At 35.1% G+C, this 52141-nt stretch carries 45 protein-coding genes; 22 read left to right on the top strand and 23 right to left on the bottom strand.

The annotated features are described in order from the left end of the window. Positions 1-141: 141 nt before the first annotated feature. The gene (porW, locus tag HNP25_RS18850; protein WP_184136794.1) at positions 142-2298 is read right to left on the bottom strand and encodes a type IX secretion system periplasmic lipoprotein PorW/SprE; all 2157 of its coding nucleotides are present in this window, start codon (positions 2296-2298) and stop codon (positions 142-144) included. 175 nt (positions 2299-2473) lie between these two features. Here porW and HNP25_RS18845 point away from each other — a divergent pair, with 175 nt between their 5' ends. The 4 genes from HNP25_RS18845 (at position 2474) to HNP25_RS18830 (ending at position 7390) form a co-directional block, all read left to right on the top strand. Then, positions 2474-2686: an AtpZ/AtpI family protein gene (locus HNP25_RS18845; RefSeq protein ID WP_184136792.1), complete on the top strand. Its 213-nt coding sequence runs from the start codon at positions 2474-2476 to the stop codon at positions 2684-2686. Between the two features lie 257 nt (positions 2687-2943). Further along, positions 2944-4971, top strand: a complete 2028-nt coding sequence (locus HNP25_RS18840) for a penicillin-binding transpeptidase domain-containing protein (protein WP_184136790.1) — start codon at positions 2944-2946, stop codon at positions 4969-4971. Positions 4972-5056: 85 nt separating this feature from the next. Further along, positions 5057-6346 carry a rod shape-determining protein RodA gene (gene rodA, locus HNP25_RS18835; RefSeq protein WP_184136788.1) on the top strand — a complete coding sequence of 430 codons (1290 nt, stop codon included), beginning with the start codon at positions 5057-5059 and terminating at the stop codon, positions 6344-6346. 21 nt (positions 6347-6367) lie between these two features. Continuing rightward, positions 6368-7390, top strand: coding sequence for a hypothetical protein (locus HNP25_RS18830; RefSeq protein WP_184136786.1), 1023 nt, complete (start codon positions 6368-6370; stop codon positions 7388-7390). Between the two features lie 80 nt (positions 7391-7470). Here the strand turns inward: HNP25_RS18830 and HNP25_RS18825 are convergent, their stop codons facing one another. Continuing rightward, positions 7471-7842: a DUF423 domain-containing protein gene (locus HNP25_RS18825; protein ID WP_184136784.1), complete on the bottom strand. Its 372-nt coding sequence runs from the start codon at positions 7840-7842 to the stop codon at positions 7471-7473. Positions 7843-8063: 221 nt separating this feature from the next. Between HNP25_RS18825 and HNP25_RS18820 the strand changes: the two genes are divergently transcribed. The 6 genes from HNP25_RS18820 (at position 8064) to HNP25_RS18795 (ending at position 16563) form a co-directional block, all read left to right on the top strand. Beyond that, positions 8064-8636 (top strand): RNA polymerase sigma-70 factor, encoded by a 573-nt coding sequence (locus HNP25_RS18820; protein WP_184136782.1) that lies wholly within the window; start codon positions 8064-8066, stop codon positions 8634-8636. Between the two features lie 61 nt (positions 8637-8697). Next, positions 8698-9759, top strand: a complete 1062-nt coding sequence (locus tag HNP25_RS18815) for a FecR family protein (RefSeq protein ID WP_184136780.1) — start codon at positions 8698-8700, stop codon at positions 9757-9759. Positions 9760-9795: 36 nt separating this feature from the next. Beyond that, the gene (locus tag HNP25_RS18810; RefSeq protein ID WP_184136778.1) at positions 9796-11562 is read left to right on the top strand and encodes an STN and carboxypeptidase regulatory-like domain-containing protein; all 1767 of its coding nucleotides are present in this window, start codon (positions 9796-9798) and stop codon (positions 11560-11562) included. 71 nt (positions 11563-11633) lie between these two features. After that, a complete protein-coding gene (locus HNP25_RS18805) occupies positions 11634-12719 on the top strand; it encodes an energy transducer TonB (protein WP_184136776.1) in 1086 nt (361 codons plus the stop codon). Positions 12720-12826: 107 nt separating this feature from the next. Then, the gene (locus HNP25_RS18800; RefSeq protein ID WP_184136774.1) at positions 12827-14659 is read left to right on the top strand and encodes a 3-keto-disaccharide hydrolase; all 1833 of its coding nucleotides are present in this window, start codon (positions 12827-12829) and stop codon (positions 14657-14659) included. 17 nt (positions 14660-14676) lie between these two features. Beyond that, on the top strand, positions 14677-16563 hold the full coding sequence (locus HNP25_RS18795; RefSeq protein WP_184136772.1) for an auracyanin family protein: 1887 nt from the start codon (positions 14677-14679) through the stop codon (positions 16561-16563). A 93-nt stretch (positions 16564-16656) separates the two neighbouring features. Here HNP25_RS18795 and HNP25_RS18790 read toward each other — a convergent pair whose 3' ends face one another. Further along, positions 16657-17148: a GNAT family N-acetyltransferase gene (locus HNP25_RS18790; protein WP_184136770.1), complete on the bottom strand. Its 492-nt coding sequence runs from the start codon at positions 17146-17148 to the stop codon at positions 16657-16659. A gap of 7 nt (positions 17149-17155) precedes the next feature. After that, entirely contained in the window at positions 17156-17560 is a 405-nt protein-coding gene (locus HNP25_RS18785) for a DUF983 domain-containing protein (RefSeq protein WP_184136768.1), read from the bottom strand. Positions 17561-17699: 139 nt separating this feature from the next. Between HNP25_RS18785 and HNP25_RS18780 the strand changes: the two genes are divergently transcribed. After that, complete coding sequence (locus HNP25_RS18780; RefSeq protein ID WP_184136766.1) at positions 17700-18797, top strand: J domain-containing protein; 1098 nt, start codon at positions 17700-17702, stop codon at positions 18795-18797. Positions 18798-18802: 5 nt separating this feature from the next. Here the strand turns inward: HNP25_RS18780 and HNP25_RS18775 are convergent, their stop codons facing one another. The 6 genes from HNP25_RS18775 to HNP25_RS18750 all read right to left on the bottom strand — a co-directional run bounded on the left by HNP25_RS18775 (position 18803) and on the right by HNP25_RS18750 (position 26658). Continuing rightward, complete coding sequence (locus HNP25_RS18775; protein WP_184136763.1) at positions 18803-20029, bottom strand: glycosyltransferase family 4 protein; 1227 nt, start codon at positions 20027-20029, stop codon at positions 18803-18805. A 51-nt stretch (positions 20030-20080) separates the two neighbouring features. Beyond that, positions 20081-20713, bottom strand: coding sequence for an LON peptidase substrate-binding domain-containing protein (locus HNP25_RS18770; RefSeq protein ID WP_184136761.1), 633 nt, complete (start codon positions 20711-20713; stop codon positions 20081-20083). Positions 20714-20752: 39 nt separating this feature from the next. Then, positions 20753-21229, bottom strand: a complete 477-nt coding sequence (locus HNP25_RS18765; RefSeq protein ID WP_476375298.1) for a gliding motility lipoprotein GldH — start codon at positions 21227-21229, stop codon at positions 20753-20755. A gap of 70 nt (positions 21230-21299) precedes the next feature. Next, positions 21300-22871: a regulatory iron-sulfur-containing complex subunit RicT gene (locus HNP25_RS18760; protein ID WP_184136759.1), complete on the bottom strand. Its 1572-nt coding sequence runs from the start codon at positions 22869-22871 to the stop codon at positions 21300-21302. Positions 22872-22928: 57 nt separating this feature from the next. Continuing rightward, positions 22929-24209, bottom strand: coding sequence for a phosphoribosylamine--glycine ligase (gene purD / locus HNP25_RS18755; RefSeq protein ID WP_184136757.1), 1281 nt, complete (start codon positions 24207-24209; stop codon positions 22929-22931). A gap of 94 nt (positions 24210-24303) precedes the next feature. Next, positions 24304-26658, bottom strand: coding sequence for a RecQ family ATP-dependent DNA helicase (locus HNP25_RS18750; protein ID WP_184136754.1), 2355 nt, complete (start codon positions 26656-26658; stop codon positions 24304-24306). Between the two features lie 107 nt (positions 26659-26765). Here HNP25_RS18750 and HNP25_RS18745 point away from each other — a divergent pair, with 107 nt between their 5' ends. From HNP25_RS18745 to HNP25_RS18735, 3 genes are all read left to right on the top strand, one after another. Next, the gene (locus HNP25_RS18745; RefSeq protein ID WP_184136752.1) at positions 26766-27734 is read left to right on the top strand and encodes a KpsF/GutQ family sugar-phosphate isomerase; all 969 of its coding nucleotides are present in this window, start codon (positions 26766-26768) and stop codon (positions 27732-27734) included. A gap of 218 nt (positions 27735-27952) precedes the next feature. Further along, positions 27953-28099 carry a hypothetical protein gene (locus HNP25_RS18740; RefSeq protein WP_184136751.1) on the top strand — a complete coding sequence of 49 codons (147 nt, stop codon included), beginning with the start codon at positions 27953-27955 and terminating at the stop codon, positions 28097-28099. 18 nt (positions 28100-28117) lie between these two features. Further along, on the top strand, positions 28118-28486 hold the full coding sequence (locus HNP25_RS18735) for a hypothetical protein (protein WP_184136749.1): 369 nt from the start codon (positions 28118-28120) through the stop codon (positions 28484-28486). 63 nt (positions 28487-28549) lie between these two features. Here the strand turns inward: HNP25_RS18735 and HNP25_RS18730 are convergent, their stop codons facing one another. Genes HNP25_RS18730 through HNP25_RS18720 form a run of 3 tightly spaced genes read right to left on the bottom strand, consistent with a single transcriptional unit; the run spans position 28550 to position 29334 of the window. Continuing rightward, on the bottom strand, positions 28550-28840 hold the full coding sequence (locus tag HNP25_RS18730; protein ID WP_184136747.1) for a hypothetical protein: 291 nt from the start codon (positions 28838-28840) through the stop codon (positions 28550-28552). Between the two features lie 13 nt (positions 28841-28853). Beyond that, a complete protein-coding gene (locus tag HNP25_RS18725) occupies positions 28854-29147 on the bottom strand; it encodes a hypothetical protein (protein WP_184136746.1) in 294 nt (97 codons plus the stop codon). Between the two features lie 16 nt (positions 29148-29163). Further along, complete coding sequence (locus tag HNP25_RS18720) at positions 29164-29334, bottom strand: hypothetical protein (RefSeq protein ID WP_184136744.1); 171 nt, start codon at positions 29332-29334, stop codon at positions 29164-29166. A 105-nt stretch (positions 29335-29439) separates the two neighbouring features. Here HNP25_RS18720 and HNP25_RS18715 point away from each other — a divergent pair, with 105 nt between their 5' ends. Next, a complete protein-coding gene (locus HNP25_RS18715) occupies positions 29440-30579 on the top strand; it encodes an ATP-grasp domain-containing protein (protein WP_184136742.1) in 1140 nt (379 codons plus the stop codon). Positions 30580-30681: 102 nt separating this feature from the next. Here the strand turns inward: HNP25_RS18715 and HNP25_RS18710 are convergent, their stop codons facing one another. The 3 genes from HNP25_RS18710 to crtD form a co-directional block, all read right to left on the bottom strand. Continuing rightward, positions 30682-31161, bottom strand: a complete 480-nt coding sequence (locus HNP25_RS18710; RefSeq protein ID WP_184136740.1) for a DUF4293 domain-containing protein — start codon at positions 31159-31161, stop codon at positions 30682-30684. 72 nt (positions 31162-31233) lie between these two features. Beyond that, positions 31234-32124 carry a hypothetical protein gene (locus tag HNP25_RS18705; protein WP_184136738.1) on the bottom strand — a complete coding sequence of 297 codons (891 nt, stop codon included), beginning with the start codon at positions 32122-32124 and terminating at the stop codon, positions 31234-31236. A 68-nt stretch (positions 32125-32192) separates the two neighbouring features. Then, positions 32193-33671 carry a 1-hydroxycarotenoid 3,4-desaturase CrtD gene (gene crtD, locus HNP25_RS18700; RefSeq protein WP_184136736.1) on the bottom strand — a complete coding sequence of 493 codons (1479 nt, stop codon included), beginning with the start codon at positions 33669-33671 and terminating at the stop codon, positions 32193-32195. Positions 33672-33901: 230 nt separating this feature from the next. Here crtD and aspS point away from each other — a divergent pair, with 230 nt between their 5' ends. Continuing rightward, on the top strand, positions 33902-35665 hold the full coding sequence (gene aspS, locus HNP25_RS18695; protein WP_184136734.1) for an aspartate--tRNA ligase: 1764 nt from the start codon (positions 33902-33904) through the stop codon (positions 35663-35665). A gap of 75 nt (positions 35666-35740) precedes the next feature. Here aspS and HNP25_RS18690 read toward each other — a convergent pair whose 3' ends face one another. The 6 genes from HNP25_RS18690 to HNP25_RS18665 all read right to left on the bottom strand — a co-directional run bounded on the left by HNP25_RS18690 (position 35741) and on the right by HNP25_RS18665 (position 43462). Beyond that, on the bottom strand, positions 35741-36778 hold the full coding sequence (locus HNP25_RS18690; protein WP_184136732.1) for a glycosyltransferase family 4 protein: 1038 nt from the start codon (positions 36776-36778) through the stop codon (positions 35741-35743). An 11-nt stretch (positions 36779-36789) separates the two neighbouring features. After that, positions 36790-37716, bottom strand: coding sequence for an NAD-dependent epimerase/dehydratase family protein (locus HNP25_RS18685; RefSeq protein ID WP_184136730.1), 927 nt, complete (start codon positions 37714-37716; stop codon positions 36790-36792). Between the two features lie 188 nt (positions 37717-37904). Then, on the bottom strand, positions 37905-39170 hold the full coding sequence (locus tag HNP25_RS18680; RefSeq protein WP_310587185.1) for a nucleotide sugar dehydrogenase: 1266 nt from the start codon (positions 39168-39170) through the stop codon (positions 37905-37907). Between the two features lie 90 nt (positions 39171-39260). Further along, positions 39261-40463 carry a glycosyltransferase family 4 protein gene (locus HNP25_RS18675; protein WP_184136728.1) on the bottom strand — a complete coding sequence of 401 codons (1203 nt, stop codon included), beginning with the start codon at positions 40461-40463 and terminating at the stop codon, positions 39261-39263. Further along, positions 40438-42048: an alginate lyase family protein gene (locus tag HNP25_RS18670; protein WP_184136726.1), complete on the bottom strand. Its 1611-nt coding sequence runs from the start codon at positions 42046-42048 to the stop codon at positions 40438-40440. Before HNP25_RS18670 ends, HNP25_RS18675 begins: the two co-directional genes overlap by 26 nt. A gap of 178 nt (positions 42049-42226) precedes the next feature. Beyond that, positions 42227-43462 (bottom strand): nucleoside recognition domain-containing protein, encoded by a 1236-nt coding sequence (locus HNP25_RS18665; RefSeq protein ID WP_184136724.1) that lies wholly within the window; start codon positions 43460-43462, stop codon positions 42227-42229. A gap of 148 nt (positions 43463-43610) precedes the next feature. Here HNP25_RS18665 and HNP25_RS18660 point away from each other — a divergent pair, with 148 nt between their 5' ends. The 4 genes from HNP25_RS18660 (at position 43611) to HNP25_RS18645 (ending at position 48938) form a co-directional block, all read left to right on the top strand. Beyond that, positions 43611-44345 (top strand): M15 family metallopeptidase, encoded by a 735-nt coding sequence (locus HNP25_RS18660; RefSeq protein ID WP_229202908.1) that lies wholly within the window; start codon positions 43611-43613, stop codon positions 44343-44345. 291 nt (positions 44346-44636) lie between these two features. Continuing rightward, positions 44637-46091, top strand: coding sequence for a TolC family protein (locus HNP25_RS18655; protein WP_184136722.1), 1455 nt, complete (start codon positions 44637-44639; stop codon positions 46089-46091). A 56-nt stretch (positions 46092-46147) separates the two neighbouring features. Then, on the top strand, positions 46148-47521 hold the full coding sequence (locus tag HNP25_RS18650) for an efflux RND transporter periplasmic adaptor subunit (protein WP_184136720.1): 1374 nt from the start codon (positions 46148-46150) through the stop codon (positions 47519-47521). A 127-nt stretch (positions 47522-47648) separates the two neighbouring features. After that, positions 47649-48938, top strand: coding sequence for an aminotransferase class V-fold PLP-dependent enzyme (locus tag HNP25_RS18645; protein WP_184136718.1), 1290 nt, complete (start codon positions 47649-47651; stop codon positions 48936-48938). A gap of 74 nt (positions 48939-49012) precedes the next feature. Here the strand turns inward: HNP25_RS18645 and HNP25_RS18640 are convergent, their stop codons facing one another. Further along, on the bottom strand, positions 49013-50152 hold the full coding sequence (locus HNP25_RS18640) for a 2-isopropylmalate synthase (RefSeq protein WP_184136716.1): 1140 nt from the start codon (positions 50150-50152) through the stop codon (positions 49013-49015). A gap of 375 nt (positions 50153-50527) precedes the next feature. On the opposite strand from HNP25_RS18640, the gene bioB reads away from it, so the two are divergent. Next, entirely contained in the window at positions 50528-51559 is a 1032-nt protein-coding gene (bioB, locus tag HNP25_RS18635) for a biotin synthase BioB (RefSeq protein WP_184136714.1), read from the top strand. Between the two features lie 28 nt (positions 51560-51587). Then, a complete protein-coding gene (locus HNP25_RS18630; protein WP_184136711.1) occupies positions 51588-52076 on the top strand; it encodes a redoxin domain-containing protein in 489 nt (162 codons plus the stop codon). The last annotated feature ends 65 nt before the right edge of the window (positions 52077-52141 follow it).

The following is a 52141-nucleotide window of genomic DNA, read 5'->3' as shown; positions in this document are numbered from 1 at the left end:
AAAAACCCCGAAATTTGCCAGTATTGACACTTTTTCGGGGTTATTTTATTGGTAATATATTGATTATTAAAAGATTACACTCATAAAGGGAAGCCAATCACAACTCACTAAATCACAATTATCTCACTCAATCACAATTAATTATTTTGCACTTAAAGTAGCTAATCTTTCTTTCGCTAAAGTGATTAATTGACTTTTCGGATAGTCTGAAATGAAGTTTTCTAATGCCGTTTTATATGCTTTTGTATCTTGTGTTTTGGCTAATAATATCGCTTTCAAAAACACTAATTTATCTTCAATTTGGCTGTTCGGATAATCTTTCAAACCAGTTTCAACAATCGTTAAAGCATTTGCAAAATTATTCTGACCGAAATAATTATAAGCTTCGGCATACAATTTCTGTACTTCTGATTCTTTTCCTGTACTCAAACTTTCATTTTGGCTTCTTATCAACAATCTTGCAAAATACGAATCTGCATATTTTGTCAATAATTGATTTTTGTAAGAAGCATAAACGCCTGCATCGTCTTCCGTTAATAAACAGAGCAAATACAATACTTCTGTTTCGTGACTAGAACTTGGAAATTCTTTCAAGAACTTCTCGAAAGTAATAATAGCATTTTTAGGCTCGTTCAAGTTGAGTTTATATACTTTCCCCAAAGCGAAAGTTGCTTCTTCTTGTCTTTTCTTTGAGGCTAAAATAGCTTCTGGAGAAAATGGGATTTTGGCTCTTAAAGCTGCAATTCCAGTTTTCATACCATCAGCTCCTATATTTTTGGCATTTAAATCTCCGAGATTATTTCCTACATTATTCGTCAAATTCTGATTTGAAAGTGCATTATTATCAAAAGAAAGCGTGTTTTCTTTGCTACTTCTTCGCCAATTGTCTTCTAAAACCCTATTTCCCCAACGAGCAGTGAAGGCTGTTTTTCCTTGTGAAATAGCGATGGGATTATTAAAATACCACATCGGTTTGTTTGGGTCGTTGAAAGTACTTGCCGTATTTTTATTCTGTAATTGCTTTCCTTTATTGGCAATTTCGGCTGCACGTTTTTGACTATCTTCTTTTAATTGTTGATTTATATAAACTTTTTCTAAAATCTTATCCAATTGTTCTGCACTCATTTTCGACAAGCTTTGTAGCGAATCTTCCGTTCTGATAATTCTTACTTGTGTTACAAAATCAGCCAAAGAACGCTGTCTATCAATTACTCGTTTGTATTGGGCATCTTGTTGTGGCAACAAAGTGGCAGTGCTATCATAATAAGCTGATGCCATTTCATAATCGCCCATTTGGTTGTAATAAGAATCCGCCAATCTGAGATAAGTAAATGCTAATTGCTGAGGATTTTGATTCGTTCTGGCAGAAGATTGTAATAAAGTCAAACCAGCTTTTGTATTTCCTTTTCTGATTTCGGCAGTCGCCATCGCTTCATAAATCTTATCTTGTAAATCATTATTTTTCGGGTCTTTCAATAATTTTTGAAAACTATTGGTTTGTCCTAAATCCAACGATTTATTGAGCTTCGCATAAAAACCTAAATTATATGAAGGTCTATTTTTACTAACTGATGAATATTTTTGAGCTGCTAATGTTGGATTATTAATCAATTCGTACAATTGACCTGCCACAAAGTACAATCTTGCTTTTTCTTCATTTTTGGGGAGTAATGGCAAAGCTTCTTCCAAAATAGCAACAGATGTTTTGTACTCTTCTTTCAGTTGATGCAAATATGCTTTTGTCAAATAAAAATCTGCGGTATTTTCTTTGTTTAAAGGTTCTTCACGAAGAATTTCAGCTACTCTTAATGCCGTTTGATATTCGCCTTGTTCGGTATAAGCACGCATCAAACCAATTAAAGCAGCGTCTCGTGCATCATCGCTCGTGGCATTGGTATTGACAAACTTAAAAGTTTCGATAGCATTTTTATAATCTTCTTTCAACAAACGAGCCTGACCGATAATCACATAAGCATCGTCGAGCCATTTAGAATTTTGATGGCGTTCGGCAACCAAAGATGCCTTTTTGATAACCGCAGAAAGTTGCTCATTGACAGCCTGAGCAGAGAGAGAATCAATCGGTAAAAGTATTGGAAGAAGCTGTGAGAAATTATCTTGACGAGCATCAAAAATTAAAGTTTCGGCTTCTTTAAATTTAATCTTTGCTTGAAACAGCGCATTGTACTTGGCATTGACATTATGAAATCCCACGCTCAACGGAGAATTACTATACTGAGAACAACTCAATACAAAAACTCCTGTAAGACAAGCGACACATAAAATAAAATATTTATTCATAGAGATTTTTAATGCTGAAACCGTGAAAGAAACGCAACTTTACGTAAAATTAGTATCAGTTTTTATGTTAACGCTAATTTTTTAATTTATTCAATCAAAAAGCCTCATAAATTCAGTTTTGGGTTGAATCTAAAGCTTTTCTCTATTTATTCGATTTTAAATGTTATTCAAAATCATGAAAGACGACTCGCAAAATAATAACAATAGATATATGCGTTATATGGGTGCTGGCACGCAAATGTTGGTGACTATAACTGGAGGAGTATTCTTGGGAAGATGGCTTGATGAAAAAATGATGATGAAAACTCCTTGGTTTACGATAGGCTGTTCACTATTTTTTATTTTTGCAGGAATGTACCTTTTTATCAAAGGATTACCCAAAGAATAATTTATCAGAATATTACAACTCATTTGCCGTTTTCGTTGATATTTTCCTGAAAAATAACAAATTTTGTAATAAGAGTTTTTTCAAGAAGAATTGATATAATTTTCTTGAAAATTTACTTCAAAGATTAAAAAATCGATAAAACAAGCTGTTGAAAATAATTAATTTTTGAATAGCTATTTTAGCAAAACAAAGCTCATTACTTTAAAATACAGACATTCATCAGCCTCTTGGCTTATTTATAAAAAATTTTATTACTCGTGGACGAACTAAGAAAACGATTTATCCAAGGTTTCTTTATCTTGATTGCATTTATCTACATCTGTAGGTTATTTTTCCTACAAGTTGTTGATGAAACTTACAAGCTAGATGCTGAAAACAATGCCATCAGAAAGATTATGCAAGTGCCTTTCAGAGGTTTGGTTTATGATAGAAACAAAAAACTAATCGTAAGCAACACGGTAGTTTATGATTTATACATTACTCCTAAAAAAGCGAAAGTTGCCGACACGCTTCGTTTTTGTCAAATTTTTGGGATTACCCGCCAATCTTTTGATAGTCTTACTCATTTAGCAAGAATATATTCACCCGTTCGTCCTTCGCTATTTCTGAGACAGCTTTCTCGTGAAGACTTTGCCAAAGTACAAGATGTAATGGTTGATTATCCCGGTTTTGAATTTCAATTAAGTGCAGTACGTACTTATGATTCAAAAGCGATGGCAAATGCTTTGGGTTATGTTGGCGAAATCAGTCCTGAACGTTTAGAAAAACTAGAAGACGAAGGCGATGAATATTACCGACAAGGCGATTATATTGGAGTAACGGGTCTTGAACGATTTTATGAAGAAGACTTACGTGGCGAAAGAGGAATCAAGTACATGATGGTGAACAGCCGTGGTGTTGAAAAAGGGGCTTTTAAAGGTGGTGCTTTTGATAAAAATCCTATAGCTGGTAAAAATCTCTTGAGTTCGGTTGATATTAATTTGCAGGCTTATGCCGATAGTTTAATGCAACATAAAGTAGGAAGTGTTGTAGCGATTGAACCAAGTACTGGCGAAGTATTGGCAATGGTTTCCGCACCCACTTATGACCCAAGCCAATTATCTGGACGTACTTTTTCTAAGTATTTTCAAACCTTAAACTTAAATCCTCTTCATCCTTTATTGAACCGTCCGCCGAGTGCATATTATCGCCCTGGTTCTACGTTCAAAATCATTCAAGCATTAGTGGCTTTGCAAATGGGTGTAATTACACCAAATACAGGTTTTGGTCATGCAGGCTCTCCGATTCGTTGTAGCCATAATCACCCAGTAGCCAGTGACGTACAAAAAGCCATTCAATACTCTTGTAACCCTTATTTCTATCAGACTTATAAGCGAATGATTTATAATAATTCTGAAAAAAACGTCTTCAAAAAATCTGCTTTGGGTTTACAGAAATGGGATGAAATGGTAGCAAAGTTTGGTATTGGGCAATTATTGGATATTGATTTGCCAAACGAGAAAAAAGGTAAATTACCAGATGTAAAGTATTACAACGAAGTAATGTACAAAGGCGCACTTTCATGGAAATTCTCTAACATTGCCAGTAACAGTATTGGCGAAGGAGAAATCATCGTAAATCCTTTAAAAATGGCAAACGTTGCGGCAATCATTGCAAACAGAGGCTGGTACATTCGTCCACATTTAGTAAAAGGAATTGATACATTCGGAGCGATTGATCCGAAGTATAAAGAGAAAATATCTGTTGGCATCGACCGCCGTCATTTTAATACAGTTATTGATGGAATGGTTTTAGCCGTAAACAACGGAACGGTTTCTGGCGATGGACGAATGAGTGATATTCAAATGTGTGGAAAAACAGGTACTTCGCAAAACCGACATGGAGAAAACCATTCCATTTTTATCGCTTTTGCTCCTAAAGACAATCCTAAAATTGCGATTGCAGTTTTTGTAGAAAATGCAGGTTCTGGAGGTGCGCACGCTGCACCAATTGCTTCTTTATGTATTGAAAAATATATTAAAGGGCATGTTGACAGAAAAGCCATCGAAACCAAATGGATGAATAAAAGCTATCCAAATTTACTGACTGTTAGAAACGAATTGGCTTCAAAACCAAAAATACCGATGAAGCCAGATACTGCACAGAAAGTAGATGAAGAGCTATTTTTAACCACCCCTTCCACTATCGCTTTACCAATTGGCAGTTCACAAAAAAAGAACGAAGTAAAAATACCGATGAACCCCAAAAAAGCAACTAATTCAAAACCATCAATAAAAAAGAAATAGCGTAGTTGAAAAGCGTTTCTATTTTTTTTAATTCTAATTTCTCGTTGTTCAACATAATTGAATAACCTAATTCATCGAACTCAACTTGGCAAGGCAAGAAAAAATATCTAAAAACCTAGACTGGATTACAGTCTTACTTTTTATCGTTTGCGTAATTGTGGGCTGGTTTAATATCTATGCCGCCATTTATAATCCTGAAAATCCTCTTTGGATTGGCGACCCTGGCTTTTTTGAAACTAATGCAGGCAAGCAACTGATTTGGATTGGCACAACAGTGCTACTCATCATCGCCATTTTAGTGATTGACTACCGCTTTTATGATACTTTTGCCTTCATCATTTATGGGTTTTTCATGTTCATGCTAGTGGCTGTTTTGCTGGTTGGTACAGAAGTAAAAGGCTCTCATTCGTGGTTTAGGATTGGAGGTTTTCAATTACAACCTGCCGAATTTGCCAAAATGGCTACCGCTTTGGCTTTGGCAAAATATATAAGTACACCCATGGTAAACTTAGCTCGTTTCAAAGACCAATTTACGGTGTCGTTAATTATTTTAGTTCCACCAATTCTTATTTTGGCATCTCATGAAACAGGCGTAGCCTTAGTTTTTGCTTCTTTTATGATACTCTTGTATCGTGAAGGACTTCCTGGGGTTTATCCTGCTGTTTTCTTGGCTACTATTATTTTATTTGTACTTTCTCTGATTTATGAAGAATGGCAAATCTATATCGGTTTAGCTGTTTTAGCAGGAATTATTATCTTAATTATGCCTCGTTATGAGCGAAAAACGAAGAATATCATCACCATTTTAGGTATCGCTTTTGTGATGGGTTTATTCGTTACAGGGGTCGATTGGGCAATTAATAATGTACTCCAACAGCATCAAAGAAACCGTATCAAAGTATTGATTGACCCAGATTTTGACCGAAAAAAAACAGGTTATAACGTCCGTCAAGCAAAAATTGCGATTGGTTCTGGTGGACTTTTGGGTAAAGGATATTTGCAAGGCACACAAACAAAATTTGATTTCGTACCCGAACAAAGTACCGATTTTATTTTCTGTACAGTTGGCGAAGAAGAAGGTTTTCTTGGAAGTTTATTGGTTGTGGGTTTATTTCTGGGACTTCTGCTAAGAGTAGCTTATTTGGCAGATCAACAGAAATCCAGATTTGCCCGAGTCTATGGCTATGGCGTCGTCTCCATTTTGTTTTTTCACTTTATGGTAAACATCGGCATGACGATTGGTTTAATGCCAGTTATCGGTATTCCCCTACCCTTCTTTAGTTATGGCGGTTCATCACTTTGGTCATTTTCAATTTTATTATTTATTTTCTTGAAAATTGATGCCCATCGAACTCAAGTGCTTTCAAGATGGTAAACTTTTCACTCTTCTTTAACTATGGCATTAATATCCAAAAAGAAAGTTCCTTTCAAAATTAATCTTCAGCTCAGAAAATATTTAACAAAATATGGTCGGGAGATTAAAATGCCTATTCAGTACAACGATTTACTTCGCTTTGAAAGCTCTATTAGTCTGTATGATAAACAAGGGAATGACACGCTATGGATTACCGTTTTTTTTCCACATTCCGAAATTGAACATGTTTATGAAGGACTCAAAAAAATCTATGCTGATTTAAAAACAGAAGGTGACGAAAAAGTAATCAAACACTTAACAGTTGATAGAATTGATTTATGTACTTATGGCAATACTCAGCCCTTTCGGATTCGGATTGTGAACCGAGTAAATGATAATTTCGATTATTTTTATGTCAAAAGAGCCGATTGTTCCAGAGTATATGGAATGGAATTAGAACATTTACTTTCACCCAATAGAATCAGTTATCTTACTTACGGAAACTCATTGGTTGAAGAACATATCGCTGGCATTCCGGGCGACCAGTTTTTCAAAAACTACCTGAAAAATCCAGATATTAATGAAATTCGTTTGGCAAAAGAATTTGTAAAGTTCAATGAAAGATGTTTGGTTTTACTTTTAGGAGATATGCACTCTTCTAATTTCGTTGTGGAAATCACTCCCGATTTTGAAGAAGTATATTTTAGAATCAGAGCGATAGATTTCGACCAACAAAGCTACGAAGGTAAACGAACTGTTTATATGCCACAATACTTCAAACAAAATAATCCTTTGATTGAAATGGGTATGCGACACATGACGCCAGAATCTGTAAAGCAATATCAAATTGAAGAACGCTCCCTGATTTCAAAGCGATTGAAAGTGGAAAGCCAAAGAGTTTATGAATTGATGGCAATTATGGCAAAAGATGATATTTCAACAACCGAAAATACAGAACAACTCAAAGTAGAACTTGCAAAATATTATCATTCTGATGAATTCCTGAAATGTAAAACGATGGGGGAAATCGTTTGGGCAAGTTTAGAACAAGTAAGAATGCAATAATTAATCACAAATGAGATACAACACAAAGGCTCTATACTTCTACAAGGGAAAGTATAGAGCCTTTCTGTTGTATATTTTCTTTACTTCTTAGTTACTCCTAAAAAGAAGAAAATCCAAGCTGCTATCAAAGCAGTTCCGCCAATTGGAGCAACCGCACCCCACATCGTTACGCCAGTCGCACAAATTAAATATAATGAACCCGCAAAAATAAGCGTTCCTACCAACAGTAAATAACCCGACCAATTCAAAAATTTATGTGGAATTTTCTCTGATAAAATGCCTACAAAAATCAAAGACAAAGCTCCGTACATTTGGTAACGAGCCGCTGTTTCAAAAGTATCTGTTCGGTTGGTAGCTTCTAAAGCAACTTTGAAAGCATGAGCACCAAAAGCACCCAACGCTACAGAAAGTCCAGCGAGTAAAGCACCAGCCTGTAAGAAAAATCTATTCATGTTTTTACGAGATAAAAGATAAATTTCCACAAAGAACGCTAATGAAAAATAGAGTTTCAATAATAAGGCATTGAATATTTATGGCATTTTAAAGTATAATTCGACCAATCATCATTTAATCAATAGGGGTTTAACCAAATTTAGTTGTCATCACTGAAAAATACCAAGGAAGTTTGTAATTTTGTGGGAGTAACTCTACGGAAAAATAACCTCTATCAATTTTGCAAGTCTCTGATTCTGATATTTTATTGGCCATCCGACAAGGGAATGAGCGTGTTTTCGAAACAGTATTTCGGAAGCATTATCAGGCTTTGTGCAACTATTCTTGCAACATCCTGAAAGACATGGATGATGCCGAAGAAATAGTGCAAGGCGTTTTCTTGAAGTTTTGGGAACAACGCCAAGAAATAGAAATTACCGTTTCTTTAAAATCTTATCTCTATCGTGCCGTCCATAATACCTGTTTAAATCGTATAAAACACCTAAAAGTACAAGAAGTATATCGCCAACATGTTGGTGATTTTATAGAAAATACTTTTGATTCTGCCACCGATTTACTTGATAAAAATGAGCTAGAAATACGCATTGCCGAAGCATTAGAAAAACTGCCAGAACAATGCCGACTTATTTTTAAAATGAGTCGATTTGAAGAACTGAAGTATCAAGAAATTGCCAACCAACTAGGACTTTCTATCAAAACAGTAGAAAATCAGATTGGAAAAGCCTTAAAAATTATGCGAACAGAATTAGCCGATTATTTGCCTTTATTACTTTTCTGGGCGATTTTCAACTAAAAACCTGTTTTTGATTTACCAAACTAAATACTAATATCCCGATAAAACCCTTGGGTTGAAGATGATTAACGAAGAAAACATAGACGATTTACTAGCAAAATACCTTGCCGAAGAAGCCGACCATCAGGAAGCCGAAGCAGTAAGCGAGTGGATTGGCTTGTCGAATGAAAATCAGAAAACCTTCGAACAAACGAATCTCATTTGGGAAAAATCAAGCTTACTTCGTACAGAACAACAAGTAAATGTTGATGTCGCTTGGAAAAAACTTGGTATTGGTTCAAAAGCCCAAAACATTCATCAAGTTGATTCCGTGAATATTATCAAAGCTTTGCCAAAAACTAAAGGTGGCGGTGATAGTACTTTTGAAGCGAAGAAATCAATTAGCAATAATCTTATCTTCAAGAATTTCCTTAAAATTGCTGCTGTACTCTCAATTATTGTTGGCGGAGCATTTTTCCTGAATAAAAATCTTCAATCTCAAGTTGAACTTTTGAGTTTCCAGACTGGCAATACTCCTACAGAAAAAATCTTGGCTGATGGTACAAAAGTATTTTTAAATAAAAATTCATCCATCAGTTTTCCAGAAAAATTTGAGGGCGATTTCAGAGAAGTAAATCTTACAGGCGAAGCATTTTTTGAAGTACATCACGACAAAACACATCCTTTTATCATTCATGCCAATGGCTCAGATATTAAAGTTTTGGGTACTTCTTTCAATGTAAAAGCTTATAATGCCCAAGTTCAAGTGGCTGTGAGTACAGGAAAAGTACAATTTTCTAAAAATACTCAACAAGTAATTTTGGTAAAAGGTGAAAAAGCAGAAATCACCAAAGGACAAGAAACGATTGTAAAATCAACGAATATCGACGAAAACATACTTTCCTATAAAACAAAAACGTTTACTTTTCAGGATGCTAGTTTAGCAGAAGTATCACAATTACTTGCTGACAATTTTGGGAAAAATATAGTTTTAGAACAAGATAAATTCAAAAATTGTAAACTGACTGCCACCTTCAAGCAAGAAAGCTTGGATAATATTCTCACCATAATTTCTGAAACCTTCAATCTGAAAATTACCAAACAAGGAGATTCAATCCTGCTTAATGGCGAAGGCTGTCAGTAGAATGAGATTGAACAACGACCTGAACGTCGTTCTACTATGATAGCTTATTATTTGAAATACATTGCTTTTATCATTTGTTTTTTACTGTTAATTACTCACTCTTCTTTAGGACAAATCCCTATTTTAGAGCGAAATATTAGTGTTAGGTTCAATAATGATAGAATTACCGAAGTGTTGGATGTAATTGCCGACGAAGGTGATTTTTATTTTTCCTATAATTCTAATTTAATTGATGGTGACAAACGAATCGATTTGGCTGTTACGAACCGTCCTGTTCGTGATGTCCTAAAGCAAATTTTTGGTACATCAATCAGCTACAAAGTACGTGGACAATACGTAATTCTTCTGAAAAACACTACTGAAAATCAAAACTTACATTTCATATTGAGTGGCTATATCGTTGCCCCCGATGAAGGCATAAAATTACCCGATGCCAGTATTTATGAAAAAACCAGTTTAGCTTCTGCGGTTTCTAACCAATATGGATTTTATAAAATTAAGCTTTTGACCAAAAAATTCCCTATCCGTTTAAGTATTTCAAAACCAGGCTATGAACGCCAAGTAGTTTGGATTAAAAATGCTCAGAACGATTATCTCAATATTGAACTTATCTCAGAAAAGAAAGCTATCGTTTATGAAACGCCCTTTGAAGACAATTCGATTGAACAAATGGAAGCTTTCAAAAGAAGGCATCAGTATATTGAACCGATTCCAGTTTTTAAAGATAATCGACCACCTTTTGTAGATGCCGCTGGCGACGAGAGTTTTCATCCTGTTTTCGTTTCGGCAGATTCGCTGGCATACAGAACCGATTGGGAAAAATTCAAAGATGAAGTAGGTAAGTTTTTTGTAAGACGAAGCCAACGAATCAACGCATTTAATATCAACGATACGCTTAATCAAAAACTTCAAGTATCGCTTTTACCTTTTTTAGGTACAAATAGATTACTTTCAGGAAGTATCATCAACGATTTTTCTATCAATATTCTAATGGGTTATTCTGGCGGAGTACGAAAACTAGAAGTTGGTGGTTTACTAAATGGTGTTCATCATGATGTGGAAGGCGTACAAATAGCAGGTCTGGGCAACGTGGTAGGTGGAGAAGTACGAGGTTTACAAATGAGTACTTTATTAAACATTACGGGAAATCTTGGAAGAGGACTTCAACTAAGTAGCGGTATCAACCTTGTGGCAAATACTGCCAATGGCTGGCAAGTTGGTCTTGTTAATTTTGCCCAAAATGTTGGCAAAAAAGGTAAACAAATCGGTTTGCTGAACATCAGTGAAACCACAGAATCAACGCCATTTGGTTTGTTAAGTTTTGTAAGTTCAAGCGATGGTTATAAACGCCTTGAATTAACCGTTGATGAAAATGAAACAGGAAGTGTTACTTTTAAAACTGGTGTAAGAAAATTCTATAATATTCTTACGATTGGTTATAATTTCCTTAGAACTCGTGAGCTTTTCAGTGCTGGTTACGGAATAGGCAGAGCCTACGAAATGAATCATGGTTGGATGCTCAATACCGATTTAGTAGCCAACGTAATGGTTGAATATGATGCCTTCAACCCCAATGTTGGTACTTTATTAAAATTTGATGTAAGTTTTGAAAAACAAATTGCCAAAAATGCTGCTATTACTTTTGGTCCATCACTAAAAGCACTTTTCATTGATAGGTATAATGTTGCTACTTGGCAAAGCAAACCTTTCAGTAGGATGCCAACTTATACTCCACTGTTTGCAACAGAACACTCTACATTTTGGTTAGGCTTTCAAATGGGTTTAAGAATTCGTTCTAAATAATGTCTTTATTTATTAAATTACGAAAAATTAGAACTTTTCTAATAACATTCGATTTAAACTAGCACGTATTTATGAAAGTACTTTATCTACTAATATTGTCTTTATTGTTTAGCTTTTCTGGAATTAGCCAAGATAAAAATGATTATGCCCAAAAAATCATTGGAAATTGGATGAAAGATTATATCGATATGAAAGATGGTAGTAGAATAGACGACCCATCTATTGATGAAATCACTGCCACAATGCTCATTTTCAAAAAAAATAATATTGCAGTAGTAATTCAGGGAAAAGATGCTGCAAGTACTCCTTTTGAAATTTTTGGAGATACTTTATTGGTTGGAAGTACTGTAATGTATCGTATCGAAAAACTAACTAATTATGAATTTGTGTTTACTCAAATTCTGGAAAATGTACCAGATTATCAGCTAAGACGTTACCATTATTTGGCTACAAAAGAAAATTCTAGCGATTATTTTACTCGAAGGTTTATTAAATCAAATCTCAAAATTCAAGCAAATGGTGATTCTGTCTATGCTTTCAGTAAATATATTTTCCCAAAATTCAAGGCGAATACAGTGGCTTCCAGAGCGTTTGTATTTAATACTTTTGAAGATGTTTATGAACAATCTTATGATTTAATCGAATCTACTTTCGACTTTCCCGAAAAGAAAAAAGGCTTTTTTAAAGTTTCTTTTGTGATAAGTAAAAAAGGTATTTTAAAAGATATTTCTATCAAAGAAAGTTCTGACTCTAGCTATAATGCTCAGCTACAACTAGCCATTTTACAAACTCGCAAATTTTGGCTTCCTGCCGATATTGACGGGAAAGCTGTTGATGTGCTTTTTAATTATGAATTCAATTACAGTGATGAGCAAAATGAAATTAATGATGACAACTACTTCGACCCAGCTGTCTATGCTAGTTTGATTGCCCGTGGTGATAGACAAATCGAAAAGATGAATTATATCAAAGCCATTAAATTATATACAAAATGTATCCTGATGAAAGACGACGCCTACGACGCATTGTACAAAAGAGCAGATGCCTATTTTAAGTTAAATGTCCCAAAAAATGCTTGCTCTGATTGGAATTACTTGGCAACGAAAGGTCTTAAAAAAGCAGAAGACTTATTTATAAAAAATTGTATTAAACGTTAAAAAAACAACTGTTCTAATGTGTTATACAGCTTTTATGAAAATTAATGCCAAAACGTGATAGTCAAAGCATATTTTTTTTATAAATTTCCTGAAATATTCTCAAATCAATGAAAAAACTATTATTTCTATTATTTCCAATTTCGGCATTTGCCCAAACAGAAATCCCACTCAATGATTTAGGAGCTTTCAAAAATCCAAGTACAAATTGGACGATTGTTGGCGGTATCTCAGGAGATTATCAAGCTACCACGCTAACAAGTACTGAAGGCAAAGGCATTTTATATGGTACTGCCAAAGGTGCAAAATACCAAGCAAATGATGATTTGTTTTTCAAACTTGAACATGGCGATATCAAGCTTTCGCTTGATTTTATGATTCCGAAAGGTTCAAATTCTGGCGTATATTTACAAGGACGCTACGAAGTACAAATTTTGGATTCTTGGTTGAAAAAAGAAATCAATGATGGCGATTGTGGTGCTATTTATCATCGTTGGGACGAAGCTCGTGGAGCTGGCAACGAAGGTTATGAAGGACATGCCCCTCGCCAAAATGCCGTAAAAGCACCTGGCTTATGGAATCATCTTGAAATTGATTTCAAAGCGCCAACTTTTGATGCTTCTGGTAAAAAACTAACAAATGCCCGTTTCAACAAAGTAACATTGAATGGCATTATTATCCACGAAAACATTGAATTACTTGGTGTTACTCGTGGTGCCGTTTCGCCAAAAGAAGCGGCAACGGGTCCAATCAGAATTCAAGGCGACCACGGCCCAGTAGCATTCAAAAACATTAAATATGAAGTTTTTGATAAAGCCATTGCAACTTTTAGCCCAACTACCTACGAGTATTATCAAGGGAAATATGCGAGTCTTCAAACTGGAAATGCTAAACCTGTAAAAACAGGTACAGCAGCACAACCAACGATGAAACTGGCTGAAGCAAAAGCTGATTTCTTGTTGAAATTTCAAGGAAAAATCATTATTCCTGAAACAGACAATTATACTTTTACGACAAATTGGACTGGAACTGGAGCATTATTAATCGATAATGACACCATCACAAAAGGCGACCATTGGTATAGCGAAAACGTACAAGGGACGAAAAAACTTTCGGCTGGCGAACATACTTATACCTTGATTCATGCCAAAGATTTTGGCTGGGGACCAAAAGCTTTAGGTTGTTTTATTGAAAGAATCGGTACTGCAAAACAAGGAATTACTGAAAGAACATCTTTACCAGAGCCAGAAGCAACACCACTTATCGAAGTAAAAGTTGGGCAAGAACCAGTTTTACAACGTTCTTTCGTTTTTTATGGTGATAAGAAAAAAACACATGCCATCAGCGTTGGTTTACCATATGGTTTGAATTACTCTTATGACTTAAATCAAGGTGGATATTTACAATTATGGAGAGGGAAATTCTTAGATGCAACTCAAATGTGGCACGACCGTGGCGAACCTCAAACCTCCTCTCCAATGGGCACAACGGTAAACTCAAACGATAAATTTCCTTTAGCATTTTTAGCAAACGAATCAGCCGCATTTCCTGATACTTTAACAAAAAGCGATTTAAAATATAAGGGCTATCGTCTCCAAAAGTATGATTTTGCTGGTCAGCAAATTGCTTTTCCAGATTTCATGTATGAATACAAAGGAATCAAAGTAAAAGATACTTCATTGCCAATGGCAAACAATGAAGGAATTAGCCGTCGTTTAAGTTTTGATGCAGGTTCTGATTCAAAATTATACGCTCTTTTAGCAGAAGGCATTACAATTACTAATATTGGAAATAATCGTTTTGCAGTAGATAATCAACAGTATTATGTACAAGTAAATGCCTCGGAAACCAATAAAGTAATCGTTCGTGAAAGCAATGGTAAAAAACAATTACTAATGCCTCTGGCTGGATTAAAAGAATTGTCTTATCAATTGATTTTTTAAGTATAATATCTCAAGAAATGAAAATATCATTAAAAATATTGCTTTCGATGGGTTTATTGAGCGTAGCAACTCAAGAACTTTTTGCCCAAGCAAAACCAAAACCTTACACAGAAGAGGATTTTTACGAAATTAAAACAATCGCCATTCCTGACGAAATAAAATTAGAAGCAGGTGGAATTGCCCCAATGCCCGACGGACATGTAGCCGTTTGTACCAGAAGAGGCGAAGTATGGATTATTGAAAATCCTTATCAACTAAACGGTACAAAACCAAGCTATACGCTTTTTGCCAGCGGTTTGCACGAATCTTTGGGTTTAGCATATCATGAAGGTTCTTTGTACTGTACACAACGAGGAGAATTAACAAAATTGACAGATACCAATGCCGATGGCAAAGCTGATATTTATGAATCAGTAGCCAATTGGGATTTATCTGGAAACTACCATGAGTACTCTTATGGACCAGTTTTCGATAAAAACGGCGATATGTATCTTACTTTTAACGTAGCTTGGGTTGGTTATGGTGAAGGGAAATTAGCAAAATGGCGTGGTTGGTTAGTAAAAGTAAAGAAAGACGGAACACTTGAACCAATAGCTACAGGTTTGCGTTCGCCAGCTGGTTTTACGGTGAATTCAAATGGAGATGTACTTTATGGTGAAAACCAAGGAGACTGGGTAGGTTCTGGTAGAATTACTCATTTAGAAAAAGGAGATTTTGCAGGAAATGCAGGTGGATTATTCTGGACAAAAGAACCAGATTCACCTTTGAAATTGACAAAAGCTGACATTCCAGACACAGGCGAGCCAATGTATGAAGCTGCTAAAAAAGTAAAAGCCTTGAAATTACCAGCCGTTTGGTTTCCACATGCTTTGATGGGAATTTCAACAGCCGATATGATTGAAGATGAAACAAATGGAAAGTTTGGACCATTCCAAGGGCAATACATTGTGTTTGACCAAGGGCAATCGAAAGCCATGAGAATGAGCTTAGAAAAAGTAAATGGCAAATATCAAGGTGCTTGTTATCCTTTCCGTGAAGGTTTCCAATCGGGAACGGTTCGTGCTAGATGGGGAAATGACGGTTCTATTTTTGTTGGGATGACTTCAAGAGGTTGGGGTTCAACAGGAAAAGCATTGTTTGGTATTCAGCGTTTGGTTTGGAACGGAAGAACTCCTTTCGAAATGAAGAATGTTCACGCCATGCCAGATGGTTTTGAAGTAGAATTCACACAACCAGTAAATCTTAAATCAGCACAAGATTTAGCTAGTTATGAACTAAAAAGCTTTACTTACAAATATCACCACCAATACGGAAGTCCAATTATCAATCAAGAAAAAACACCACTTAGAGGCGTAATCGTATCTGAAGACCGTCTAAAAGTACGTTTGGTAATGGATAATCTACGCAAAGGTTATATTCATGAAATATTGGCTTCTGGTTTAGTAAATGACGAAGGACAGCCTTTATTGCACGACATCAGTTATTATACTTTGAATGATATTCCAGCTGGAGAATTAGCCAAAATTACAACCAAAGCAGTTCCTGTTACTCCAGTAAAACCTGCTACTTTACCTGCGAAAAAAGAAAAAGTTGTAAGTAATGCACCAGTTGATACAAAGCAAGTAGCAGCCTTATTGAAAAAACACGCTTGTACAAGTTGTCATGCAGAAGCGACGAGAGTTGTAGGCCCTCCATTCACAGAAGTAGCAAAAAGAAATTATACTAATGAACAAATTTTGGATTTAGTCTATCATCCGAAACCAGAAAACTGGCCAGATTATGCTACAGAAATGGCTTCAATGACACACGTTCCTAAAGCGGATGTATTAAAAATTGCCAATTGGATTAATTCTTTAGGAAAAAAACAAAAACCTGATTTGAATAAAATAGAGAACAGAGATTAATGATTATTTCATGAAATAGCATTCTCAAAACAAAAATAAAAGCTCTCTGAATTTGATTTTCAGAGAGCTTTTATTTTATACTTTTACCCAAAATTATTCTAAAGATTGGTACATTACATAAGCATCAACCAAACCTAATTGCTGATGATTGAACGCTTTTGGAAGAGTACACATAATCTGAAAGCCTATCTTTTGCCACAATTTTACGGCATGAGTATTGGTACTAACCACAATGTTAAATTGCATCGCTTTAAAACCTAAATCCTTAGCTTCCTGCAAAGAATGTTCTCCCAAAATTCTCCCAATTCCTTTTCCTTGAAAAGCTGGATGAACCATATAAGAACCATTGGCAATATGCGAGCCTAAATCTATTTGATTCGGCTTAATAATATAAGTGCCACAAATTACACCATCTTCAACCGCCACATAAGTAAACATATAATCGGCAAACCAGTGTTTGGTTAAAGCTGATTTAGGCGTATCAGGTGCAATGACATAAGTATCTCCAGAAGCAATTACTTGATGAAAGATTTCCCAAATGCCATCATAGTCTTTGGTAATATCTGCTTTTCTGATTGCTATCATTTTTGTACTACTCTCTTGGTTTATACTTTACAAAACCAAATAAATGGATGAATATTGAACGAGAAGCCCTAAAATTAAAAGGTACAGCCGCCAAAGAAAGTACTGTTATCGGAATGATGTAATAAAGTATCGGCGGGTCATTAAACACAAAGAAAATAGCAACGCCTAAAAATGCCAAAAAAGCCACATTTATGGCATAACTGATAAACATTGCTCCATACCAAAAACCAGGTTCTACTTCAAAACGTAAATTACATACTGGGCAATTGTCGTGCATTTTATCAAATTTAGTGATTTGCCAAAACGGATACATAAACATTTTTCCTTCTCTACACTGCGGGCATTTTCCTTCAATAATGGCTTGAATCCTAGAATGTTTTACATCTAATTTCAGCTTAGTATCGTTTTCCATATCATTTTAATTTATATCGACAAAGTTAAACTAATTCGATAATATTTTGCTCGTTATCACATTAGCTTTCAAGCAAATTGAATACTTTTGCTAAAAATACTTTGTCGAAAAATCAGGTATTACGCTAAAAAGTACTCTTATGTCAAATCAAAATACTTTAATCCTTACTGTTCAAACTGATAAAAATTTATCTAAACTTCAAAAACAATTCAATAGTCATGTCAAAAAAATCAATGAACTAAAAGAAAAATTAGTCAAAGATGCCCAGCAATTGGAGCTTATCGTCAGTCGTATTCAAACAGACATTGTTCCGCTAGAATACAAACATATTGACAAAATTGTAGAAATGGTTTATCTCTTCGATAAGCATTATGACGATAAATTTTTCAAGAAGAAAGAGAAAGAGAAAATTGCTCATTTTATTCTAAGCAAATCAGAAGAGTTAATCGAGCAAGCTGGAAAAGACGAACTAAAAGTAATGTTTGATAAATACGCTGGTCAGACTTATGATGAAATCGCCGAAGAAACTGAGACAGAAAGCATAGACCTCATGAAGCAAATGATGAAGGATATGTTTGATATTGAATTGGACGAAGAGGAAGAAAAGGTAAATGACCCAGACTTTTTACATGATATATTTGAAAAAAAACTAGAAGAAAAAGAGGCTTTTGAACAAGCATCCCAAAAAGAGAAAAAGAAAACTGCAAAACAGTTAGAGAAAGAAGAAAAACTTAAAGAAGAAGCACAAAATATCAATAAAGCCGCCAGAAGTATTTATACAGATTTGGTAAAAGCATATCATCCAGACCGTGAACCTGACGAAGCAGAACGAGAACGCAAGACGGAAATCATGAAGCAAATCACTCAAGCTTACGAGAAAAATGATTTGTTTGAATTGTTACGTTTGAAGATTTCTTTACAGAGTATCGACATCAACGCTTGGAAAATGGCTGACGAACAATTGAAGTATTATAATAAACTCTTGAAAGAACAACTCATTGAGTTGGAACGTGAACATTGGGAATTATACAATAAAGCAAATGGACCAAGTGGTAATTTATTTCAACGTTTTGGTCTTGATAACGATACGACAAAAACACGTATTAAACGTGAAATGACTCGCATTAAAAATAACATCAAATCTATTGAAAATGATATTAATATGTTGAGGATGAAAGAAAATATGCGTGCCTTTCTAAAAACATATAATATGTTTGATGATGATGATTTCTTCTGAAATCATTACTTCAATACTTCGGTTAATGCCGTAATAAGTCTTTCTGAACCAGCCTGTAAAGACCAATTTTCTCTAACATTTTGTAAAGCAAAATCCGACATTTCTTGTCTGAGTACTTTATCAGCAAGCAGTTTTTCAACGTAAAAAGCCAATTCGCTTGCTTTATTTTTAGTCAAAAATCCATTTTTCCCATGAATAACCGTTTCACGAACACCTCCTTCGGCAACAGCTACAACAGGTGTTCCGCAGGCGTTGGCTTCAAGTGGAGCAAAACCAAAAGGCTCTAATTTTGAAGTATAAACCATACAAACCGCATTACTGAGCAATTGTATCAATTCTTCATCAGAAACCATTTTCTTTAATTCAATTTCCACATTCAGCGAATCAGCAAGCTTAGACATTTCGTTCCAATATTCTTCGGTAGCCATATTGCCAATCCAAAGTAATTTCGGGCGATTTTGTTTGATTAATCCTAAAGCTCTAATCGCAAATTCTGGATTTTTATGCGACATAAAACTTCCCAAACCCACCACATATTGCTCCTGATTTATCTTTTCAGTTGAAGGATGAAACAATGCAGTATCAACCCCCAAATAACAAACCTCAGAAGGCAAAGCATATACTCTTTGGCAACTCTCAGCAGAAAAATATGAATTGACTAATACTTTATCAAAAGCTTGATAGTTTTTCCATTCTTCACGCACAAAAGTACGAAACCTGTTCAAACGCCAAGCACTAGCAAAAGTGTGCGTCCAATACTCAAGGCTCAATTTACTTTGTGGTCTATCTGGCGCTTCCCAAACCTGTTTTGGCATGGCTTCATACAAAAAACGCATGGGTTCGCCCAAGTACAAAACCTTTGGAATTTTCACAAATCTTCCAATAAAAGGAACAGCGTAGAACGAACAACTATTAGCGAATAATACATCAAAATTACCTGCGTGAATTTCCTCAGCACATTGTTGACAATGCGTTTCCATCGCCAACATATTGGCTTCTTTCTCGAAAAAAAGTAAGGAGATTTTTCCTTTAAAACTAGGATTAGCTTTAGAATGAACCGCTGGAACAGCATGGAGTTTTACACTCGCTGGCAATTTCATAAAACCGTTTGCATCTGGATTTACTGCCCAAACTTCTACTTGATGTCCACGCTCTATTAAACCCAAAATGTGATACTGTAAGGCTCTACTACCTCCACCACTATGTAAATTATGCCAAACAGCAATCTTCATTTTTTGTAACTTTTAAAAATTAATCGTGAATAGATTATAGAATTTAGTCTCTTAGAAATTCAATGGATCCAAATTCTTGAAATGTCCATTCATTCTGATTCTTTCTTTTGTTTTTTCTACTTCTTGCAAAACAGAAATTACTCTTTCTAAATGTTGAATTAAAAAGCCTTGTCGTTCGGCTTCAGTTGGCATTTTTAGCAACTGATATTCTTCTTCTAAGGTCAAACCAATTTTATGGGCAATTTGATATGAATAAGGTTGAGCTTTATTAATATCAAAAGTATTTTCTTCTTCTAAAAGGCGATATAAAACTTTTACTCTTTCTACCAAACCAATCATGACAGTTGGACGAATTTCTGCTTCTGGCAACATTTCTAAGACGCCACCTGCATACATTTTTTGATGAACAGGATTCTGAAAATCAATGATTCTGAATGTTCTAACACCTTCGGTCTTAATGTCCATTCGTCCATCATCAAAGCGTTTGGACAAAGCTGTAATTTTAACTTCTGTACCAAATCCGGGTAATTTTCCATCCATAAAAGTAGGAATCCCGAAAGTATTTCCGTTATCTAAACATTCATTGATTAATTCACGATAGCGTGGTTCGAAAATGTGAAGATTGAGTGCTTCCATCGGATAAACCACCAAATTGAGCGGAAATAAAGGAAGAAATTTTTGCATGGCTAAGTTTCTCTTTACGATTACTTATCGATTTTAAAATTAATGAATCACTTTTTCAATCGAAAAGCCTGCACTTACTATATCTAAAAGTGGGTCTTGTCGCATGTACTGGCGAATCTGAATTTTATATTTCCCATTTTTAGGAAATCTAAAATCTTTAAAGACAAGTACTTTATGGTCATAAATATCACCGAGTCCTTCGCCTAAAGGTCGCCCAGAAGCTTGGTCGAATAAAATTACTTCATCCAATTTCTGATGAATTACTTTTCCTGCATCTGTACTTAAATAATGTGTTAAGTACAAATTATAATATGGATACGAACGATTGTTACGAATGGTATAAAACACATTGTAAGTCGATGCTGCATCTTTTACTTCAAAAGTAAAAGTAGGTGCATCCTTGATAAACCACTTGGCATCTGGAATGTCGTAATTATCTTTTAAAATTGTGTTGGTATCACAAGATGAAAGCGTGAACAAACAAATAGTTAACAAAGCCATTATTTGAACATTCAGCAAGTTTTTAGACTTGCTGAACGATTCTGCAATGACTTTATTAACTAAATATCTTTTACTCCACATATCGCTAGACTGCTTTGTTATCGTCATTGTTACGGTTATTGTTCCGATTTTGTGGCGGACGATTTTGCTTTTGATGATTGGGCTTTCTATTTCCCTGATTATTGTTCGCTTTTGGCTGTTGCACTTGAGCTGCTGGTTTTTCCTGAGCATCCGCTACATTAGCTGGTTGAGTCGGCTGTTGCTGTGGTTTCGGACCTTTCTGATGATGCGGTCTTTGGTTGTTCTTAGGGTTCGCTGGCTTTTGCTCTTGCGGTCTCTGACCTTGTTGCTTTGGCTGAACAGCAGTTTTTTGAACCTGTACTTTATCTTCAACTTTTGCAGGACGTTGTTCAGGTTTTACTTCTCCTCTTTTTTCTTGTTTGAAATCTCTGCGTTCACGTTCAGGGCGAGCCGTATCTCTTTTCTCTGATTTGAAGTCTGGACGATCTCCTTTTCTCTTATCGAAGCTTTTCTTACCCCCGTTTCCGCCGTACTTTCTGTCCATTTTATCCAAATCGGCATTCAATGGGCCAGAGCCTTTTTCGATTTCCATTTCAATTTTGGCAGACTCAGCACCATCAATGGTCTGTGGTTTTATTCCCTTTTCATTCAAGGTCATAATTTCCTTTACTCTATCAACCGTTACAGGAATCCAGTTACTTTCTTCGCCTCTGTAGCCAAACCACATGACTCTTTTGAAAATATCCGTTTTCTGTAAAAAAGCTTCTCCTTTAATGGTTTGAAGCGATTTTTCAATCGTTGGAATATCCTTCAAAGCATCCATATAAGTTTCTAATTCATAGTTTAAGCAACATTTCAATCGCCCACATTGACCAGAAAGTTTTACAGGATTTAAGGAAAGATTTTGATAACGAGCTGCCGAAGTTGTAACATTTTTGAAGTCTGTCAACCAAGTAGAGCAACATAATTCTCTTCCGCACACACCGATTCCACCTACTCTGGCAGCCTCTTGGCGAAGAGAAATTTGTTTCATTTCAACCCTCACTTTAAATTCTCCAGCCAGCATTTTAATTAACTCTCTGAAATCCACACGGTCGTCGGAAGAGTAATAAAAAATGGCTTTCGTATTATCCGATTGAAACTCAACATCCGAAAGCTTCATGTTCAGCTTTAAGTCCTTGATGATTTCACGAGTACGGTACATTGTCGGATAATCACGAGCAACGGCTTGGTCATGTTTTTCAAGGTCTTTTTCATTGGCTTTTCTGTAGATAACTTTTATTTCTTCATTATCTTTCAGCCCTTTTTTCAACATCTGTAAACGAACCAACTCGCCTTGTAAAGATACAAAGCCAAGATGATGCCCACTCGGAACATCAACAATTACAGGATCGCCAGCGTAGAGTTCAATTTGGTTTGTATTACGAAAATATTCTTTTCTACCACCTTTAAATTTTACTTCTACAACATTGAATTTACTAAAAGTAGGAATATCCATATTCGACAGCCAGTCGAATACGTTCATTTTATTGCAACCTCCAGTACCGCAAGCACCGTTGTTTTGACAACCTCCTACAGCACCATCGCTTTTATTTTTAGTTCCACAGCTTCCTGAGGAGCAAGATTTACATCCCATAATTTAAGGAGAGAATGAAAAAATCATTCTACTTTATGTGTTTATTAACTAAGTAAATTAATACCTCAACACATCTAACCCAATATCTTTTCGATAATATTTTCCATCAAAAAGCACGTCTTGGGCAGCTTTTTGAGATTTTTGAATGGCTTTTTCTAAAGTATTCGACATTCCAGTTAATGCCATTACTCTACCACCATTCGTAAGTACCAAACCATTTTCTGGCTTAGTTCCTGCATGAAAAATTGTAGCATCTTTTACTGAATCATAGCCTACAATTACATCACCTTTTCTATAGTCGCCTGGATAACCGCCAGCTACAACAACTGTTGTTACAGCATGTTGTTTACTCACAGTGAAATCGGCTTCATGAAGTTTATTTTTTGCCGTAGCAATCATCAAGGCTAAAAAATCAGACTCGATTCTTGGTAAAACTACTTCTGTTTCAGGGTCGCCCATACGAGCATTATATTCAATTACATAAGGTTCGCCTTCGTGGTTCATTAAACCAATAAAGATAAAACCATTGTATTTTATTCCTTCGGCTTTCAAACCAGCCATTGTTGGTTTGATTACTTGGTTTTCTACTGCTTCCATGAATTTTTCAGTAGCAAATGGAACAGGCGAAACAGCACCCATGCCACCAGTATTTAAACCAGTATCACCTTCGCCAATGCGTTTGTAATCTTTGGCTTCAGGTAAAATTTTGTAAGAATCGCCATCGGTCAATACAAAAACTGAAAGCTCGATTCCTGTTAAAAACTCTTCAATAACTACTTTACTACTAGCATCGCCAAATTTGGCATCGACTAACATTTCTGTTAAAGATTCTTTGGCTTCGTCTAATGAAAGTGCAATAATTACTCCTTTTCCAGCGGCTAGTCCATCTGCTTTTAAAACGATCGGTAACTTCTGATCTTCTAAATATCTTAAACCATCTTCAAGCGTATCTTTGGTGAACGTTTCAGATTTAGCCGTTGGCACACCGTACTTCGCCATAAAGTTTTTCGAGAAATCCTTTGACCCTTCCAACATTGCTCCATGTGCATCTGGACCAACCATTAAAACGTGTTTCAATTCTTCTCTCGATTGAAAATAATCTCTTACTCCTTTTACTAAAGGCTCTTCAGGCCCAACTATCACTAAATCAATATCATTTGCCAAAACGGCTTCCGCAATTTTCTCAAAATCATTATATGAAATAGGTAGGTTTGTAGCAATCTGAGCAGTACCAGCATTACCTGGCGCTACAAACAATTTATCACAAAGTGTACTCTGGGTTATTCTCCAAGCAAAAGCGTGTTCACGTCCGCCAGAGCCTAAAATTAGTGTATTCATTGATTGTTATTTTCTAGCATATCAATGACTCAGAGAATCATTGATATACTTCATTAAGCAATTTTATTAATTTTCAAGGATTAATTGCCTTTCATTAGTTGCCTACTTCACTTAAAAACTTAATTCTCATTAATCTTAATTCTTCTTCTGTAATATCATCAATATTACATTCGTCCAAGGCTACTGCGATATTATCAGATTCAGCTTCCATGAAGTATTCGAAAATTTCCTCTTGTTTATCAGGTTCAACTACTTGGTTGATATAATAATCAAGATTCAGTTTCGTACCAGAATAACAGATATGTTCGATTTCCTCAATCAATTCTGCCATCGAAAGTTCTTTCTGATCTGCAATAATATCTAAATCTACTTTTCTATCTACTTGTTGGATGATATGAATTTTAATTTTTGATTTATTCACAGCCGATTTTACCACTACTTCGGTAGCTGTTTCAATCTCGTTATCTTCAACGTACTTCTTGATTAAATCAATAAACTGACGACCAAATTTTACTACTTTACCCATACCAACACCGTTGATTTGAGCCATCTCATCTTTGGTTGTTGGATAAGTAGTTGCCATTTCTTCCAAAGATGGATCTTGGAAGATTACATAAGGAGGCAGGTTTTTCTCTTTAGCAAGCTTTTTACGAAGGTTTTTCAACAATTCGAACAAGGCTACATCATAAGAACCGCTGCCAGAAGCTGCTTCTTTTTCTTCATCTTCTTCGATTTTTTCGTTTTCGTAATCGTGGTCTTTTGAAAGCGTTAATGGATAAGGGTCTTTCAAGTACTCTTTCCCTTTTTCAGAAACTTTCAATACGCCATAATTCTCTACGTCTTTTTCTAAGAAACCTAAAACTGCTATCTGACGCACCATCGAAACGCATTGTTCAATCGGTTCAGGTTCTGCATTTTTTCTACTCTTAGATTTCACAGCAGGTTTTGCTTTCTTTTGTTTTGGAATCGGATTTCCATCCTCATCTTCTTCATCCGAAAATTCTACTTCGTCGTCATCATCGTCTTCATCGTCTTCATCCTCATCTGCATTCAGTTTGAATAATGATTTCGCTTTTCCGAAAGTTTCAATTTTGTTATGTTCATAACTACCAACATATTGGCTTTTATAACCCATCAAAATATCGGCAATGTGTTGTGCATCAAAACGTTCGCCTGTTAATTCAACCGTTTTCAAAGCCAACACTACGGCTTCTTCTACTTTATACTTTGGTGTTGGTTTGTTACAGTTATCACAGAAACCACAGTCTTTATCAACATGTTCGCCAAAATAATTTAATAATTGACGACGGCGACAAGTACCCAAGTTGGCATAATGCACCATTTCGTGCAAAAGCATACGAGCAGTGTCACGTTCAGTAATGGTTTTATCCTTATTGAATTTATCTAACTTATTGATATCTTCTTTCGCATAAAACATGATACAAGTACCATCCAGCCCATCACGACCAGCTCTACCAGTTTCTTGGTAATAGCCTTCTAATGACTTTGGTGCATCGTAGTGAATCACAAAACGAACATCTGGCTTATCGATTCCCATTCCGAAAGCGATAGTAGCTACCATTACGTCAGTTTCTTCGTTCAAGAAAGCCTCTTGATTAGCCATACGAATATCACCATCTAAACCAGCGTGATAAGGCAAAGCTCTAACGCCATTCACGTTTAATAAATTGGCGATTTCTTCTACTTTCTTGCGACTTAAACAATAGATAATTCCAGACTTTCCATGATTCTTCTTGATGTACTTGATAATCTGTTTATCAACATCATCACGCTTCGCACGGATTTCGTAATAAAGATTTTTACGATTAAAAGAAGACTTAAACAAACGAGCATCGTCCATATTTAAGTTCTTCTGGATGTCCTGTTGAACTTTTGGAGTAGCCGTTGCTGTAAGGGCAATGATGGGTAATTTAACGTTGATACTCTCAACGATTGAACGGATACGACGATATTCTGGACGGAAGTCATGCCCCCATTCAGAGATACAATGCGCTTCGTCGATAGCAACAAAAGAGATTTTCGCTTGTTTTAAAAAGGCTAAGTTATCTTCTTTAGTTAAAGATTCTGGAGCAATATAAAGTAACTTTACATCTCCGCTGATAACCGCATTTTTAACTTTCGTCATTTCAGCACGGTTCAATGATGAATTCAAGAATTGAGCATTGATTCCAAATGCGTTCATTTGATCAACCTGATTTTTCATCAGGGCAATCAAAGGTGAAATCACAATAGCTGTGCCTTCCATTGCAATGGCAGGCATTTGATAACATAATGATTTCCCTGCACCCGTTGGCATGATTACAAAAGTATTCTCGCCAGAGAGAGTGTTTTTTATAATATCTTCTTGTTCACCACGGAACTGGGAAAATCCAAAAGTCTCTTTGAGTTTCTCTTTTAAAAAGTCGGTGGTTTCTTGTGTGACACTCATTGTTTTTGAAACTTATAAAAGGTTTTTTGATTAATATGGTGGTTAATAATCCTTTATCTTTGTAATAAATTTAACACAAAATCAGTCTTGAAAAACTGTTTCTAACATTGAAATTAGTAAAAAATATCCAATCAACTGCAAAAAAAGTTTTACAGGAAGAAGCAAATGCAATCCTGAAAATCGTATCAACAATTGATTCTTCCTTTGAATCATGTGTAAATCACCTACTTAACGCCAAAGGGCGCTTTGTGATAACAGGCATTGGTAAATCAGCAATTATCGCACAGAAAATTGTGGCCACTCTTAATTCAACTGGAACTCCTGCTTTGTTCATGCACGCAGCCGATGCTATACATGGCGACTTGGGAATGATTCAAGCAGACGACACCGTAATGTGCATTTCTAAATCAGGCGACACGCCCGAAATTAAGATTTTAGTACCTCTTATTAAGCGTACTGGTGTAAAATTAATCGCAATGGTTTCAAATACAAATTCTTATCTAGGTAAAAATGCGGATTTTATTTTACATGCACTAGCCGAAAAAGAAGCAGACATTTTAAACCTTGCTCCAACCACGAGTACCACAGTCGCTTTGGCATTGGGAGATGCTCTTGCTGTATGTTTATTAGAGTGCCGAGGATTTAATAGTCAAGACTTTGCCAAGTATCATCCAGGTGGTGCCTTGGGGAAAAAATTGTACTTAAAGGTATCAGATATTTATCCAAATCACGAATTACCGTTAGTTTTTGAAGACGCAAGTATTAAAGATGCCTTTTTAGAAATTAGCTCAAAACGATTAGGAGCAACAGCTGTGGTTAATCAGAATAACCAAATAATAGGTATAATTACTGATGGTGACGTACGAAGAATGTTAAACGTTCATGATAATTTGACGGGACTAACCGCTAAAGACATTATGACGGCTTCGCCCAAATCAATACATCCAGACGCTTTTGCTGTAGAAGCTTTGCAATTAATGCAACAAAAAAGTATTACTCAATTAGTTGTTGTAGAAAACAACAAACCTTTAGGTTTTGTACATATCCATGATTTGTTGAAGGAGGGTTTGGTTTAAGTTAACGTATGCTTTTCAGCTAGTAGTTCTAGCTAACTGATTTATTCAAAATTAAATAGTTTTGAATAAATCAACAATTTGCCAAACAAATAAATATTAATTCTCAAGTACAATAAAAGTGATAAAATGACAAATACAGTATTTGAAGCAACATAGAAAAATTTATATTTTTACGCTTTATAAAATTATATCAAAATGAAAAAACTCTATTACTTTATTTGGTATTAATCTGTACTATCTGTTCTGGATTAGCACAAAACATTAATAGAGTTAAAATCATCTTGATTAATCCAAGTGAAAGTACTGGACAAAACTATTCTCCTTGGCTTACCGATAATTTAGATACGCTAGTTGGAAGTGCTTGAGGCGATAATGATAGATGGGTGGACGTTAGATTAACATTTGAACATAGAAGTACTATTTCCAAACTTTCATTTTTTGACCATACGGGTATTTTTACTGATAAGCCAGTCTCAATTTATACTTTAAATGATACAACAAAAACATATCTGGGCTTATTTGATGGCTCATTATTTAATTCATTTGTTGATTTGAATTTAATGAAACCTACTGTAGCTGATGCAATTATTATTCATAAATACGGAAATAATATTCCTCAAAAAGTTAACATTTTTGGAAATCCAGTTAACGGAGTAGCCAAAGCGATTGTTTCAAGCCCAACAACAAATCCAAATACACCACCGGGTTCTACAATAGTGGGTTTATCCATTACTAGAAGGCGAAACAATTAATATTCAAAGTGTTAGATTTTACGATGGTAATGGTAATTAAAACTATCAAATCATCCGCAATTTTCATCCTCTGGTTTTTAGATTTTGAAAGCAAACTTCAATACCCCACCTCTTCTGATAGAGTTGAGCTAAGAATTTTGGCTGACAATTACCAAATAAAAATAGAATATCACCATCAGGTAATTGCTTAATATAAACGTTTCCCCAAATATTATCTACCATACAATCAATTAGATACGTGCCGTTTGAGAATGATTTGGCAAGGTCTTCTACTTTGAATATTTCGCCCGTAAGACGAAGAATATGATGGCTTTTGGGTACTCTAACACAGAAAGTTAATCCTTGGTCTTTCATCCATTTTAACCATTTATGACCAACAAACTGGTGTGCCAGCCCAGTCTCTGTCAGCAACGACTAAACCAATTCTTTTTTTATCTATAATGTTGAAAACTTTTTCCAGTAAATCAATTCTATCACCACTATTTGAATTTCCACTATTATTTTCAAGCATTTCCCAATAAAATGGGATTTGGAAATCACCATTACCCACTAAAATCATTAAAATATTGATTTGTGTCTTCCCAAAGTCCCACTCAGTACGGTCAATAGAGATACGTAATTTCTTATTTTTAGGAAGTAAAGTCAGTAGTAGAACAGCCACAAAATCATATTTTATCTCAGCTACTTTGAATTAAAGCCGTTATATATAAACCTAAGAATTTTTTACGAGAGGCATTTTTTACAATTTGGTTTTCATTTAAAATTCTTCTAATTTCACTATTGAGGTCATTATAGTCGTTTTTTCTTGTTCGCAAAACAAAATTAGGCTGATTTTGAACCTCTTTCATTTTTAGTAGTGTAGAGTATAATATTATTATTTACCCTTAAAAACTACACAACTATTATTTAACAATAAATAAACCTTAAATTAACCAAAACTATATTTATTATTTATGTATAAAGTACTACTTGTTTCAGTTGGTCATTTTTTCGATTCCACGGCTGAAATTCCTTCTATCTTCAAAAGAGCTGGTTGCATTGTAGATATTTTTTGTTCAGAAAAATCTTGGCTCAAGAGTAACAAATTTTATGATAATTGGATTGAAGCCTCTGAAGAAGAAGAGAGTTTTAAATATGAATTAGCCGATTATGTTAAAAAAAATCCAGATAAATATAACTGGATTTTACTCCTAGATGAATTCACATTAAAGTTGATGAATAACTTTATTGGAGATGACCAATTTCTTTTTGAAAAGCTTTTACCAATTACTAAAATTGAAAACAGAGAAGTGCTTTCTTCCAAAATTGGTATGTCTAAAGCTTGTTCAAGGTATAACATTACAACACCAAGATTTATCAATTATTCAGAAGACCTCAGCTTAGATTTTATTGCCCAAAACCTTGATTTCCCGATTTTATTAAAAGAAGATTTTAGTTTTTCTGGGCTAGGAGTTCAGTATTGTGCAAACATCAATGAGTTTAAATCGTGTTTGGAAAAAGTACTGAATAGAACAAATCTTGTGTTACAAGAATTTATTGAAGGTGAAGATATTGGTGTTGAAGCACTTTTTTATGAAGGGCAATTAGTAAGTTATAATTGTGCCACGATTATATCTTATATGGGCGGAAAATTCTCGTTTACCACTCGTAGAGCTTATTATCAAGATGCTAATTTAGCCAAAGAATTGAAAAAACTAGGCGAGTCTTTTGGAATAAGTGGCTTTGGAAGTATTCAGTATATTTACCATAAAGAAAGAAATTTATACTATCTGATAGAAACAGATTTACGTTCTAATTCTTGGATGCCTTATTCCAAATTTACAGGAAAAGACATTGCAGACGGTGTAAAGCAAATTGTGAATGGAAAAATTATTGGCGATTTTTCAGAAACAACACCACTTAACAAAAAAATCGAAATCGCTATTTTTGATAGGGATATTAGGCGTTGTATGAAAAATAAAGACCTCAAAGGTTTCATACTTTGGGGTATAAATTATAAAGGTTGTTGGAAGTTCATTCCATTTTATGACACAATACTCTTTAATCGTATTTTCACAAAATTGTACAAAGACTTTTTCAAAATAAAGTATTGATTTTAACAAATACTTCAACGCATTAAGTAGAAGTCCAGAAAGCAAAAAGGCTTTCAAAAGAATGAATCTTTTGTAAGCCTTTTTGCTAATTTATTAAAAAATCTATCTCATTCTATCAGAAGATTTCACCAACATTTCATCTCTACGGATAAAACGGTTGGCAATCATATTGGCTAACATTGCTACCACCGCAGCGATAAAACCTGCACCATAATTCCCTTGTACTTCTGGTTCAAACATCGGTACACCCACTTTAAAAACTTGGTAAAAAATAATCCCTAAACTTATGGCAATCAATACTGAGTTGATTAACCCTAAAGTCATCTGTAAAACTCTTTTTTTGTATTGTGTAATTGAAAATATCGCAATACAAACAACAATAATGGCTAAAATACCAATAACAGCCGTACTATTGTTACTTACTGTTGCCTCCCCTTTTAAATGTTCAAGATTAAAAGCGGTAAGACGTACTTTTTCGTTTAAACTAGCACTACTTTTTTCCCAAATAGGTAAAGAAGCTGTTACTGCTGCCATTGCCACTGCTACAACAGCTAATAATAAGGTCTGAATTCTTTGAAGCATCTTTGTATGTAATTCGTAAAATTTTTAAATTTAATAGGACAAAGTTCTAAAACTTTACGAAAGTAAGCAAGATTACAATTTCAAATCCGCATTTTTATAATATTCATACTCTACTCTGAGGAAAGGAATGGGCTTTTGGTTTTCAAATTTTACCCAATCTGACATGATTAAACGGTTTTTGGCATCATAAAATAATTGTTGGCGACGCACCAAAGCATTTTTCCAATATACTTTAAGTTCAGTCAATTTTCCTGTATTGTTATAAATGGGGAAAAGCTTTTCAGTATGCCACATCGAAGACGAAGCTGAACTTTTATTAACATCATCTACTTCTAAAAACTGTGGAATTTTATCCGAATCAGTCGCATAGCTGAGTAATATTTTTTTAACTGTTACTCCATTGGTATTCTTTAATTTGCGTCTTTCAATACGGTTATAAATATCTGGACTTTCTTGCCAACGAGATGATTTATCTTGTATCAAAAAATCAAAATCGTAATTCAAGATATTGTCTTCAAAATAAGTAACCAATTCTCTACTTTGATCGGGTTTTAAAGTACCATCAATGTCAAATTGTACATCGCCACTACCTTTATTATTGTTGATTGGAATGATACGGATAGTCTTTAAAAAAGCCACTGTAGAATCCAAAGTAGTCATATTTTTCTTATACTTCGCTCCTATTCCTATCAAATGTCCTCTGTCGTAATTCATAATAATTACTGCATCTGCACCAACCAACTGAGCCTTTTGCTTCACTTGAACGATGGCATCATTATAATCGTTACCATCGGTTTCAATCATTTGGGTTTTGAAATACGGCTCTTTAATGGGCAATTCATGCAAGAAAAAAATATCTACTTCATGCGTATGTGGTAAAGTCGGTACTTTTGTAAATACATTTTGAGCCGAAATTTTCCCCAAAGTATTCACTAAAATCAGTAGAGCGATTAGTTGCTTCATGTTTGTAATATTTAGTTTTTAGCTAGACAAGCCACAGCCTCAAAACCCCTAAGGTTTCGTTTTATTATTTAAGCCTCAATATACTTCGCTGCAATTTTTGCCGAAGAAATTGCCAAAGGGATTCCTCCGCCCGGATGTACGCTTCCGCCTACGAAGTATAAGTTTTTAATTTTAGATGAGAAATTGGCATGACGCAAAAAGGCGGCATAACGATTATTCGACGAATTGCCATACAAAGCTCCTTGTGCCGATGAAGTTTTTGATTCAATCGTGCGTGGGTCGAGGATTTCTTCACATTCTATCAAATCTGCAATATTTTCTCCTAAAATTCTTGATACTTTTTGAATCACATTTTGGCGAGTATCCGCAATGATTTTATCCCAATTTTGTCCTTCGTTCGCTGGTGCGTTGATGAGTACAAACCAGTTTTCGCAGCCTTCGGGTGCATCATCTGGTTTTAGTTTTGAAGTAATGTTGATATATACTGTTGGGTCTTGGCTGATGGTTTTTTCTTGAAACATCGTGTTAAATTCTTGCTGATAATCATCACTAAAGAAAATATTATGCAAGCCCAATTCGGCAAATTGCTTTTTGATTCCCCAATAAAAAATTACGCCCGAACTACTTTTAGGTTGATTCAGCAAACGGTCTGGATGTTTTTGATTGGGCATCAATTTCCGATAAGTAGGCGTTACGTCCATGTTAGAAACTACCACATCAAATGCTTTGCTGATATTTTTCTCCGAAATATTGCTGTAACGAATGCCCGAAACTTTGTCTTTTTCTACCAAAATTTCTTCTACTTTACTTTCATAGAGAAATTGTACGCCCAAATCTTCCGCCAATTTCACTAAAGAATTAGTAATAGAAACCATGCCTTTTTTCGGGAAAAATGCACCGATATTATACTCCAAATGCGGAATAATATTCAAAGTAGCAGGCGTTTGGTAAGGGTCTGAACCATTATAAGTAGCGTAACGATTGAAGAGTTGAACGATTTTTGGGTTTTTAAATAGCTTTTCGTTGGCATCGTTCATCGTTCCGAAAATACCAAGTTTGGGTAAATTCAAATATCCTTTTAGGGCTTTGGCGGATGTCCAAGTAGAAAATTTATGCAAAGAATCTTGTAAAAATAGTCCGTCGAGTACTTCATATTTAAAAGCACTGTCTTTCAGAAAGTCAAGGATTTTCTGGGCTGGCTCGCCCGTAACGTCTTCTACTTCTTTGGCAAAGCGTTCATTTTCAGCCCAAGCGGTGAGTTTTGTTGCATCTTCCCAAAAATAATGACAAATATCTGGCAACTTTGTGTACTCGAAATATTCCTTTGGATTTTTGCCCACTAATTCAAAAAGTTCTTCTACTAAATTGGGCAAAGTAAACAGCGAAGGCCCAGCATCAAAGCGATAACCGTTTAAGTCAAAACTGCTTAATTTACCTCCAGCGTAAGAATTTGCCTCAAAAACTGATACTTCAAAGCCTTTATGTGCCAAGCGAATGGCTGTTGAAATTCCCCCAATACCTGCACCGATGATTGCTACTTTTTTCATAAATCTGTACCACGATTTTCCAAATCGTGGATTTTAAAAACTTTTAATTCTTCAAAATTTTATCAATCTCACATAATTAGCAATCTTTAAACCAGTCAAATAGTTTTCAAAACGTCTAATTTCTGTAATTTTGCAAAAAATAAAAACTTACCACAAGTTTCTGCCTTTCTGGAATTGGAAAATTCCTATTGATTTTCGCAACAAAAGCCTGTGGCAGGATATAATTCTTTATGCTCAGAACACACAATAATGGCGAACTCCGCCTTACTAATGTAAACCAAACCGTTACCCTCTGCGGATGGGTACAAAAAACACGTGACAAAGGCGGCATGATTTGGATTGATCTCCGTGACCGCTACGGAATTTCGCAGTTGATGCTTGAAGAAGGCAAAACGCCTAAAGAAGTGTTGGATTTAGCTCGTACTTTCGGTCGTGAGTTTGTTATTTCGGCTACTGGATTAGTCGTAGAACGTCTTTCTAAAAATGATAAAATTCCTACTGGAGATGTTGAAATAAAAGTTACTTCTTTGGAAGTACTGAATCCAGCAAAATTACCTCCGTTCTTAATTGAAGACGACACCGATGGTGGCGATGATATTCGTATGAAGTATCGTTACTTAGACTTACGTCGTAATCCTGTAAGAGCCAACTTACAGTTGCGTCATCAAGTAGCTCGTTTTACAAGAGATTATCTCGACAGACAAGATTTTATAGAAGTAGAAACGCCAGTGTTGATTAAATCGACACCAGAAGGAGCAAGAGATTTTGTTGTGCCTTCAAGAATGAATCCAGGCGAATTTTACGCTTTACCGCAATCTCCACAAACATTCAAGCAATTATTGATGGTTTCGGGTTTCGACCGTTACTATCAAATTGTAAAATGTTTCCGTGACGAAGATTTACGTGCCGACCGTCAGCCTGAATTTACTCAGATTGACTGCGAAATGTCGTTTATCGAACAAGAAGACGTATTGAATATGTTTGAAGGTTTAATTCGTCATTTATTCTTGAACGTAAAAAATATGGAATTGGGCGAAGTATCACGTATGACTTACGCACACGCCATGAAATATTACGGTTCTGACAAACCAGATATTCGTTTTGATATGAAGTTTGTAGAATTGAAAAGCGAAGAAGTTGATTTAACTTCTGGTAAAGACTTCGTTGTTTTCGATTCAGTAGATACAGTTGTGGGTATCAACGCAAAAGGTTGTGCAGAATATACTCGTAAGCAAGTTGACGAATTGACGGATTTTGTGAAACGTCCACAAATTGGTGCAAAAGGTTTAATTTACCTTCGTTACAATGCCGACGGTACTTTAAAATCTTCAGTAGATAAATTCTATTCAGAAGAAGATTTGAAGAAATGGGCAGAAGCCTTCGGAGCAGAAAAAGGAGATTTAATCCTGATTCTTCCGGGAACAGGCGATAAAGTACGTAAACAATTGAACGAATTACGCCTTGAAATGGGTAATCGTTTAGGTTTGCGTGACCCTAAAAAATATGCAGCACATTGGGTTGTTGACTTCCCTTTGTTGGAGTACGGCGAAGACGAAAACCGTTGGTTTGCGATGCACCACCCATTCACAAGTCCGAAACCAGAAGATTTACAATATTTAGCAACAGGAGAGTTAGGAAAAATTCGTGCAAACGCTTACGACTTAGTTATCAACGGCGTAGAAGTTGGTGGTGGTTCAATTCGTATTTTCCAAAAAGAATTACAAGCTAAAATGTTTGAAGTACTTGGATTCTCGGACGAAGAAGCAAAACACCAATTCGGTTTCTTGATGGATGCTTTTGAATACGGAGCTCCTCCACATGGAGGTTTGGCATTCGGTTTCGACCGTCTTTGTTCATTATTCGGAGGTTCAGATTCAATCCGTGATTTTATTGCCTTCCCGAAAAATAATTCAGGACGTGATATTATGATTGATTCACCTTCAACAATCGACCAAAAACAAATGGATGAATTAAAAATCCGCACGGTGCTTTAGTTTCTCAGCATAAACTAAAAGAGCTTGTTTTCTTGATGAAAACAAGCTCTTTTAGTTTACAGTCAGTTAAAATTATCAAGATAGTACTTTCTTTGCTTCTCCTTTTTCATACATTATCTGCAAAAGTAACCAAACCAACAAGATATAAATTGCCACAATTATCGAACACACATTCCTCCATTGATTCGTTCCGACAATATCTTCAATAAAAAAGATAATCATTCCTGAAAATAGAGAAATTATACTCAAAAGTATCACAGCTTGCCTTTCTGAAAAGCCAGCATAAACTAAGTGATGCGTGAGATGGTCTTTGCCCCCAATAAACGGAGATATTCCTTTTTTTATACGAAAATATATAACTGTAGAAGTATCAATAATAGGAATAATAAAAGCTAAAACTGGCACTAAAAACTGCTTAATTTGAAAACCCTCAATACTTTCATCTCTAAAAATCCAGAAGTATTGAATACTAATCCAAGCCAAAAAAGCTCCTAAAAACTGACTGCCCGAATCGCCCATGTACATTTTAGCAGGCTGCCAATTGAAGTATAAAAAACTAATCAATGCTCCTACAATATAAACTATGTAAAAATTAAGTTCGAGACTCGATGCTTCGGGTCGTATGATTAAAGCAACCAACAATATTATTAAAACCGTTGAAGCCAAAATACCATCCATATTATCAAGCATATTAATGGCGTTCATCAAACCAATTATCCAGAAAAAAGTAAAAACAGTATTCACAACATTATTATCGACCAAATAAATACAGTGTTCTTTGACAATCAGTAAAGCTATTAAAAGTTGACCTAACAATTTAAAAAAAGGAGAAAGAACAAAGTAATCATCAATTAAACCAATTCCAAAAGCAAGCGTTAACGGCAAGAGAAGTGAATAAGAAGGCTGTGATGTATAAAAGAACATTATTAAAAACGAGAGGTAAAACGAAATCCCACCGAGTGTTGGTTGCTTGGAAATACTCCATCTTATCTGTGAATTAGCTTTTTTTGGCGTTTGGATTTTCAGATACTTCAGCAAAGTGCCATTCAATACAAATGAAAAAATACAACAAAATGCACCTAGAATAATTAATGGTTTATTACTTGTGTTCATAGAGGTAATTTTTAGAGGTAAATACTGATAATACGTTTGAGACCTTCATCTAAAGAGATTAACTCTCTTCCTAAAATTTGTTTCATTTTATCATTTACAGGTTTTCTCCTTGCCATATCGCCTTTTTCAAGTGCAGGTAGATGCACGATAGAAGAACTAGAACCTGTTAGTTCGATAATTTTTTCAGCAAGAGATAGAATACTGATTTCAATATCTGAACCAAGATTTAGCACTTGATTTACTGCCAAATTCTCATCTAAAATCTTTAGTGTTACTTCAATATTATCGTCGATATAACAAAAGGTGCGAGTTTGTGAACCATCTCCGTAAATAGTAATCGGTTCATTTTTTAAGGCTAAATCCAAAAATCTTGAAACCACAAAATCATGATTTTGCTTTGCACCATAAGTATTGAAAAATCTAAAAATGGTGTAATCTAAATCAAAAGTGAATTTGAAAGAGTCAATGATAGTTTCTCCAACTTTTTTGACCGCCGCATAAGGCAGTTTTCCATTCAAAGGCGTTAATTCTTCATGTTGGGGATACTCTTTGGATTCCCCATATACTTCAGAAGAAGAGGCAAAAAAAATACGCTTTACATTTTTATCTCTCGCTAAACTCAAAATATTCTGAATTCCCTGAATATCACCCAAAACACTCGAAGGATTGTCAAGCGTTCTTTGAACGCCAACAATGGCAGCATAATGGAAAATATAATCGAAATCAAATTGATTCATTATTTCTGAAAGACTTCCATAGTCATTTACATCACACTTCAGAAATTGGTAATTGGAAGGCGGTTTTGAGGGAAGATTTCGCTCATTCCCAGTGGAAAAATTATCAAGAGCAATAATAAAATTTTGTTCATCTTGTAAAAGCCTGTCGGCTAAAGAGCTTGGTATAAAACCCGCTCCTCCTGTGATAAGAATCTTTCTCATACTAAGGGTAGATTTAGGTTGTAAAACATAAATATTTTACTCTAAAATAATAAATTATTAAAAACGAATTTCAGGTATAGCCATATTTTTTTTTCTACTCAATAACTAGGCATAAAAAAAGAGACAAGCAAATCACTTATCTCTTTTCAAATGTCTTTCAAATATCAAACTATAACATAAATAGATGCTTATAGTCTTGCATCCACTAATTCCTTATCCCATAAAGACTTAATATCATATACGACAGCATCTGGGTTTTTCAATTCTTCTAAATCCAAGTTTTTGTACTCATCATGCGAAACCGCTAATAAAATTCCATCATACTTTTCTGTGATTGAATCCAATAGTGAAATTCCATACTCTTCGTGTACTTCTTTTTTATCTGCCCACGGGTCATGTACGTCAATTTGTACACCGAATTCTTTTAATTCTTGATAGACATCAATTACTCTTGAGTTACGAATATCTGGACAATTCTCTTTGAAAGTAATTCCCAAAATCAACACTTTACTTCCTTCGATTTTATGTCCTTTTTTTATCAATAATTTAATGAGTTTTCCGCCTACAAAAATTCCCATATTATCATTTACTCGTCTTCCCGAAAGAATTACTTGTGGATAATAACCCAAACTTTCAGATTTATGCAACAAATAATAAGGATCTACGCCGATACAGTGTCCACCTACCAAACCTGGTTTAAATTTCAAGAAATTCCATTTTGTACCAGCGGCTTCTAATACTTCAGAAGTATCAATGCCCATTTTATCGAAAATCAATGATAATTCATTGACGAACGAAATATTCACATCACGTTGAGCATTTTCAATGGCTTTACTGGCTTCGGCTACTTTCAACGAAGAAGCTTTGTAAGTTCCTGCTTCAATAATTGAGCCATAAAGTTGGTCAACAAACTCGGCAATTTCTTCTGTTGAACCAGAAGTTACTTTTCTGATTTTGGTTAAAGTATTGATTTTATCACCCGGATTGATACGCTCTGGCGAATAACCACAGAAAAAATCTTCATTGAATTTCAACCCACTCTCTCTTTCCAAAACTGGCACGCAATCTTCTTCCGTACAACCCGGATAAACCGTAGATTCGTAAATCACGATGTCGTTTTTCTTCAAAACCTTTCCAACGGTTTTACTTGCCGAAAGCAAAGGAATTAAATCTGGTTTTTTGTATTTATCAATTGGCGTTGGCACCGTCACGATAAACACATTACAAGTACTCAACATCTCAGGGGAAGCCGAAAAAGTAAGCTTTTCAGAAGCTTTCAACTGCGAAGATGCTACTTCATGCGTGCGGTCGTGACCAGCATTTAACTCGTTCACACGAGTTTGGTTAATATCGAAACCCAAAACTTGGTACTTTTTTCCAAATTCTACTGCTAAAGGTAAGCCTACATAACCAAGGCCAATAATTGCGATTTTCGTTGCTTGTATATCCAAAATGAGCTTCAATGTTAAAAAAATGCTATCTTCGATTTCATCAATGCTTGTTTCAGCATGAATGATTTTTTGAATTAAAACATAAAGGTAAGCTTATACTACATTTTTTTCAATGTTAGGCGAATGAATCATTGCTAAAATGATTTTGGACATTTCGTCCATCAGTGTTTTTCGACTAAATTTTTCGATAAAATCACTTCGATTTACAGTTGAAAAACGGTGATTTTCTAATTTTTCAAGCAAATTTTCCACATTGCAAGGTTTGAAAAGAATAACGTTTGCTACATTTTTTTCAATGAAATTTCTCGCAAAACCATTTACGCCTGCGAGAATGGTTTTGTTACTTGCTCCGTATTCAAAAATCTTTGATGGCAATACTTTTTCAAAAGCTTTGGCATCGTTCAGATGCAAAAATAAATAATCGCTTTTCTGATAAAAATCAAGCAACTTTTCCTGACTTACGGGTTTAAACAAATTAACATTTCTTACATTCAGAAGACTTAGCTTCTCAGCTAACAATTTTTGGGTATTTCCGTCTCCGATAACATTAAAAATGTACTTCCCTTCCAAAGCTTTCGCTGCTTCGGGAATGATTTTCTCCAAACCTTGACCATTGCCAATATTTCCTGCATAAGTAATTATTTGTGGTTGATTTTGAGGAGTATGCTCAAAATGATGTTTCAAAAATACTTCATCAATCCCGTTGGTAAAAAAACTAATATTTCCCTTGAAGTATTTAAAATTATCCGCAAAAGCTTCTGAAACAAGATTGAGATGTTGAGCAGTATTAACGCTAAATTTTTCAATCATTTTCAAGATTGGTACAAGAAATATTTTCATAAAAAACTTAAAAACAGGTTTTTGAAAAGCTTCTAAAACAGCTTCCGAAAAAATATCTCTGATGTCAAGAAAAAGTAAAGTGGGTTTTCTACGAGCAATCATTGCTCCGAGTAAAGCCGTAAAAAGCCGAGAAGAAGAAGCGTAAATCAAATCATAATCGTACTTTTTAGTATATTTCAGCACCGATTTTGCGTAAAATGTAAAGGCAAAAATTTGTCCGAAAATACTGTTTTTATGTGCTGGCAAAGGAATCCTGCGAATGATTAGATTATCCTTTTGCTCAAAAATTGGAGCTTGATTGCTGAAACTGTGATAGCGGTTTGGCGTTGTAGTGAGTACTTCAATCGAATCGCTTGAAGCAATTTTTACTTGAAGTGCTTTTACCAAAGCAGTACTTCTGAACGAACCAGCACACAAATCTGGCTGAAAATTAAAACTTAGGACGAGGATTTTCATAAGCTTTATGGAATTTAATTGTTGTAGTTAATTCTTTTTGAAAGTGTATAATCGCTAATTTGGCTGGTTTGAGTATATTAAACTCTTCGGCTAATAAATACTCTGCAAGCGTAATTTCAAGGTTTTCTGAAAATATAATCGTGGCAAAATATGTCGAAATTGTATTTTCAGTAAGCGTAATTTCGATGTTTGGATAAAAGTGTAAAAATGCTTTTGCTGGAAAATTCTCATTCCCAAATATTCTATCACGAATGGTAATTTGTTGTTCTTCTATCCAAAAATCTCTTTGATGAACAATTCCCAAACGCTGATAGCCGTTGTGCGAAGCCGAAATATGATTTTCTGATTCTGATAAAATCTTTGGTTTCGCTCGTCTCGCTACTCTAAAAATACTCCAAATTTCCGATTGTTCAAAATTCCCAATTTGAACGGTATTATGTGCCGCAGTCGAGCGTTCCTGCTGTCGCCTTTCAGCAAACTGATAAGTTGAAGTACCAGTGTCCACAATAAAAGGCTTTCCACGAATGTACAGAATGAAATTGAGCGTATCAGAATGAGCGTGTGCAGATAAGTACTTAGGAGAAATTTCAGCCACATCAACAAACAATTCATACGTAGCTTTCTGAAATTTCCGATAGCCACTTTCTTTAATTTTCGTAGTTTTTGGCGATAAATTCAAGCTTTTGGCATACGCTAAAAGTTTAGCAGTATTGGGTGCAAAATTTTGGGCGGAATCATTTACCAAAGGAATATCGCCATTTTCAAAAGTAATTACCGCTAAAAAATCCAGCATTTTTTGAGCATAACCTTTCAATAATTCATTGATAGAGTACTCGCCAAAATCAGGATTATTTTTCACCAAATTCAAGCAGTCGAGTAAACGAAAGAGTACGATTTGATGATACATGGGCGATAATTCAAAATGTCCGCCATCAGCTAAAATTTGTTCTTTTAGTTCTTCTTTCAAAAGCTTGGTAGCGATTTTCAGAAAGTACTTATCTCTAAAATAATATGCGGCGAAAAGTAAGGAAAAAGCATTTTCTAATAAGTGATTTCCTAGAATATGGTACTCAAGATTCTTACCTAAAATACGATAATGAGCCATCAAAACGGCATCTATTGGGGTTTCTTGAATTTGATGATAAGTCAAAAATTTTATCCAATTGATGCCTCTCAAAGAAATAGGATATGGTTCTAAACCTGTGCTGAGGTTTGAAGTATTGATAAAAGTATTTATCAAAGCCAAGCCTTCTTCTTTGGATAGGTCTTTTTGATGCAGAAAATCAAAATAATTTAGCTGATAAGCCCATAATTTTCCAAAAGATTTTTCATCGTTCCAGTCGATGTCTTCTTTAAAATACTTGGATTGATTCAGAAAAACGAAACGATTTTCTGTTGGAAAGTAAGTCCTTTTAGCAGAAATTGAAGCTTGTAAATGTAACCTAAAACTCTTCGCTTCTATCGTTTTAGAGTATTGTAAACGAAGTATTTTTCTGAAAAAACGTTTTGTCCGATAATACAATTGATAAAATATTTGCTTCGGACGTAAATGTAGAATTGTGTAGAAGTAGAGTTTTGTTTTCATTGATTTGAAGACTTTAGGATTTTTAGATTCAAGATTTTAGACGCAAGAAACAAGATTTCTATCTGGACTTCAGGACTTTAAGATTGAAGACTAAAGGATTTCAGATTTCCTTAAACTGCCGAAATCTGAAATCCTAAATCCAACATCCGATAGCCGACTTCTGAAAGCCAACAACAGCCTAATGAAAGAAAATATAGCTCACCCAAATAGAAGTAATAACGCTCACTAAATCGGCTGTTAGACCCGCCCAAAGTGTGTAACGAGTATTTCTGATATTCACTGAGCCAAAGTACAAAGCTAAAACATAAAAAATCGTATCAGAAGAGCCTTGAAAAACACATGACAAACGTCCAGCAAAAGAATCTGCACCGAAAGTTTTCATGGTATCAATCATCATCGCTCTTGAGCCTCCACCACTCAAAGGGTGCATCAGTGCCGTTGGAAGAGCATCGGTAAAATCAGTATTCATTCCTGTTAAAGAGAAAACGAACTTCATTCCATCTACGACCCAAGTTAAAGCACCAGAATTACGTAAAGCTCCAATCGCCACCAACATTGCCACCAAATAAGGAATTATTTTCACCGAAGTCTCAAAGCCACCTTTTGCTCCTTCTATAAAAGCACTAAAAACATCTACTTTTTTGCGTACAGCTCCCAATAAAAATGAAATAATAAACGTAAATAAAATAAGGTTGGAAGCTACTTTTGACACTACTTCAATTTGCTCTTTCGGAATACTTGAAAAATACCAAAGTACCAAGCCAATAAATAAGGAAATCCCACCTAACCATGAAATAATTACTTTATCAAACAAATTGATTTTCTGTCGAATCGCTACAAAAAGTAAGCCCGTAACCGTAGCCACATAAGTAGCAATCAGACAAGGAATAAAAATATCCGAAGCATCAGCCGCCCCATAAATCGAACGCTGTGCCATAATACTCAAGGGAATCAGCACAGGGCCAGCACTGTGCAAAACCATAAACATAATTTGTGCATTAGAGGCAACGTCTTTACTCGGATTCAGTTCTTGTAAACTCTGCATCGCTTTTAGTCCAAAAGGTGTAGCAGCATTATCTAAACCCAACATATTGGCAGAGAAATTCATAATCATCTGTCCATTAGCAGGGTGATTTTTAGGAATTTCAGGAAATAAACGATTGAAAAATGGACCAACCAAACTGGCCAAAAAATTAATCGCTCCAGCACGCTCGCCAATGTTTAACAAACCCATGAAGAAAGTCATCACGCCAGCCAAAGGCAAAGCAATTTTCATCACTGCTACTTCGGAAGAATCAAACATTCCATCAATGATTAATTTAAAAATTTCGGTATCACCCGTAAAAATTAGTTTGATGAGTGCAACGACAAAAGCGACAATAAAGAAGGCAATCCAGAGGTAATTTAAGGCCATATTTTAATTGGGTTGATAATCTCAATTTGAAAATGAGTTTCTAGAATTTAAAAATAGCAGTATCAAAAGCGAAAAATGGCTTTATTTACAGTATTCAAAGAATTTCACCCTTAAATTTATATTTTATTCTTCAATGAACATCAACAATATGAGAAAACATATTTTTAGCCTCTTACTTTTTTCACTGATTTCTTCAAGTTTTGAAGCCAAGCATAAAAGTGTTGAAAACGAAGAAAATAAGAAATCTGCAAAGTCTCAAATGGCATCGACTTGTGAATACGAAAAGAAAATGCTTCAACAAGGATTAGTCAATGTCCGAGAAATTGATGCTTCTATTTTGGTTGAACTGAAATATTCAACGACTGATAATTTTGTTGGGAAAGACGTTTATGGCTGTATTACCAATTGTTTCATGCAGAAACGTCCTGCTGAAATGTTAAAAAAAGCGAATACGCTACTCCAAAAAAAACATCCAAATTATCGGCTTTTAGTGTATGATGGCGGTCGCCCATTGAGTATTCAAAAAGTACTTTGGAGCACCCTCAGCCAATATCCGCCTAGAGAACGGGCAAAATATGTAGCAAATCCAGCCCAAGGCTCAATTCATAACTATGGAAGTGCTGTAGATTTGACCATTGCTACTGCCGATGGAAAAGCTTTGGATATGGGAACGAAATATGATTATTTCGGAGAATTGGCTTATCCTGTAAAAGAAGATTATTTTTTAGCCAAAAAAAAACTAACCAAACAACAAGTTGCCAATAGGATTTTGTTGAGGAACGTCATGGAAGCCGTTGGTTTTATGCACATTGATTACGAGTGGTGGCACTTTAATGCAGTTTCGAGAAGAGAAGCAAAACAGATTTACCAGATTATTGAATAAAGCTTTGACTAAAATACAATCAACCGTTCGATTTTAATAAAAAGTGTTCGTTTTCGGACACTTTTTTAGTTTACAAACATTTATAAACACTTGTAAAACAATTATTTATAAACGATGGCATATTACTTGATGATTTTGAGAACAGGACATTTTAGGAATAAGCTACACTAGATGCAAATGCTATGGAATATTATCAATTTCCCTTTTATCATAGCATCATAGCCGTTTATCCTAAAAATTTTTAAAGCCCCAAAAATCATTCGTAACATTGAACTATAAATTATAAGAATTATGAAATTCTCATTACTAATCCTAACAGGCATTACTTTATTGACTTTTCAAGGAAAAGCTCAGAACGCTATTCAAGCAAGCGAGAATGAATCCAAATTATCGTTGCAAGAAGCCATAAATATTGCCTTGAAAAACAACATTTCAGTCAAGCAAAGTGAAAACCAGCTATTGTTGAGCGATTTACAATTGAAACAATCAAAAGATAATCGATTGCCTATTGCCAATGGTTCGATTAATGAATCTTTCAATTTTGGTCGAAGCCTTGACCCATTCACAAACACCTACGTTGAAAAGAACATCAATTACAATAGTTTAAGTGTAAATGCGAATGTTACTATCTTCAATGGTTTCTTGTTAAGAAATACAATTCTTCAAAATGATTTATTGTTGAAGGCTACTCAATTAGACTTGCAAGCCATGAGAGAAAACATTTCTTTGCAAGTAGTGTTGGCTTACCTTAATATTCTGAATGCGCAAGATATTCTTGTTATTTCTCAGACTCAAACCCAAATTACTGCATTACAAATTCAACGCACAGATAAATTGGTTCAGGCGGGTTCTTTGCCACAATCTAATTTACTAGATTTAAAAGCACAATTAGCAACCGAAGAAACAACGGTTATCAATAACCAAAGTACTTTAGATTTAGCAAAACTCTCATTAATTCAATTATTGAATGATAAAAATATTACAGACGTAGCCGTAGAAAGAGTTTCATTACCAGTACCTGCTACTTCGCAAGGATACGATGAAACTGCAAGTAAAATATTTGAAATTGCCGAAAAAAGTCAACCAACTATCAAAGCTGCTGATTTAAGAATACAAGGTGCAATGAAAGGAATTGATATTGCGAGAGCAGGCTTTTTACCAACTATTTCTGCTGGAGCAAACTTAGGAGCGAACCAGTCAAATGCTCAGAAAATTTATCGTCAAGATGGTACAACAAGCTCTAACCTAGGAACAGTAAATGTTAGTGGCGTTGACTATCCCTTAGTTGTAACACAAACAAAATTTGTTGAAGATGGAACAGTAGCTTATTTTCAACAGTTAAAAAATACCGCTAATTATGGTTTCGGATTTAACGCAACCATTCCAATTTTTAGCCGCTTTTTAAATAAAAACAGAGTAGCACAAGCTAAAATACAAAAAAGTAATGCCGACTTGTCCGCCCTTCAAGCTCGCCAAACTTTACGTCAAAACATCGAACAGGCTTATACAAACATGAATAATGCCGCCAAACGTTTTGACGCCCTTACCATACAAGTAACCGCTTTGGAAGAATCATTCAGAGCAGCTGAAAGCAGATTTGGTGCAGGAGCTATTGATTTTGTCAACTACAGTTTACAAAAAACCAATCTTGATAAAGCTCGTGGAAACCAAATTCAGGCGAAATATGACTTTATTTTCAGAACAAAAATCTTAGATTATTATCAAAATAAACCACTTACCTTTTAACTTGTGATGAAGTGATTTTATTCTCTCACTAACAGTCACACAATTTAACCAACATTATGGCAAAGAAATCTTCAAATAAAATCTGGTGGATATTAGGTGGAATCATCGTGGCATTGGGCATTGCATTATTTGTAGCAAAACAACAAGGTCTGATTGGCAAAGAACCATCAACAGAAGTAGAATTCACCAAAGCTAAAAAAGCAGATATTATCGAAAGAGTATCAGCTTCAGGAAAAATTCAACCTGAAATTGAAGTAAAACTTTCGCCAGATGTTTCAGGAGAAATTGTAGGATTGTACGTAAGCGAAGGTGACTCTGTAATAGCTGGTCAGTTACTTTTGAAAATTCGTCCTGATAACTATGAATCTTTATTGGCTCGGGCAGAAGCACAAGTAAATTCATCAAAAGCATCAGTTGAGCAATCAAAAGCAATGCAATCTCAAGCAGAGTCACGTTTGTTGAAAGCTAAAATTGATTATGATCGTAACAAAAAATTACACGATGATAAAGTAATTTCTGATGCAGATTTTGACCAATTCAATTCACAATACTTGGTTGCAAAACAAGATGTAGAATCGACCAAAGCAAGTGTTCTAGCAGCATCTTTTAACGTGAAAAGTTCAGAAGCAGCTTTGAAAGAAGCAAGAGCTAACTTAACAAAAACGACCATTTATGCCCCACAAAGTGGAACGATTTCAAAATTGAATGTTGAATTGGGCGAACGTGTAGTTGGTACATCTCAAATGGCTGGTACTGAATTACTTAGAATTGCTAATTTAAATAAAATGGAAGTTCGTGTTAATGTGAACGAAAACGATATTACTCGTGTTTCAATGAATGATACCGTTATTATCGACGTAGATTCTTACAGTGCTTCTGGCAGAAAATTCAAAGGAGTAGTTTATGAAATTGCGAGTTCGGCAAATGGTTTAGGAACTTCTGCTACAACAGTTTCGGCCGATGCAGTAACAGAATTTGAAGTAAAAATTAGAGTGTTGCGTAAATCTTACGAAGATTTAATTGTAGGCAAACATTCTTATCCATTAAAACCAGGAATGACGGCATCTGTAGAAATTATCACCGACCGTAAAAATGGTGTTTTATCAGTTCCATTGGCTTCTGTAACCACTCGTGACCCGAATGCTAAAGAAGGCGATGAGAAAAAAGAAGGTGCTCCTGAAGAAACCAAAGAAGAAGAAAAAGTAATCAAAAAAGAGAAAATAAAAGAAGTAGTTTTTGTGTTAGGGAAAGACAACAAAGCAAAAATGAAAGAAGTAAAAACTGGTATCTCTGATTTTGAAAATATTGAAATCCTTTCAGGTTTAACAGATGGCGAAACCATTATTTCTGGCCCATATTTAACCGTTTCAAAAAAATTGAAAGACGGTGAATTGGTTAACAAAAAAGAAGTTAAAAAAGACAAAAAATAGTCATTATAATAGTTTGGTTTAGGGTTTATGAAAAAGCCAGTCAGGAATGTTTTGACTGGCTTTTTTGTGTACTTTCACGTCGTTTCGTAAGCGATTCTTTTGTATATTTATGTAAAACAAACTAAATATGACAACAAGACGACATTTCATCAATCAAATCTCTGCGCTTGCTGGTGCTTCCTTACTTCCAACATTTAAAGGTTTATCATCCAACGACTTACAATCAATTAGTAGTTTCTCCCCAGAAAAATCTGCACTACTTATGGCTTCCGATGAAGACTATTGGTATCAAATTCAACAAGCTTATACCGTTTCTCCACAAATTATCAATTTGAATAATGGCGGTGTCAGTCCAGCACCAACAGTTGTTCAAAATGCAGTGGAACGATACAGTAAATTCGCCAATGAAGCCCCAAGCTATTTTATGTGGCGAATTCTTGACCAAGGACGTGAACCATTACGAGAAAACTTAGCTAAATTTTCTGGTGTTTCTCCCGAAGAAATCGCTATCAATCGCAATGCTACGGAAGCATTGGATACTGTGATTTTGGGTTTACCTCTAACCCGTGGCGATGAAATCGTTATGAGTAAATATGACTACCCAAATATGCTTCACGCTTGGCGACAAAGAGAGCTTCGAGAAGGTTTAAAAATCAATTATGTGAACATAGATTTACCACTAGAAGATAACGATTTGATTGTACAGAAATATGTAGAACAAATGACTCCTCGTACAAAAGTTGTTCATATTACACATATTGTTAATTGGAATGGACAAATTTTACCAGCTAAACGCATCGCTGATGAAGCCCATAAACGTGGCATTGAAGTAGTAATTGATGGAGCGCATTCATTTGCTCATCTTGAATATAAAATTCCTGATTTGGGCGGAGATTACTTCGGAACAAGTTTACACAAATGGCTTTCGGCACCAATCGGTTCAGGAATGCTTTGGGTGAAAAAGGAGAAAATCAGTAAAATTTTTCCACTGATTCCCAATGACAAACCCAATTCTGATAATATCCGTAAATTCGAAAATCTTGGTACTCGTCCATTCATGATTGAACAAGCCATTGGACAAGCACTGAATTTTCAATTAGCTATTGGTAATGCGAGAAAAGAAGCCCGTTTACATTTCTTGAAAAATTATTGGGCAAAAGAGGCAAGTAAAATACCAAAAGTAAAACTCAATACGCCTATCAAACCTGAATATTCGGGTGCTTTAGCACATTTTAGCATCGAAGGCATGGAAGCTGGGAAAGTTGAAGCAGAGTTATTCGCAAAATATAAAATTCATACTTCGCCTGTAAAGTGGGAAAAATTAGATGGCGTAAGAGTTACTCCACACGTTTATACAAGTTTACAAGATTTGGATAGACTTTTGGATGGAATTAAGTATTTATCCACAAAATCTTAATCATTTGAAAAAGTAAAATAGAAAAGGCTTCCCTGATATTCAAGGAAGCCTTTTTTACATGATTTACGAATATATTATCCAACCAATTCTTTCAAATCTTCATCGTTCAATTGTTTACGAGCATCAGCCATTAACAAGAAACGAGTATAAAGTTTATCTAAATCTGGTTTTTCAAATTCAAAACCTAATAATTGCAAACGGTGACGCAAGGCAGCACGTCCAGAACGAGAAGTCAATACAATCGCTGATGATGGTACGCCAACATCTTCTGGATTCATGATTTCATAATTCTGAGTATGCTTCAAGAAACCATCTTGGTGAATGCCTGAAGAGTGTGCAAAAGCATTGGCACCAACAATTGCTTTGTTTGCTTGCACTGGCATTCCCATCAAATTAGAAACAAATTGCGAGAATGGATACAAATGTTTAGAATTGATTCCTGTATGGTAACCTAAATCTTTATGTGTATTCAAAATCATCGCAACTTCTTCCAAAGAAGTATTTCCAGCACGTTCACCAATTCCGTTGATAGTTACTTCAACTTGTCTTGCACCAGCTTGAATACCTGCAATCGTATTAGCAGTTGCCAAGCCCAAATCGTTGTGATTGTGCATTGAAATGACTGCTTTATGAATATTCGGAACGTTTTCAAACAAGTAATTGATACGTTGGAACATTTGTTGAGGTAACAAATAACCAGTTGTATCTGGTAAATTCACTACAGTTGCACCTGCATCAATCACCGCTTCTGTTAATTGTGCTAAGAAAACTAAATCTGCACGACCAGCATCTTCAGCAAAAAATTCAACATCTTCTACAAAAGATTTTGCGTATTTCACCGCCCAAACTCCTTTCTCAAGAATTTCTTCACGAGTAGAGTTGAATTTATATTTAATGTGCGTATCAGAAGAACCAATACCTGTGTGAATTCTTGGATATTTTGCGTGCTTCAACGCTGCGGCAGCCGCATCAATGTCTTCTTTTTTAGCACGAGTCAGTCCACAAACAGTAGCGTTTTTAACTAATTTAGCTATTTCTTCAACCGAACGGAAATCGCCAGGAGAAGAAATCGGAAAACCAGCTTCGATAATATCCACCCCAAGTAATTCCAGTTGTTCAGCAACTTGCAATTTTTCTTCGGTATTTAATTGACAACCTGGCACTTGTTCGCCATCACGAAGGGTTGTATCGAATATTAAAATTTTCTGACTCATGATTCTTGTTTTTTGAAGGATTCTTAACCAAAAATAGCATTTGAATGAAGAAAAAACAAATTTCGAAAATTTGAGTCCTTAGAATTAAATTCTAAAAAAATTCAAAAAATAACTCATTATAGCATATAATTCTAAAGAAAAACCATTTAAAAGAATAAAAATCTAATTATTTTCAGTTTTGGTATATTAATTATTTCTTTAAAAAAAATGTTAAAAAAATAATCTACAAAGTAGTCATCAAATGAAATCCGCAAAAAATCCAATTTTTCGACAAATTTCAAAACACAAAAAGGCTTCTCAATTTGTCAAACCCGAAATCCATGTTTAATTTTGATTAATTAACATAAAGCGAATAAAAATCGCCAAGATGATACCATGATAAAAAATAATTGGACTAGAGAAGAAATCGAAGAAATTTATAACCTCCCATTCATGGATTTAGTGTATCGTGCAGCCACTGTACATCGCCAATTCAATGACCCACAAGAGGTACAAATCAGTACTTTACTTTCAATCAAAACAGGTGGCTGTCCAGAAGATTGTTCTTATTGTTCACAGGCTGCTCGCTATCATACTGACGTAAAAGTTCAAAAATTAATGGAACTTGACGAAGTATTATCAGCAGCACAAAGAGCAAAAGATGCAGGAAGTTCACGTTTTTGTATGGGTGCCGCTTGGCGTGAAGTACGTGATAACAAAGATTTTGACAAAGTATTAGGCATGGTACAAGGCGTAAATTCTATGGGTTTAGAAGTTTGCTGTACTTTAGGAATGCTGACGGAATCGCAGGCTGAAAAATTAAAAGATGCTGGCTTGTACGCATACAACCATAACGTTGATACCAGTGAAGAACATTACGAAGATGTAATTTCTACTCGTACTTTCGCTGACCGTTTGAATACGATTGATAATGTTCGTAAAGCGAAAATTTCTGTTTGTTCGGGAGGAATTATTGGTTTGGGTGAATCTGATGGCGACCGTATCGGAATGTTGAAAACTTTAGCAAATATGCCTCAGCATCCAGATTCAGTACCTATCAATAACCTTGTACCCATCAAAGGTACGCCACTTGGCGACCAAGAACCAGCCTCTATTTGGGATATGGTTAGAACAATCGCTACGGCAAGAATTTTAATGCCAAAATCAATGGTAAGACTTTCTGCGGGACGTTTAGATATGACTTACGAAGGACAAACACTTTGTTTTATGGCGGGTGCTAACTCTATTTTCTCAGGAGACGTGTTGTTGACAACGCCAAATCCAGCGGTGAAAAATGACCAAGAGTTATTCCAAATTTTAAGTATCAAACCACGTGAAGCTTTCAAAGATAGCAAAAAAGCATCTGTTGAATTTCAAGTAACTCCTACAGCTGGAAAAGCCTTGGGTATTGAAGAAGTAACTGTATAATTTTACTCACATTTTAATAAACATAAAAATGGCTTTACAAATTGGTGAATTAGCTCCGAATTTTACTTTATTTAATACCGAAAAAAAAGAAATTAGTCTTTCAGATTACAAAGGCAAAAACGTTGTTATTCTATTTTTTCCTTTGGCATTTACAAGTGTTTGTACTGCTGAATTGTGTGAAATGAGAGATAATATTACTACTTATGCAAGCTTAAATGCCGAGATTATAGGTATTTCTGTTGATTCACTTTTTACTTTAGATAAATTTAAGTCGGAACAAAGTCTTCCTTTCGATTTACTTTCTGATTTCAACAAAGAAGTATCAACAGCTTACGAGAGTATTTATGAAAACTTTGTTTTAGGCATGAAAGGCGTTTCCAAACGTTCAGCTTTTGTAATTGACGGAAATGGAACCGTTCAATACGCAGAAGTACTTGAAAGTGCTGGCGATGTTCCAAACTTCGAAGCAGTAAAAGAAGTTTTAGCAAGGCTTCCCTTTATGAGTGTAATCTTTTAATAATCAATATATTACCAATAAAATAACCCCGAAAAAGTGTCAATACTGGCAAATTTCGGGGTTTT

The sequence above is a fragment of the Arcicella rosea genome (assembly GCF_014204325.1).
Taxonomy (GTDB): domain Bacteria; phylum Bacteroidota; class Bacteroidia; order Cytophagales; family Spirosomataceae; genus Arcicella; species Arcicella rosea_A.
Note: the sequence above shows the minus strand (reverse complement) of the source record. Positions and strands in the feature narration are given on the sequence as shown.

Excerpts from the sequence above, each read along its gene's own strand:
- porW (WP_184136794.1), bottom strand. The coding sequence starts at position 2,298 with ATGAATAAATATTTTATTTTATGTGTCGCTTGTCTTACAGGAGTTTTT.
- HNP25_RS18845 (WP_184136792.1), top strand. The coding sequence starts at position 2,474 with ATGAAAGACGACTCGCAAAATAATAACAATAGATATATGCGTTATATG.
- HNP25_RS18830 (WP_184136786.1), top strand. The coding sequence starts at position 6,368 with ATGGCATTAATATCCAAAAAGAAAGTTCCTTTCAAAATTAATCTTCAG.
- HNP25_RS18825 (WP_184136784.1), bottom strand. The coding sequence starts at position 7,842 with ATGAATAGATTTTTCTTACAGGCTGGTGCTTTACTCGCTGGACTTTCT.
- HNP25_RS18815 (WP_184136780.1), top strand. The coding sequence starts at position 8,698 with ATGATTAACGAAGAAAACATAGACGATTTACTAGCAAAATACCTTGCC.
- HNP25_RS18810 (WP_184136778.1), top strand. The coding sequence starts at position 9,796 with ATGATAGCTTATTATTTGAAATACATTGCTTTTATCATTTGTTTTTTA.
- HNP25_RS18805 (WP_184136776.1), top strand. The coding sequence starts at position 11,634 with ATGAAAGTACTTTATCTACTAATATTGTCTTTATTGTTTAGCTTTTCT.
- HNP25_RS18800 (WP_184136774.1), top strand. The coding sequence starts at position 12,827 with ATGAAAAAACTATTATTTCTATTATTTCCAATTTCGGCATTTGCCCAA.
- HNP25_RS18795 (WP_184136772.1), top strand. The coding sequence starts at position 14,677 with ATGAAAATATCATTAAAAATATTGCTTTCGATGGGTTTATTGAGCGTA.
- HNP25_RS18790 (WP_184136770.1), bottom strand. The coding sequence starts at position 17,148 with ATGATAGCAATCAGAAAAGCAGATATTACCAAAGACTATGATGGCATT.
- HNP25_RS18785 (WP_184136768.1), bottom strand. The coding sequence starts at position 17,560 with ATGGAAAACGATACTAAGCTGAAATTAGATGTAAAACATTCTAGGATT.
- HNP25_RS18780 (WP_184136766.1), top strand. The coding sequence starts at position 17,700 with ATGTCAAATCAAAATACTTTAATCCTTACTGTTCAAACTGATAAAAAT.
- HNP25_RS18775 (WP_184136763.1), bottom strand. The coding sequence starts at position 20,029 with ATGAAGATTGCTGTTTGGCATAATTTACATAGTGGTGGAGGTAGTAGA.
- HNP25_RS18770 (WP_184136761.1), bottom strand. The coding sequence starts at position 20,713 with ATGCAAAAATTTCTTCCTTTATTTCCGCTCAATTTGGTGGTTTATCCG.
- HNP25_RS18760 (WP_184136759.1), bottom strand. The coding sequence starts at position 22,871 with ATGGGATGTAAATCTTGCTCCTCAGGAAGCTGTGGAACTAAAAATAAA.
- purD (WP_184136757.1), bottom strand. The coding sequence starts at position 24,209 with ATGAATACACTAATTTTAGGCTCTGGCGGACGTGAACACGCTTTTGCT.
- HNP25_RS18750 (WP_184136754.1), bottom strand. The coding sequence starts at position 26,658 with ATGAGTGTCACACAAGAAACCACCGACTTTTTAAAAGAGAAACTCAAA.
- HNP25_RS18730 (WP_184136747.1), bottom strand. The coding sequence starts at position 28,840 with ATGAAAGACCAAGGATTAACTTTCTGTGTTAGAGTACCCAAAAGCCAT.
- HNP25_RS18720 (WP_184136744.1), bottom strand. The coding sequence starts at position 29,334 with ATGAAAGAGGTTCAAAATCAGCCTAATTTTGTTTTGCGAACAAGAAAA.
- HNP25_RS18715 (WP_184136742.1), top strand. The coding sequence starts at position 29,440 with ATGTATAAAGTACTACTTGTTTCAGTTGGTCATTTTTTCGATTCCACG.
- HNP25_RS18710 (WP_184136740.1), bottom strand. The coding sequence starts at position 31,161 with ATGCTTCAAAGAATTCAGACCTTATTATTAGCTGTTGTAGCAGTGGCA.
- HNP25_RS18705 (WP_184136738.1), bottom strand. The coding sequence starts at position 32,124 with ATGAAGCAACTAATCGCTCTACTGATTTTAGTGAATACTTTGGGGAAA.
- crtD (WP_184136736.1), bottom strand. The coding sequence starts at position 33,671 with ATGAAAAAAGTAGCAATCATCGGTGCAGGTATTGGGGGAATTTCAACA.
- aspS (WP_184136734.1), top strand. The coding sequence starts at position 33,902 with ATGCTCAGAACACACAATAATGGCGAACTCCGCCTTACTAATGTAAAC.
- HNP25_RS18690 (WP_184136732.1), bottom strand. The coding sequence starts at position 36,778 with ATGAACACAAGTAATAAACCATTAATTATTCTAGGTGCATTTTGTTGT.
- HNP25_RS18685 (WP_184136730.1), bottom strand. The coding sequence starts at position 37,716 with ATGAGAAAGATTCTTATCACAGGAGGAGCGGGTTTTATACCAAGCTCT.
- HNP25_RS18675 (WP_184136728.1), bottom strand. The coding sequence starts at position 40,463 with ATGAAAATCCTCGTCCTAAGTTTTAATTTTCAGCCAGATTTGTGTGCT.
- HNP25_RS18670 (WP_184136726.1), bottom strand. The coding sequence starts at position 42,048 with ATGAAAACAAAACTCTACTTCTACACAATTCTACATTTACGTCCGAAG.
- HNP25_RS18665 (WP_184136724.1), bottom strand. The coding sequence starts at position 43,462 with ATGGCCTTAAATTACCTCTGGATTGCCTTCTTTATTGTCGCTTTTGTC.
- HNP25_RS18660 (WP_229202908.1), top strand. The coding sequence starts at position 43,611 with ATGAGAAAACATATTTTTAGCCTCTTACTTTTTTCACTGATTTCTTCA.
- HNP25_RS18655 (WP_184136722.1), top strand. The coding sequence starts at position 44,637 with ATGAAATTCTCATTACTAATCCTAACAGGCATTACTTTATTGACTTTT.
- HNP25_RS18650 (WP_184136720.1), top strand. The coding sequence starts at position 46,148 with ATGGCAAAGAAATCTTCAAATAAAATCTGGTGGATATTAGGTGGAATC.
- HNP25_RS18645 (WP_184136718.1), top strand. The coding sequence starts at position 47,649 with ATGACAACAAGACGACATTTCATCAATCAAATCTCTGCGCTTGCTGGT.
- HNP25_RS18640 (WP_184136716.1), bottom strand. The coding sequence starts at position 50,152 with ATGAGTCAGAAAATTTTAATATTCGATACAACCCTTCGTGATGGCGAA.
- bioB (WP_184136714.1), top strand. The coding sequence starts at position 50,528 with ATGATAAAAAATAATTGGACTAGAGAAGAAATCGAAGAAATTTATAAC.
- HNP25_RS18630 (WP_184136711.1), top strand. The coding sequence starts at position 51,588 with ATGGCTTTACAAATTGGTGAATTAGCTCCGAATTTTACTTTATTTAAT.